Source organism: Mycolicibacterium sarraceniae (assembly GCF_010731875.1).
Lineage (GTDB): Bacteria > Actinomycetota > Actinomycetes > Mycobacteriales > Mycobacteriaceae > Mycobacterium > Mycobacterium sarraceniae.
In genome coordinates this window covers 1,410,487-1,468,157 of sequence record NZ_AP022595.1, presented here as the reverse complement: position 1 = coordinate 1,468,157, position 57,671 = coordinate 1,410,487, and the positions used below count along the sequence as shown (strand labels likewise).

General features: G+C 63.1%; 45 protein-coding genes, 7 pseudogenes and 1 other annotated feature (2 of these 53 only partly in view). Of the genes and pseudogenes, 31 read left to right on the top strand and 21 right to left on the bottom strand.

Translation table 11 applies throughout. The features are described from left to right. Both G6N13_RS07525 and G6N13_RS07520 read left to right on the top strand, forming a co-directional pair. Positions 1-726 carry the final stretch of a hypothetical protein gene (locus G6N13_RS07525; protein WP_235677960.1) on the top strand. It extends 1,044 nt beyond the left edge of the window, so the window shows 726 of its 1,770 coding nt (coding positions 1,045-1,770); its start codon lies off the left edge, out of view; the stop codon is at positions 724-726. Positions 727-755: 29 nt separating this feature from the next. Beyond that, positions 756-3,278, top strand: a complete 2,523-nt coding sequence (locus G6N13_RS07520) for a TniQ family protein (protein WP_163695890.1) — start codon at positions 756-758, stop codon at positions 3,276-3,278. 123 nt (positions 3,279-3,401) lie between these two features. Here G6N13_RS07520 and G6N13_RS07515 read toward each other — a convergent pair whose 3' ends face one another. Continuing rightward, entirely contained in the window at positions 3,402-4,088 is a 687-nt protein-coding gene (locus G6N13_RS07515; protein WP_163695887.1) for a hypothetical protein, read from the bottom strand. 59 nt (positions 4,089-4,147) lie between these two features. Between G6N13_RS07515 and G6N13_RS07510 the strand changes: the two genes are divergently transcribed. Then, on the top strand, positions 4,148-4,405 hold the full coding sequence (locus G6N13_RS07510; protein ID WP_163695884.1) for a helix-turn-helix domain-containing protein: 258 nt from the start codon (positions 4,148-4,150) through the stop codon (positions 4,403-4,405). Between the two features lie 260 nt (positions 4,406-4,665). Next, the gene (locus tag G6N13_RS07505) at positions 4,666-4,911 is read left to right on the top strand and encodes a type II toxin-antitoxin system Phd/YefM family antitoxin (RefSeq protein ID WP_163695881.1); all 246 of its coding nucleotides are present in this window, start codon (positions 4,666-4,668) and stop codon (positions 4,909-4,911) included. 158 nt (positions 4,912-5,069) lie between these two features. On the opposite strand, the gene G6N13_RS07500 is transcribed toward G6N13_RS07505, so the two are convergent. Then, the gene (locus G6N13_RS07500; RefSeq protein WP_163695878.1) at positions 5,070-5,492 is read right to left on the bottom strand and encodes a hypothetical protein; all 423 of its coding nucleotides are present in this window, start codon (positions 5,490-5,492) and stop codon (positions 5,070-5,072) included. A gap of 326 nt (positions 5,493-5,818) precedes the next feature. Between G6N13_RS07500 and G6N13_RS07495 the strand changes: the two genes are divergently transcribed. The 9 genes and pseudogenes from G6N13_RS07495 (at position 5,819) to G6N13_RS07455 (ending at position 20,076) form a co-directional block, all read left to right on the top strand. Beyond that, entirely contained in the window at positions 5,819-6,190 is a 372-nt protein-coding gene (locus G6N13_RS07495; protein WP_163695874.1) for a TIR domain-containing protein, read from the top strand. Then, positions 6,190-7,182 (top strand): caspase family protein, encoded by a 993-nt coding sequence (locus G6N13_RS07490; RefSeq protein ID WP_163695871.1) that lies wholly within the window; start codon positions 6,190-6,192, stop codon positions 7,180-7,182. The genes G6N13_RS07495 and G6N13_RS07490 overlap by 1 nt, the downstream gene beginning before the upstream one ends. Continuing rightward, positions 7,182-7,463, top strand: coding sequence for a hypothetical protein (locus G6N13_RS07485; protein WP_163695868.1), 282 nt, complete (start codon positions 7,182-7,184; stop codon positions 7,461-7,463). The genes G6N13_RS07490 and G6N13_RS07485 overlap by 1 nt, the downstream gene beginning before the upstream one ends. A gap of 416 nt (positions 7,464-7,879) precedes the next feature. Continuing rightward, positions 7,880-8,395 (top strand): NYN domain-containing protein, encoded by a 516-nt coding sequence (locus G6N13_RS07480; RefSeq protein WP_163695865.1) that lies wholly within the window; start codon positions 7,880-7,882, stop codon positions 8,393-8,395. Further along, positions 8,395-10,494: an N-6 DNA methylase gene (locus G6N13_RS07475; RefSeq protein WP_163695862.1), complete on the top strand. Its 2,100-nt coding sequence runs from the start codon at positions 8,395-8,397 to the stop codon at positions 10,492-10,494. The genes G6N13_RS07480 and G6N13_RS07475 overlap by 1 nt, the downstream gene beginning before the upstream one ends. A 76-nt stretch (positions 10,495-10,570) precedes the next feature. Then, on the top strand, positions 10,571-12,310 hold the full coding sequence (locus tag G6N13_RS07470) for a type I restriction-modification system subunit M (protein WP_163695859.1): 1,740 nt from the start codon (positions 10,571-10,573) through the stop codon (positions 12,308-12,310). Beyond that, positions 12,307-13,566, top strand: coding sequence for a restriction endonuclease subunit S (locus tag G6N13_RS07465; protein ID WP_163695856.1), 1,260 nt, complete (start codon positions 12,307-12,309; stop codon positions 13,564-13,566). The genes G6N13_RS07470 and G6N13_RS07465 overlap by 4 nt, the downstream gene beginning before the upstream one ends. Then, a pseudogene (locus G6N13_RS07460) lies at positions 13,566-16,685 on the top strand (type I restriction endonuclease subunit R). The gene G6N13_RS07465 and the pseudogene G6N13_RS07460 overlap by 1 nt, the downstream one beginning before the upstream one ends. Positions 16,686-16,827: 142 nt before the next feature. Beyond that, positions 16,828-20,076, top strand: coding sequence for an ATP-binding protein (locus G6N13_RS07455; protein ID WP_235677959.1), 3,249 nt, complete (start codon positions 16,828-16,830; stop codon positions 20,074-20,076). A gap of 91 nt (positions 20,077-20,167) precedes the next feature. Here the strand turns inward: G6N13_RS07455 and G6N13_RS07450 are convergent, their stop codons facing one another. Together G6N13_RS07450 and G6N13_RS07445 are read right to left on the bottom strand one after the other, a co-directional pair. Further along, the gene (locus tag G6N13_RS07450) at positions 20,168-21,544 is read right to left on the bottom strand and encodes an RNA-binding domain-containing protein (protein WP_163695853.1); all 1,377 of its coding nucleotides are present in this window, start codon (positions 21,542-21,544) and stop codon (positions 20,168-20,170) included. A 299-nt stretch (positions 21,545-21,843) separates the two neighbouring features. Then, a pseudogene (locus G6N13_RS07445) lies at positions 21,844-23,100 on the bottom strand (IS3 family transposase). Further along, positions 22,672-22,802 (bottom strand) — a sequence feature (AL1L pseudoknot). It overlaps the preceding pseudogene by 131 nt. Positions 23,101-23,178: 78 nt before the next feature. On the opposite strand from G6N13_RS07445, the pseudogene G6N13_RS07440 reads away from it, so the two are divergent. After that, a pseudogene (locus tag G6N13_RS07440) lies at positions 23,179-23,424 on the top strand (IS1380 family transposase); the annotation flags it as partial. Between the two features lie 172 nt (positions 23,425-23,596). Here G6N13_RS07440 and G6N13_RS07435 read toward each other — a convergent pair. Both G6N13_RS07435 and G6N13_RS07430 read right to left on the bottom strand, forming a co-directional pair. Further along, positions 23,597-23,821: a hypothetical protein gene (locus G6N13_RS07435; RefSeq protein ID WP_163695850.1), complete on the bottom strand. Its 225-nt coding sequence runs from the start codon at positions 23,819-23,821 to the stop codon at positions 23,597-23,599. After that, positions 23,814-24,203 (bottom strand): ADP-ribosyltransferase family protein, encoded by a 390-nt coding sequence (locus tag G6N13_RS07430; RefSeq protein ID WP_163695847.1) that lies wholly within the window; start codon positions 24,201-24,203, stop codon positions 23,814-23,816. The genes G6N13_RS07435 and G6N13_RS07430 overlap by 8 nt, the downstream gene beginning before the upstream one ends. A gap of 27 nt (positions 24,204-24,230) precedes the next feature. Between G6N13_RS07430 and G6N13_RS07425 the strand changes: the two genes are divergently transcribed. Continuing rightward, the gene (locus G6N13_RS07425) at positions 24,231-24,494 is read left to right on the top strand and encodes a hypothetical protein (protein ID WP_163695844.1); all 264 of its coding nucleotides are present in this window, start codon (positions 24,231-24,233) and stop codon (positions 24,492-24,494) included. A 472-nt stretch (positions 24,495-24,966) separates the two neighbouring features. Here G6N13_RS07425 and G6N13_RS07420 read toward each other — a convergent pair. Both G6N13_RS07420 and G6N13_RS07415 read right to left on the bottom strand, forming a co-directional pair. Next, positions 24,967-25,313 (bottom strand): annotated as a pseudogene (locus tag G6N13_RS07420) (IS110 family transposase); the annotation flags it as partial. A gap of 181 nt (positions 25,314-25,494) precedes the next feature. Continuing rightward, positions 25,495-26,112, bottom strand: coding sequence for a TetR/AcrR family transcriptional regulator (locus G6N13_RS07415; protein ID WP_235677958.1), 618 nt, complete (start codon positions 26,110-26,112; stop codon positions 25,495-25,497). Between the two features lie 98 nt (positions 26,113-26,210). Between G6N13_RS07415 and G6N13_RS07410 the strand changes: the two genes are divergently transcribed. Both G6N13_RS07410 and G6N13_RS07405 read left to right on the top strand, forming a co-directional pair. After that, positions 26,211-27,464, top strand: coding sequence for an FAD-dependent monooxygenase (locus tag G6N13_RS07410; RefSeq protein WP_197746827.1), 1,254 nt, complete (start codon positions 26,211-26,213; stop codon positions 27,462-27,464). Beyond that, complete coding sequence (locus G6N13_RS07405) at positions 27,461-27,964, top strand: DUF4334 domain-containing protein (RefSeq protein ID WP_163695842.1); 504 nt, start codon at positions 27,461-27,463, stop codon at positions 27,962-27,964. Before G6N13_RS07410 ends, G6N13_RS07405 begins: the two co-directional genes overlap by 4 nt. Positions 27,965-28,484: 520 nt before the next feature. Here G6N13_RS07405 and G6N13_RS07400 read toward each other — a convergent pair. Beyond that, complete coding sequence (locus tag G6N13_RS07400; protein ID WP_235677957.1) at positions 28,485-28,841, bottom strand: hypothetical protein; 357 nt, start codon at positions 28,839-28,841, stop codon at positions 28,485-28,487. A 123-nt stretch (positions 28,842-28,964) separates the two neighbouring features. Between G6N13_RS07400 and G6N13_RS07395 the strand changes: the two genes are divergently transcribed. The 6 genes and pseudogenes from G6N13_RS07395 (at position 28,965) to G6N13_RS07370 (ending at position 35,662) form a co-directional block, all read left to right on the top strand. Then, positions 28,965-30,578, top strand: a complete 1,614-nt coding sequence (locus G6N13_RS07395) for an arylsulfatase (protein WP_163695835.1) — start codon at positions 28,965-28,967, stop codon at positions 30,576-30,578. Positions 30,579-30,731: 153 nt separating this feature from the next. Beyond that, positions 30,732-31,370, top strand: coding sequence for a CIA30 family protein (locus G6N13_RS07390; protein WP_163695832.1), 639 nt, complete (start codon positions 30,732-30,734; stop codon positions 31,368-31,370). Positions 31,371-31,399: 29 nt separating this feature from the next. Then, a complete protein-coding gene (locus G6N13_RS07385; protein ID WP_163695829.1) occupies positions 31,400-31,831 on the top strand; it encodes a pyridoxamine 5'-phosphate oxidase family protein in 432 nt (143 codons plus the stop codon). A 169-nt stretch (positions 31,832-32,000) separates the two neighbouring features. Next, entirely contained in the window at positions 32,001-33,389 is a 1,389-nt protein-coding gene (locus G6N13_RS07380) for an oxygenase MpaB family protein (RefSeq protein WP_163695826.1), read from the top strand. 134 nt (positions 33,390-33,523) lie between these two features. Continuing rightward, positions 33,524-34,465, top strand: a pseudogene (locus tag G6N13_RS07375) (alpha/beta fold hydrolase); the annotation flags it as partial. A 114-nt stretch (positions 34,466-34,579) separates the two neighbouring features. Further along, positions 34,580-35,662 carry a coiled-coil domain-containing protein gene (locus G6N13_RS07370; protein ID WP_163695819.1) on the top strand — a complete coding sequence of 361 codons (1,083 nt, stop codon included), beginning with the start codon at positions 34,580-34,582 and terminating at the stop codon, positions 35,660-35,662. Positions 35,663-35,765: 103 nt separating this feature from the next. On the opposite strand, the gene G6N13_RS07365 is transcribed toward G6N13_RS07370, so the two are convergent. Next, positions 35,766-37,295 carry a phospholipase D-like domain-containing protein gene (locus G6N13_RS07365; protein ID WP_163695817.1) on the bottom strand — a complete coding sequence of 510 codons (1,530 nt, stop codon included), beginning with the start codon at positions 37,293-37,295 and terminating at the stop codon, positions 35,766-35,768. A 240-nt stretch (positions 37,296-37,535) separates the two neighbouring features. Between G6N13_RS07365 and G6N13_RS07360 the strand changes: the two genes are divergently transcribed. After that, on the top strand, positions 37,536-37,982 hold the full coding sequence (locus tag G6N13_RS07360) for an MmpS family transport accessory protein (protein WP_179965097.1): 447 nt from the start codon (positions 37,536-37,538) through the stop codon (positions 37,980-37,982). Next, a complete protein-coding gene (locus G6N13_RS07355; RefSeq protein ID WP_163695814.1) occupies positions 37,979-40,855 on the top strand; it encodes an MMPL/RND family transporter in 2,877 nt (958 codons plus the stop codon). The genes G6N13_RS07360 and G6N13_RS07355 overlap by 4 nt, the downstream gene beginning before the upstream one ends. A 6-nt stretch (positions 40,856-40,861) precedes the next feature. Here the strand turns inward: G6N13_RS07355 and G6N13_RS07350 are convergent, their stop codons facing one another. Next, a complete protein-coding gene (locus G6N13_RS07350; RefSeq protein WP_163695811.1) occupies positions 40,862-41,341 on the bottom strand; it encodes a hypothetical protein in 480 nt (159 codons plus the stop codon). A gap of 485 nt (positions 41,342-41,826) precedes the next feature. On the opposite strand from G6N13_RS07350, the gene G6N13_RS07345 reads away from it, so the two are divergent. The 4 genes from G6N13_RS07345 to G6N13_RS07330 are packed head-to-tail and all read left to right on the top strand — an operon-like array spanning position 41,827 to position 44,661. Continuing rightward, positions 41,827-42,084 carry a hypothetical protein gene (locus tag G6N13_RS07345; RefSeq protein WP_163695806.1) on the top strand — a complete coding sequence of 86 codons (258 nt, stop codon included), beginning with the start codon at positions 41,827-41,829 and terminating at the stop codon, positions 42,082-42,084. Positions 42,085-42,115: 31 nt separating this feature from the next. Continuing rightward, the gene (locus G6N13_RS07340) at positions 42,116-42,943 is read left to right on the top strand and encodes a universal stress protein (protein WP_163695804.1); all 828 of its coding nucleotides are present in this window, start codon (positions 42,116-42,118) and stop codon (positions 42,941-42,943) included. A 4-nt stretch (positions 42,944-42,947) separates the two neighbouring features. Next, a complete protein-coding gene (locus G6N13_RS07335; protein WP_163695802.1) occupies positions 42,948-44,351 on the top strand; it encodes an APC family permease in 1,404 nt (467 codons plus the stop codon). Positions 44,352-44,361: 10 nt separating this feature from the next. Further along, positions 44,362-44,661 carry an EAL domain-containing protein gene (locus G6N13_RS07330; RefSeq protein ID WP_163701833.1) on the top strand — a complete coding sequence of 100 codons (300 nt, stop codon included), beginning with the start codon at positions 44,362-44,364 and terminating at the stop codon, positions 44,659-44,661. On the opposite strand, the gene G6N13_RS07325 is transcribed toward G6N13_RS07330, so the two are convergent. Continuing rightward, a complete protein-coding gene (locus tag G6N13_RS07325) occupies positions 44,555-45,586 on the bottom strand; it encodes a fused (3R)-hydroxyacyl-ACP dehydratase subunits HadA/HadB (protein WP_163695799.1) in 1,032 nt (343 codons plus the stop codon). The two genes, G6N13_RS07330 and G6N13_RS07325, sit on opposite strands and share 107 nt — an antisense overlap. Positions 45,587-45,722: 136 nt before the next feature. On the opposite strand from G6N13_RS07325, the gene G6N13_RS07320 reads away from it, so the two are divergent. After that, complete coding sequence (locus tag G6N13_RS07320) at positions 45,723-46,613, top strand: DUF732 domain-containing protein (protein ID WP_163695796.1); 891 nt, start codon at positions 45,723-45,725, stop codon at positions 46,611-46,613. A 267-nt stretch (positions 46,614-46,880) separates the two neighbouring features. Here G6N13_RS07320 and G6N13_RS07310 read toward each other — a convergent pair whose 3' ends face one another. The 6 genes and pseudogenes from G6N13_RS07310 to G6N13_RS07285 all read right to left on the bottom strand — a co-directional run bounded on the left by G6N13_RS07310 (position 46,881) and on the right by G6N13_RS07285 (position 53,962). Further along, the gene (locus tag G6N13_RS07310; protein ID WP_163695793.1) at positions 46,881-48,086 is read right to left on the bottom strand and encodes an FAD-dependent monooxygenase; all 1,206 of its coding nucleotides are present in this window, start codon (positions 48,084-48,086) and stop codon (positions 46,881-46,883) included. A gap of 30 nt (positions 48,087-48,116) precedes the next feature. Further along, entirely contained in the window at positions 48,117-49,763 is a 1,647-nt protein-coding gene (locus tag G6N13_RS07305) for a peptide chain release factor 3 (protein ID WP_163695790.1), read from the bottom strand. Between the two features lie 58 nt (positions 49,764-49,821). Further along, complete coding sequence (locus tag G6N13_RS07300; protein WP_163695787.1) at positions 49,822-50,022, bottom strand: hypothetical protein; 201 nt, start codon at positions 50,020-50,022, stop codon at positions 49,822-49,824. Positions 50,023-50,109: 87 nt separating this feature from the next. Next, positions 50,110-53,004: an MMPL/RND family transporter gene (locus G6N13_RS07295; RefSeq protein ID WP_163695784.1), complete on the bottom strand. Its 2,895-nt coding sequence runs from the start codon at positions 53,002-53,004 to the stop codon at positions 50,110-50,112. Beyond that, positions 53,001-53,171: pseudogene (locus tag G6N13_RS07290) on the bottom strand (MmpS family transport accessory protein); the annotation flags it as partial. The pseudogene G6N13_RS07290 and the gene G6N13_RS07295, both read right to left, overlap by 4 nt. 185 nt (positions 53,172-53,356) lie before the next feature. Beyond that, positions 53,357-53,962: a TetR-like C-terminal domain-containing protein gene (locus tag G6N13_RS07285; RefSeq protein ID WP_163695780.1), complete on the bottom strand. Its 606-nt coding sequence runs from the start codon at positions 53,960-53,962 to the stop codon at positions 53,357-53,359. 255 nt (positions 53,963-54,217) lie between these two features. Here G6N13_RS07285 and G6N13_RS07280 point away from each other — a divergent pair, with 255 nt between their 5' ends. Next, the gene (locus G6N13_RS07280) at positions 54,218-54,880 is read left to right on the top strand and encodes a L,D-transpeptidase family protein (protein ID WP_163695777.1); all 663 of its coding nucleotides are present in this window, start codon (positions 54,218-54,220) and stop codon (positions 54,878-54,880) included. Between the two features lie 111 nt (positions 54,881-54,991). On the opposite strand, the gene G6N13_RS07275 is transcribed toward G6N13_RS07280, so the two are convergent. The 3 genes and pseudogenes from G6N13_RS07275 to G6N13_RS26105 all read right to left on the bottom strand — a co-directional run. Then, entirely contained in the window at positions 54,992-55,333 is a 342-nt protein-coding gene (locus G6N13_RS07275; protein WP_235677956.1) for a hypothetical protein, read from the bottom strand. An 18-nt stretch (positions 55,334-55,351) separates the two neighbouring features. Next, the gene (locus G6N13_RS07270) at positions 55,352-57,565 is read right to left on the bottom strand and encodes an acyl-CoA dehydrogenase family protein (protein WP_163695774.1); all 2,214 of its coding nucleotides are present in this window, start codon (positions 57,563-57,565) and stop codon (positions 55,352-55,354) included. A gap of 6 nt (positions 57,566-57,571) precedes the next feature. Then, positions 57,572-57,671: pseudogene (locus G6N13_RS26105) on the bottom strand (amidohydrolase family protein) (its annotated part continues 86 nt past the right edge of the window); the annotation flags it as partial.

The window sequence follows — 57,671 nt, the reverse complement described above, 5'->3', positions numbered from 1 at the left end:
ACACCCGAACTCGCCGAAGCACTAAACACACACGCTCACGAGTTCCTGACCGACCAGAACATCGACGACGAACCTGCCACATGGCACCCACCGAACGCGGTGCACAAGGGGCTCGACCTCCCTGGACCCGACCCCGCCACGGTCGACATCGCCCGCCTGCACCGTGTCATGGGCGTCGACGGAATGAAGCTGGGGACCGCCGCACATCGTTTGGGCACCAGCCTCGACACCGTGCGCTACCTACTCGAGACCCACCCCGTGCCCCGGCCGAATCTAGCGTCGGGTGACTCTCTGCCGACCTACCACAACCGCGCGTATGCGACCGCGAAAGCAGCGCTCCCGCGGGTCGTTTTGGCTGATTTCTACGAGCATCAGCGGATGTCGCTCCGAGACATCGCGGCGGCGGTAGGAGTGAGCCGCCAGATCGTCGCTCGTCTGGCCAATGACTACGACCTCCCGCTACGCGAACCCGGTCTACAAGCCCGCACGACCATAGATCGAGACTGGCTGTACGACCAGTACGTCAACAAACGCCGTGCCTTACCCGACATCGCCAAAGAGGCCGGAATGAGCACCGCGAACATGGCGCGGTGGGCAAAGACTCACGCCATACCGATGCGAAGCCGAGGCGGAGGAAGTCACACGGCGCGTCTCAATATCCGCCGCACCGCCGAACCATCGAACCAACCGCGACACAATCCTCTGGCCCCATCGAGCGCCGAGTGACTCGAACATTGCCGTTCCGCGTAGCTCCGGTGGAGGGCGAAGCCATCGATTCCTGGCTCGAGGCGGTCGCAATACGGTTCGGCACCGCATTTGGGGATCTTGCTGAGCACGTGGGCATTCCGGTGGACTACTCAAGTTCGTGGGTCGTCGACCTAACGGACGATCAAACAGAGAAGATCGCACAAGCTACCGCGACCGATCCCGCCGCCATCCGAGCGGGCACTCTGCGCCGGTTTCACGGCCTCGCAGTCAGCATCGATCGCGAGAATCACAGGCTCCGAAATGACATTCCGTGGGCGCGGCTCGGACCAACCCCTCGCTCTCGCTATTGCCCGAAATGCCTCGCGCACAACGGCGGCCGTTGGCACCTCAGATGGCGGCTGAGTTGGTCCTTCGCCTGCACCGAACACAACCGCCTATTGGTCGACGAGTGCCCCCGGTGCCACCGGTTCCAGCGGAAGTTCCCGCCCCCGTTCGGTAGCATTCCCAGCCCGGGACAATGCTCGATATCAAATAAAGACACCACCCCGTGCGGCGCCGACCTCACTGAGACCACCGGGGCGATAACACTTTCCGCCGACCATCGGATCATGCGCGCGCAGAGGAGGATCAACCGAATGCTCACCGCCGGAACCGCTGACTACGGGATCTACGTTCAGCAGCCGGTCAATGTACAAACCGCCCTGAGAGATCTCGCGATGATCGCTGCGAGGGTTGTGGTGCACTCCCGTCGGCACAGCCTACACGAACTACCGCACGCAGATTTCATCGCCGCCTACGACGAGGATCGGGTACGAGCCGCCCCTGTCACACCAACCCGGCACCTCCGTCGGCTGAGCCTCGATGCACCCGTAACAGCTGTCGAAGCCGCGGTCTACGCCACCGAGGCACTCAAAATCGTCGAAACCGCCACTTCCGCATTGGCGGCGCAGCGGATGGCCTGGCTCATACCCGACGAAGAACTACCCGGCACCGAGCGAATCCTCAATATCGGGTTATCGTGCAGTCGAGCATTGGCGGCGGCGCAAATCAAAGCTTACGCACCCAATCTCATTCCCCCACTGCAGCTGCGCTATCGATCGGCATCGCCGGATCCAGCGACACCCGCGGCATCGAAACTTGGCGTGGAGCGGCTTGTGTCCAGTCTTCCGTCCACACTATGGCCGGAGTGGTCGATTCGTTTCGGGCTAACCAGCAGAACCTACGAACGATGGCGGCCGGCACTGGCAAGCGCGGTGCTCCTTGTCGGAACAGACCTAACGCCGGAGGCAGCAGCGAAGCAACTGGACAATGGCGCCGAGCGGACGTTGCAGCACCTGCTGAGGTACCTGCATCAGAGCGAACACTGGCCGTCTTTCTCTACCGCACTTATACGACTGGCCGACTATCTGCGCACGAGCGGAAACCCCATCGACTACCAGCGGCGCCGGCGACTCGACTACAGAAGCCTCCTGCCCGATCCTGACTGGAACGCAGCCGCACACCGGGCTGGCGCATTGCCCGGCTCGCCGGTCAAGGCTGAAATCGCCCGCCGCTACCTCTTCCGGAGAATCTCCGGAAGATCTGCGCCGCCCGATGCGCAGGACGCACGCAACGGGAGACCCCAAATGCTGACGAGAACTCTGAACTTTCCACTGGATCTCACCTCGGCGCTGCAGCACGCGCTCGATGAGCACGCGATGGTGTTTCTCGCCCGCAACGGAATCGCGGATGAGCCGCTGAAGTGGCATCCACCGCTCGCTCTGGTGGAAGGGTTGGCGCTACCCGCCCCGGAGTGCGAGCATGTCGACATCACGGCCCTGCGATCAGCTGCGAGCGCTGCCTCTGCACGAGTTCCAGCTTTGGCAAGGACATTTCACGTCACCATTGACACAGTCCGATATTTATTGGACCGGCATCCACCTGAACCCAACGCGACTGGTGGGCGCACGGTGCGAAGGGACGTCTTACGCGCAGCACGCAATACTTCCTTGACGAAGGAAGTCCTCCATGAGCTATACGACGTCCAGCATCTGGCGTGCGCCGAGATCGGGGCGCGATTCGGCATGAGCAGAACGAGCGTGCGCAGGAGCGCTAACCAGTACGGGGTTACGCTGCGGTCGCAGGAGGTAAGTATCGACTTCCAGTGGCTGCACCAGAACTACGTTGTCGCCCGCAGAACCCAAACAGACCTCTGCGCGGAACTCGGGATCAGCTGGCCGACTCTACGAAAATGGCTCGCCCGATACGACATTCTGCTTCACCAGCCTGCGCGGTCCCGTCGCATAATCCTCTCACGAGTGGAGGCCCACGAACTACTGCATCAAACCCTCAGTCGCCCTGCAGGACTAATTCATCTCAGTAACTTCGTCCGCGTCACAGAACACGAATCGGTGTGCGAGGCCGCGGAACACCTGGGTATCAATCGTTCAACTTTGAACACACAGATTCGCTACCTGACAAAAGATTTCGGCGGGCCACTGCTCGAACATTGGACACCGAACCGGCCGATGGCGACTACGGAACTGGGCAGCAAGGCGGTGGCGGCACACGAAGCGTTGCGTAAGGGCTGATTTGCGGGCGATGAAGATGCGGTTAGGTTCAAACTCGGCGGTGACGAGCGCCTCGAAGTCCGGACAATGCAAACGCGCTCACGCGCATGCCCCTATGGAATCGGCTGCTGAACGTGGATCGGTTCAATGTTGCCAAGCTGTATGCGTGTCGAGCCAGGCTTGATCTGTTTGACGCTTGCGCTGCCATTCGAGTCGGACCAGGCCAGCGGCCCGTGCGATTTGCTCGGCACGCTCCTCGAGGAGGTGGTCCTCAAGGGCTGCGGCTTCGCGGCGGTGGCTTTCGAAACGACGGCGCTCAACCGTCGTCAAATGGCTATAGCAGTGCTGGGCAAATTCCCCCGAGCCAAGGTAGACAGTTGAATTACCGTACGCCCGTCCCACTTTGGTGGTCGAAGTGCACGAAGGCTTCGAAGCCTTGAGGTCAGCACCGTCGTCGATCGGCACCGCGGTATCGATCACGGCGTCGAAAAGTGCTGCTGCAGGCTCACGCGGCCGAACCTTGCGGGCTCCCGACCTGACGGCCGCATGGTGACGGGCAAAGACAGCCTTCGGTCGAGAAAGGTAGTCACCCCACGCCGCTTCCATTTCAGCCCGCTGGTTCAACAGACTTGCCGCGCGGAATGCCGACCGTGCTGTGTGCTGAATGGCGCCGAGGCCGCTAATTAGTTCATCCAAGTTCAGCCCGACCTCGCGCTGTACATCGCCAGTGATAAGCAGGCATTCGAGGAGCGTCAGGCATAGCTGGTCCAGAACTTCGAGTCCGTCCGGGGTCGCGAACTCTTCAACTCCCGTGGCAGCCAGGTCCGACACAGGCACAATGTACTACTAGTAGGGCAGACATTGGCTGCGGACACCACTTTCCTGGCTGCGTGCCGACTCGTCCCAGTCAGAACGATCCGCAGAGGGTCGTCGAGTGGGAGCGGCTGCGGCAGATGGTGGGCCAGAACATCCGTGACGCACGAACCGAGCAGGGAATGTCGCAAGAGACGCTTTCTCTTCTTTCGGGCGTGACGCGGAATGTCTTGATCGACGTGGAGCACGGCCGGCGCGGCCTGCTGTACGAACGCATCTACGACCTTGCGAAGGCGTTGCAGGTGCCGATAGTTCGTCTGCTAGGAGAGCAATGACGCGGCTAGCGGTCGACTGACCATCCCAGTGACCGATCCCAGCCCTTGGTCGTGAATTCGCCCGGCGCCGAGCAAGTGGTCGATGTCGCCGTTGCCCCGGCGATTAGGGGTGGCGCCCGAATGTGCAGACCGCGACGGCCATCGCTCATGGCCACCCATTGCCGCCACGACGGCGGCCGATCCGAGGGGTCGACATTGGTCCACGGCAACCGCGCTATGCCTGCTAGCGTGCCGAGGTGGTTTGAGGTTATGTAGTGGGCATGGCCGTGGAGAAGGTTTCCAGCACCGAAGCCAAAAGCCGGCTCAACGCGCTCCTGGCTGAAGTCGAGCGCACCGGGAAGACAGTGATCATCACCAACCACGGCCGCGATATTGCACTCTTAGTCCCCGCAAACCCAACGCCTCGGCAGTTCGGGCAGCTGCCGAGCCTGTCCGTCCCCATCGACTTCGACGACCCACTGCCCAATGCCGAGCTTGCCCGGTGGGAGGGGGGCGAGCCCTCGTGAACGCTTTCTTTGGACACCCGCACCCTGCTGTGGCCGCTCAGCGAGTCGGCCTTGCTGGTCCCCGAAGTACTGGTGTTGACGACGGTCGAAAACCAGGCCAAAGGCGGCGGGGTTAATTTTCAGGCGACGTCGACAGTGAGCACGGGCGGAGCGCGGACTCAATCCAGTTCGAGGTGCTGACGGACAACGGCGATATCCCGCATATGGACACGCGCGATTCGCTTCGACTTCAGGGCGAATGCGGCCTTTTTGATCACCACGAGCCGCAACCCATGTCGTGGGATCAGAGCATGCTTGCGCGCGTCGTAGAGGCGGCGCTGTTCTCCGCGGCCGACCCCCGAGATGGTCTGGCGGCGGTCGAACAGCGACGAAGGTTGCGAGTGCTGTTCCTCCTGGAACTCGACGACCAGTTCCAGGTCCGGCCAGTACCCGTCGACGGGAAGCCGCGTACCCCTGTGCCGTTTGGGAGATGGGTCTCCTCGGAGCCAGTCGAAGGTCGACTGGCGGCGCCCCCGGGTCCCGAGGATCTCGTCACACAGGTCGAGCACGTAATACTCGTCTGATTCGGCACGGCTGCCCATGGGTTGATTCTCACAGGACGCGCCAGGTGTTGATCTCGGGCGTAACGAGCGGCGAGATGCCCTGACCGTTCGATTTCGATGGCATCTTCAGTCGAAGGCGGTCATGCAAAGCTGGAAGTAGCGGCCGTCAACGCGTGCCTGATGGCGGCAGGCCATAACGAACTCGGATCTCTTCCGTGTGCTGGAAGCGCGGCCGGCCAGCTCCTCGCTGGCGATCACTTGCAGCCGCCGGGGCGGGTGCGTTGTCGGTGGTGGCGGATAACCTCCGAGCTGAGTCGTTCAGCGATCGACGGCGGTCGCGGCTGAGCAAGATGAGGAGTCCACACATGGCCGACAAGAAGACCGTATTCATCGCGTTCGCGATCGAGGACGAGCGTCAGCGCGACCTGCTGAAAGGGCAGTCGCTGCATCCGCGCTCGCCGTACGAGTTCATCGATATGTCGGTGAAGGAGCCCTACGACACTGGGTGGAAGGAGAAGGTTCGTACACGCATCCGCCGCTCCCATGGCGTCATCGCGCTCGTGAGCAAGAACTCGCTGACGTCCTCCGGGCAGAAGTGGGAGATCCAATGCGCCAAGGAGGAGGCCAAGCCACTGCTCGGCGTCTGGTCTTACGCCTCCGACCGTACGAACCTCGCTGGCGTCCGGACCGTGCCCTGGACCGACGCCAACATTGCCGGCTTCATCGACTCGCTCTGATGCCGAGGGATACGCGCAAGGCGCTCATCATCGGGATCGATCACTATGACCAGATCCAGTCGCTCAGCGGCGCGGTGAACGACGCTCACAGCGTCAAGGCCGTGCTGGAACGGCATGCCGACGGCACGCTCAACTTCGCCCAGCCGCGGCTAATGACGGCCACTGGCCCGGGAGCAGCGGTGTCCCGCACCGAGCTGCGTGAGGCGGTCCAGGAGCTGTTCAAGGACGATGCCGAGATCTCGCTGTTGTACTTCTCCGGGCACGGCTACATCGACGGGGCCGGCGGGTACCTATGTGCCAGCGACTGCGCCTCCGGGCACGACGGCCTCTCGCTCAACGAGGTGCTGACCTTCGCTAACAGCTCGCCGGCGAAGAACAAGGTGATCATCCTGGACAGCTGCCACAGCGGGGTGGCCGGCACCAACCCTGTCGCGGACCAGGTTGCCGAGATCAAGGAGGGGGTCACGATCCTGACCGCTTCGACGGCGGAGCAGTACGCGATGGAGTCCGGTGGCTCGGGCGTATTTACGAGCCTGCTCGTTGATGCACTCAACGGCGCTGCGGCCAATCTCGTCGGCGATGTGACCCCCGGCAGCGTCTACGCGCACATCGACCAGTCGCTCGGCCCCTGGGCTCAGAGACCGGTGTTCAAGACGAACATCAAGAAGTTCGTCTCGCTGCGGGAGGCGGACGCACCGATCGAGCTCGTCAAGCTGCAGCAGCTCACCATCCTGTTCAGCCAACCGACCGAGGAGCTCCAGCTCGATCCGGGCTACGAGCCCGAGCGCACGGGCAACGAGGACGACTCGGTCCCGCCACCGGACCCGGCCAAGAACGCCGACTTCGCGGTGCTGCAGGAGTTAGTCAAGGTGAACCTGGTCCGCCCGGTTGGTGCGCCGCACATGTGGCACGCAGCGATGCAGTGCAAGGCATGTGAACTTACCGTCCTTGGACAGCACTACTGGAAGCTCGTGAAGCAGGACCTGATCTGATGCCATCTACCGACGCAATCCGGAAGGTTCTGGAGAGTGAGCAGCTCGTCGACGAGCTCGCCGCGGTCGAGCACGAGCGTTGGGCGCACTGGCAGCGGTACGTCCATGACAACTGCGAGCGCCAGCAAGATGGATCCTTAACGATCCCGGCCGAGCTGGCTGCGCGCTGGGAAGCTCAAATCGAGACGCCGTACGTCGGGCTGACTGAACGCGAGAAAAACAGCGACCGGGAGCAGGTTCGTCGGTACCTTCCCGTCATCATCGACGCACTCACGCGATGACGGCAACCAAAGGCGTTTGAGGAGCGGTCTGGGCTTGTGCCGCCTCTGCTCGCGCCACATCTGCGAAATCCTGTGAGGGCGGTGATGCCCGGGATACGACCTGTGGATGAGGTCGGCATGCGTGCAGCTGAATCTGAGGAGTCGACGATCCTCGCCGCTGGCACGAAGCGGTCACGCAGTGTGTATTGACCTTCGGCCCGGCCTGCCTGGGGGAAGCCCGTGGTCCGCTGAAACAAATGTCACGTGGCTCCGAAATGACGAGCCCAACTGACCGAAGGAAGCACGCACCCGGCGACGATCACCAACAAGAACGGTAGTGCGAGCGAGACCCCCGAACGCGTCAGTGCAAAGTTCACGGTCAGCGTGAATCGCATAAGGGCTTGACGCATACGGCAACTGCGTGCGATGCTTTTCGCATGTCATTCACGGGAACACATCATCGGGCTGACGGGCGCAAGATCGGCAAGCGCCGGATCGTCCTGGTTGATATCGAAAATGTTGTCGGTGGTCTATCCGCTGTCCGCGATTACGTCTCATGGGCCAAGGTGGTCGTAGCCGAGTGCGTCCCGGCGCAGCCCGGTGACCAGGTTGTGATCGGCGTTGGTCCAACTGGATTGCTGGATCTCGCCCTTACATGGCAGAGCGTTAGGTACGTCATGCGTCCAGGCCAGAACGGCGCAGATTTGGCCTTGCTTGAAGTGCTTGGCGAGAACATCGCCGACCGCTTTACCGAAGTCGTACTGGTGTCGGGCGACGGAATCTTCACGCACGCGATTGCTGCACTAGCTTCGCGGGGAGTGAAGACAACGGTGGTTGCACACGCCGGCGGTCTGTCTCGACGGCTGGGGCTCGCTGCCGCAGAGGTCAGGCTACTTCCCGAACAGCCGTCGCCGCGGTCTGTTCCCGCCGCGTCGAACATGGATGTGGCCTGATGGGTGAATCGGCAGGGGTGCTGCTCACTCCTAGCGAGATCGCAGACCTGGCTGGCGTCACGCGAGGAGCAGTCACCAACTGGCGCAAGCGACCGAGCGATCCGCCATTTCCAGATCCGGCCCCGGAATCTGCGACCAAGCCGTTGTACGACCTGGAGAAGGTCATCGCCTGGCTTGCTGAAACGAAGCCGGAGATCCAGATACAACGCGACGGCAGCCAGGCGGCCCTTTCGCATTCGTTGAACGCCCTGCGGGGACGTGTATCAACTGCCGTAGCAGGTGAGCTCGCTCTAGCCCTGTGTTGTGCAAAGAAGCTATCGATGGAGGCCGCCGACGGGAACTGGCGGCTGATAGCGGCGGCCAGCACGTCTCAAACAGTGGATGTACTGCGGCGGATCTCGAGCGATACAGCGACCGATCCGCGATGGGACGACATTCTGTCAGCTCTCGATGATGTTGAGCGGGAGACAAACGGGCGGCTCGACACGCTCCCGATGGCGGCCATGGTGAGCGCCGTTGACGGGATCGATGTTGACCGCCTGGCGGTCGCGGCAGACGAGGTGCTCCGACGCGGCGGCGGCGAACGCGGTCGCGCGGCCGGGTACGGCGTTGGTGAACACGGGATTGTGAACTCGCGCGTATCGGAACTCCTTTCGAACCTGGCGTCGTCGACCAAGGGCCTCGTTTATGACCCCGCATGCGGGATTGCTGAGGCACTCATTCGGACCCGGACGAAATGCGGGGGGACCGTTCGGTTGGTCGGCCACGACATCAATGCGCGGGCCATTCGGTTTGCTCGCATGCGCAGCCTCCTGCACGAGCTGGACGCTGAGTTCGAGTGTGGCGACGTGCTGCACGAAGACCCAGACCCAGATCTTCGAGCAGACACCGTCGTCGCTGAACCTCCGTTTGGTATGGACTGGTCCCGGTCCCAGAACATCGCGGATCCGCGTTGGGTGTTCGGCATACCGCCCGCCAACAATTCCGAGTTGGCCTGGCTTCAGCACGCAATTGCTCACTTGAAGCCGAATGGGAGTGCCTACGTCGTCACATCCGTGGCACCGTTGACTGCGCGTGGCAGCAGCGCCTCGATCCGTGCCGAACTGCTCCGATCAGGATGGATCGAGGCTGTCATTCTGCTACCGCCAAAGATGCTGCCCCACACCACTATTCCGTTAGCGCTATGGGTTCTGCGACTGGCGGATCACGCTTCCGCCAGTAACGATGTCTTGCTGATCGATGCCTCGGAATCAGAGAACCCCGAGGCCCATGCACTTTCGTGGCTCGATGACTGTCTAACCGGATCGGCGGCCGGTGCGCCGCCTTTCGAACTGATCAAGACGTTGGACTTGCTCGCTGATGATGCACAGCTCGACCCTCGGCGCTGGGTAAAAACACCTGGCTCAGATCCCAAGGACGTGGCGGCTCGTCTCGCCGACTCGCAGCATGTTCTCGAGAACGCACTCGCCACGTTGTTGGATCACGCGGTGGTGCCAATGCCGCAAGGGCCGTCTGCGACACCGCGGCTCCTGACCGTGAAAGAACTTGTGCAACTCGATGTGGCCTCAATCCAGAACGGACGCGTCAAGCGGGACGACCTAGACGAGAGAGACGCCGCTGCGTTGGTAACGCCGAACGAAGTGCGCGACGGGCTACCGGTACTCGACCAGCTACCGATCGATGCACAGCCAAACCTGGTCGGCGGACGCGACGAACGAACTCGAGTCGGCGACGTGCTGGTGACGACATGGAATGTCGTTCGAGCGGTGGTCGATAAGCAAGGCGGCCGGCTCATCGGCAACGGTGTTTATCGGCTGCGTGTCGACGATAAGCAATGCGAACCGAACTACGTAGCACGGTGCCTGTGTGGCACGTGGAACGAACGTTTCAAGAAGGGTGCGACGATCCAACGCGTCGACCTCCGGGAGCTCGAGATTCCCCTGATCCCGCTGTCGGAGCAGGCTCGCCTTGTCGGAGCTTTACGTGAGATCGAGCAGCTTGCTCGACAGGCTGCTGCGGTGGCGGAGGCCGCTGCAGCTTCTGCCACCGCGATCCTCGATGCCGTGCGATACGACGCGCCGATTGGCGGCGACGAGTGATCCCGCGGTATGTCCGGACCGGGCTGCCACACTCATGCGGCACCCACGATAAGCGCAGTTTCAGAAGGAGAGTCAATTGAGCAAGCTGGGCAATTTCGTATGGGGCATCGCCGACCAGCTCCGCGGTGTTTACAAGCCACACCAATACGGCGGGGTGATCCTGCCGTTCACAATCCTGAGGCGTCTGGACTGCATCCTCGAACCGACCCGCGACGAGGTGCGTAAGTTGGCCGAGAAGTACTCCGGCGGGGCTTTGGATGTGCAGGTGAAGCGCAAGACAGGTCTTGCCTTCTACAACACCAGTGCCTTCGATTTCAAGCTTCTGCTGGAGGATCCGGAGGGTCTGCGCGCAAACCTAATGGACTACATCACCGGATTCTCGTCGAACATCGACGTTTTCGAGCGGTTCAAGTTCGAGAACGAGCTCGCCACGCTCGACGAAAAGAATCGGCTGTACCTGGTTACGTCGCAGTTTGTCGAGGTAGACCTGCACCCCGATGCCGTTTCCAACGCCGAGATGGGCGATCTGTTCGAGCACCTCATCTATAAGTTCGCGGAAGCTTCTAACGAGGAGGCGGGTGAACACTACACACCGCGCGACGCGATCCGGTTGATGGTGGACCTGTTGTTCGCTGAGGACAACGTAGCTCTGCTTGAACCCGGAACCGTGCGGACGATCTACGACCCTACCGCGGGCACCGGCGGGATGCTTTCCGTCGCCGAGGAACGTCTGCTCGAACGTAACCCCGGCGCACGGCTGCGGCTGTACGGGCAGGAGATTAACGACCAGTCCTACGCGATCTGCAAGTCCGACATGATCGCTAAGGGCCAGGATGTGGGGAGTATTAAGCTCGGTGACACACTGGCCGACGACCTGTTCTTCGATCGCACCTTCGACTTCTGCATGTCGAATCCGCCTTACGGAGTGGATTGGAAGGCGTCACAAGAGTCTGTGAAGAAGGAGGCGTTGGCTTCGAATTCGCGCTTCTCCCATGGTTTACCGTCAATCGGCGATGGGCAGATGCTGTTCCTGTCGCACCTGGCGTCGAAGATGCGGCCAGCCCACGACGGGGGCGGCCGAGCGGGCATCGTCCTCAATGGATCGCCCCTGTTCAACGGAGCGGCAGAGTCGGGTCCCTCGTTGATCAGACAGTGGCTTCTCGAATCCGACCTGGTAGAGGCCATTGTTGCGCTGCCGACGAACATGTTCTTCAACACCGGCATCGCTACGTACATCTGGATCTTGGACAACGCCAAGCGTCCAGAGCGGGTCGGCAAGGTCCAGTTGATCGATGCCACTTCGTTCTGGACCAAGATGCGCAAGAGCCTTGGCTCCAAGAACCGCGAACTTGATGCTGATGCGCGAGATCGAATTCTGGGGCTGTATGACGCGTTCGATGAGGCCGATCCGGATTATTCGAAAGTGTTCTCCAACAACGATTTCGGGTATTGGTCTGTCACCGTCGAGCGGCCGATGCGGACCGATACGGGAAAGTTGTCGACGAACCGGAGGGGCAACAACCCGAAGCCGGACGCCAAACTGAGGGACACGGAGAACATCCCGTTCACCTACGGTGGGAATACCGCGGGCGACGCGGCTCGCGCGGAGACTATCAAGGCCTACTTCGAGGCGGAGGTTCTGCCGCACGCTCCCGACACCTGGATCGACGCCGCGAAGACGAAGGTGGGCTACGAGATTCCATTCACCCGGCACTTCTACAAGCACGTACCTCCTCGACCGCTCGCGGAGATCGACGCGGACCTAGATAAGCAGGTCGCGAAGATCATGGAGCTGCTTCGGGTGGTGGAGGGGTGAGCGAAATTGCACCGTGGACTCATACGCAAAGATTGGGCTGGGAACGGCGCCGCGTTCGAACGCTGGGTTCAACGGCCTCGGGGAGTGGATTTCCGCCGGCCCTTCAAGGGCGGAATAATCTCGAAATCCCCTTCTACAAGGTTAAGCATCTCGGCCAAGCCTCGGCCACCGGCTGTTTGGCGGAGGCAGATGACTCCATTGAAATAGAGACAGCGACAACGCTCGGCGCGACCGTCTTTCCTGCCGGGACCCTGGTATACGCGAAGGTTGGCGCCGCTCTGATGCTTGGACGGGTGAGAACTCTGCCGAGACCAGCCTGCATCGACAACAACATGGCTGGTCTGATTCCAGATCCAGATGCCGGGGTAGATGAACGCTTTCTGTTCTGGGCGTTATCCCAGATCAAGTTCGACTACCTGGTGAACCCGGGGGCCGTACCGTCCCTCAGTGATCGCAACTTGCTCGACTACCCGTTGCTCGTTCCGCCGCTATCAGAACAACGTTTCATCGCCGACTATCTCGACCGGGAAACGGCTCGAATCGACACGCTCATCGAGGAGCAGCGCCGATTGATCGATATGTTGCAGGAGCGCCGTCGGTCGGTGATCAGCGGAGCGCTCGCGCCCAGAGAGGGCTGGCGCACTGGCCGGATCAAGCACCTTGGGAGTACATGTCTCGGCAAGATGCTCGATGCTGGCCGGGCGGATCGTGACGGCGACCGACTGCGGCCTTACGTGCGCGCGGCCGATGTGCTGGCCAATGGCACTGTAAACCTGGCCGATTTGAATGAGATGCCGTTCTCGGATGCGGAGATGCGGCACTTCGACCTTCGCGCGGAGGACATCCTGTTAATCGAAGGCGGGGCGACCGTCGGCCGGCCGGGGTTCCTGTATGACGATGCAGACGGGATCGCCTTTCAGAAGACCGTCAACCGACTACGCGCGAGCACGTCGATGAGCGCACGATTCTGCTACTGGGTGCTTCTTCGGCTATACGAATCGGGGTACTACTTAAGTCACTTCAGCGCTGTTTCGTTCGTCCACCTCACAGGCGAGAAGCTCCGGGAGATCAAGTTTGCATTCCCAGAGCTCGCTGAACAGCGAACGATCGCTGCGTACATCGATGAAGAGACGTCGAAAGTCGACGCCCTAATCGCAGAGACGGTGCGGTTCATCGACCTGGCGCGCGAGCGTCGCGCAGCGCTGATCACAGCGGCGGTGACCGGGCAGATCGAAGTGCGGAACGAGGTGGCTTAATGGCCCAGCACAACGAGATTGAGTTCGAGAAGGAAATCGCCAAGTATCTCGCCGTCCACGGGTGGGAGTATTCGGCGAATGACACCGGCTACGACAAGGAACGGGCGCTGTTCCCCGAGGACGTCCTCGGCTGGCTTGCGGACACCCAGCCCGACCAGTTAGCGAAAGTCGTCAAGTCCGGCTCGAAGGATGTTGCCAAGCAGCAAGCACAGGTGCTCGACCGGATTGTGAAGGTGCTCGATCTGCCGTTGGAAAATGGTGGCGGTACCCTCAACCTTTTGCGTAAGGGCTTCTCGCATCTGGCTGCGAAGTTTCAGATGTGCGTATTCAAGCCCGAGTCCACGCTGAACGCCAAGCGCAACGCGGACTATGACGCAGTGCGGGTGCGGGTTATGAGGCAGGTGCACTTTTCGACCGCTGGCAACCAATCGGTAGATCTGGTGTTCTTCGTCAACGGGCTGCCGGTGGCTACGGCCGAGCTCAAGACGGATTTCACCCAGACGGTCGCCGATGCCATCACCCAGTACCGGACATCACGACTGCCAAAGGACCCCGTATCCGGGAAGGTACAACCGCTGTTCACGTCAGGCGCGCGAGCCTTGGTGCATTTCGCCGTGTCTAACGACGAGGTGTGGATGACCACACGGTTGGCGGGTGAGAGAACGCACTTCTTGCCGTTCAATCGCGGCTCGGAAACCGGCGGTGCTGGGAATCCTCTGAATCCCCAAGGGTCACGTACCTCCTACCTCTGGGAGCGGGTGCTGCAGCGCGACGCGTGGCTCAACATCTTGGGCCGGCTGATGTACATCAAGCACGAATCTTCAACCGACCCGATCAGTGGTAAGACCAGCAAGTCGGCGACGTTGCGGTTTCCCCGCTTCCATCAGTGGGAAGCGGTCACGGAATTGACCGCTGCGGTCACCACCGAGGGTGTTGGCAAGCGCTACCTGATCCAGCATTCTGCGGGGTCAGGAAAGACAGACTCGATCGCGTGGACGGCGCATCGGATGGCCCGGTTGCAGGTCGACAATCAGAAGGTCTTCGACTCCGTCATCGTGGTTACTGATCGCAACGTCCTCGACGCTCAACTGCAGGACGCAATCAAGCAGATCGACAACGATCAGGGCATCGTCGTGGCAGTCGACCGCGACCAGGCAGCGAAGGCTGGCGCCTCGAAGTCAGGGCTACTGGCAAAGGCGCTTACCGACGGGAAGCTGATCATCGTCGTCACCATCCAGACGTTTCCATTCGCGATGCAGGCGATTCGAGAAAACAAGGGGCTCAAGGGTAAGAAGTTCGCTGTCGTCGCCGACGAGGCGCACTCGTAGCAGTCTGGTCAGATCGCCGGAAAGCTGAAGGCGGTGTTGACCGCTGAGGAGCTGAAGGAGGTCGAGGAAGGCAAAGAGATCGACGTCGAGGCGATCTTGGCCGCGGAAGCCACTGAGCGAGCGGCATCGGAGAACATCTCGTACTTCGCCTTTACCGCCACCCCGAAGGCCAAGACGCTCGAACTGTTTGGCCGCGAGCCGGCGCCAGGCGAGAACCCGGTGCCGTTCCACGTCTACACGATGAAGCAGGCCATCGAAGAGGGATACATCCTTGATGTACTGACCGGTTATCACTCGTTCAAGCTGGCGTTTCAGATTGGTCAGAACGCGGGTGGCGGTGACGAGGTGGACCAGAACGAGGCCACCAAAGCAGTGATGCGTTGGGTCAAGCTCAACCCGCAGACGATCTCGCAGAAGGCAGCGATAAGCGTCGAGCACTTCCGCGAGAATATCGCGGCACTACTCGACGGGCACGCCAAGGCCATGGTCGTCACCGACTCCCGCAAGGCCGCCGTCCGCTACAAGCTCGCGATTGACGACTACATCGCCAAGAAGGGCTACGGCTACGGCACGCTGGTCGCGTTCTCCGGTGCGGTCCAGGATCCCGAATCCGGTCCGAACGACTTCACCGAAGCGACCATGAACCCAGGCGTGCACGATCTGCGAACTGCGTTCCGCGGCGACGATTACAAGATCATGATTGTCGCAAATAAATTCCAGACCGGGTTCGATCAGCCGTTGCTGTGCGCGATGTACGTCGACCGAATCTTGTCCGGCGTGACGACGGTGCAGACCCTGTCTCGGCTCAACCGCACCTATCGCACACCGTCCGGCATCGTGAAAACCGCGGCCATGACCCAAGTTGTGGACTTCGTGAACGAACCCGCTGCGATCAAAGAGGCGTTCGAGCCTTACTTCACCGACGCGTTCCTGGAAACTGCGACCGATCCGAACCTGGTGCACGACCTCGCTGCAAAGCTCGACACCGCCGCCATCTACCCCCAGGCTGAGATCGACCAGTGCGCTGAGGCTTTCGTGAAGGGCAAGGGCAACAGCGCCCTCGCCGGCGCGGTCGGCCCGGGCCAAAAGTGCTTTGCTGACCGGTACACTGCGGCTTTGATCCACAACGGTGGCGAGGGAGACAAAGCCGCGCTCGCCGAACTGGACATGTTCCGCAAGGACGTCGGGTCGTTCGTCCGTCTCTACGACTTCATGTCGCAGATCATCGACTACGGCGATCCCGAGTTGGAGAAGAAACAGATCTACCTTCGACTTCTCGACCGTTTCATCCAGTCGGAGAACTACACCGCGCCCATCGACCTGTCCGACGTGGTGCTCAAACAGGTCAAGCAGATTGACCGAGGACGCATCGACATCGGTCTCGGTGTGCGCGTAGGCTTGTCCGGACTCACTGCAGCTGGATCGGGTGAGAAGCGGGATCCGAAAATGGTTGCATTTCAACAGGTTCTCGATCGCCTCAACGATCTGTTTGGGTCCGAGGATTTCACCCAATCCCAGAAGGTGTCGTTTCTCGAAGCACTACTGCGGACACTGCTCGACGACCATGCGCTCGTACAGCAGGCGAAAGTGAACTCCGCGAAGCAGTTCGTAGAATCGCCCGATTTCGATGATGCGGTTACGGGTGCGGTGGCCGACAACCAAGGTGCGCATGAGAAGATGAGTGACTACTTCTTCACCAATGCGCCTGGCCGGTCACATCTCATGTCCGATATCGCCAAGTGGTTCTACCAAGTCGTCACATCTGACATCGAGGGCGCGTCGGTGCAATGAACGCCCGTAGCGGGCGCTGGGCTGTTGCTTCGGCGGAAGCTCTATTGTCCAGAACAGGCGGGGAGGTATCACCATGGCTCGGCCGTATCCAAAGGAATTTCGTGACCGCGTCGTAGGGCCAGTCCAACAGCGTGCAAAAGGTGTGTCGATCGAGAAGATCGCCGGTGATTTCGGGGTGCACCCAACGACGGTGGCGAAGTGGATCCGCAAGAGCGACAACGGTGACGGTTCCGCACGGGTGAATAGCGAGAATGTCGTGGACGACTCGGATGAACTCGGCGATCTGATAGCAGCGATTCCAGTCGATGACCCGGTTCGTCAGGGACCGGGCAAGGTCACCGAGCCGCCGATTGATCCCCAACTTGAACTCCTGCCCACCGACTCGATGGATTGGGAGGACTTCGAGCGGCTGTTGCTGGATCTCGGGAGGCATGAGCTTGGGTTGCGTTCTCTGAGTTTTTTTGGAAAGAGAGGCCAAGCCCAGAAAGGACTTGATGTCGTTGGCACCAACGCCTACGGAACCGCGGAAGGTATCCAGTCAAAGCGATACCAGCAGTTCACCGTCGCTGACCTGAACAAAGCGGTCGACAAGTACACACGGTCGACCGTGCCGTTCTCTCTTGTCCGGCTGGTGATCGGCGTTGGTTGCAAAGCAGACGATCGGACTGTCGTTGAACGCAATACTGCGCTCAACCAGGAACACCATCCCTTGGAGATCGACATCTGGGACCAGTCACGAATCTCGGAAATGCTGCGCGACAAGCCAGAAATCGTCATCAAGTACTTCGGTCCACGGGCCGCCGAACGCTTCTGCGTCCCACACGTACTTACCCCTGTCGAGATCGCAGGCCCTGATGCAGTTGCGACCGCTGAGGCAGTAATGCTTGGCCCCCTTGCAAGCACTGATGTCCAGGGACTACTTGACAGAGCCAAGACAATATCTGCCAACGATCCTGCCGGTGCACTCGTGCTCTATCGCGAGATCCAGAGCCGGCTGATGGGGGCGGAGTTTCCGGGCCACGCAGCCGAGTTCGACAACACAGTGGCGATGCTCTGCGTTCGCGCAGGAGAAGAAGACACGGCGATCCGTTTACTCATGGACGCTCTCTGGTCGGCAGAATGTGCTGGCAACTCTCTACAGGCTGACCGTGTGGCAGGCACGTTACGAGACCTTGCAGGCTTCCCAGAGTTCGGGCAGGCTCGAATTCAAGAACCTCGCACTCCGACCCTTGGCGCTGCTTTCGAGATCGCCGAGTTCATCACGGGCCATTTGCACTCGCCGCTTCCCGCGCGCATCGAGTTGCCCTCTGAAGCAATTGAACTAGTCGACAATGCGGACCGTGCCCGCACTGTCCTTTTCGCCGCCGAACGCGCTCTAGGGAATGACGACCTAGCGTGGATCGCCGCGCACCAAGACCAAATCGAATCGATCGCTGCAGCGGTCGCCAGCAGCCACATCGATGTGGCGGTACGGTTACGCCTGACCGTGGCCGACGCCACTGGCGAATGGGCTCACCTGATCCACAGCGCGAGAACGGGGATGCAGCGAGATCTGAAGGCATTGACCCTTGCGCGTCATGCCCGCCATAAACTGCTTCAGGCATCGCCATCGGAAGCGGACAGCGGGTGGCAAGAGGCGATTAGCGAGGCATGTCTGGCGAAGCGCCACGCTGATGCGGCGGACTGGCTCTACAGTCAGCGTTTCGTCTCAACTCGCTACGAGGGTATCTATGAAGACAAATGGCACCCGTTGGCGCGCGCCCTCTCCAATCTGCCCTCGCGTCCGAAGATCGTCACGAGCGCGGATGACGCACGGGAACGAGCTTTGGCGGCCTTGCACAACGACGCGCCGAGAGTTGCGGCAATCAACCTGCGTCGGCACCTTCTCGACGGGATCAGGTCGGCGTCCATCTTCGACGAACTTGAGGCACGTCGTCTACTTGGCGAGATCTACCGTGCTACGGGCGATCTCCCGCTAGCTGCCTATTACACAATTGGGGCAGGGGACTATAAGGAGGCGCGCGCAGTTGCTGTTGCGTTCGGCGATGCCTACCACGATGTCACCGAGATGATGAAGAGTCCCTTGTCCTGGGTGGCTGCCTCTGCGCTGCAGTTCGCGACCGAACAAGCCGATCTCATCCCCGATGATCAGCTCACCAATGTCATCGAACTAGCGCTTAGCGTGATCAACGACGTCGCCGCGGGCAAACTCCTGGACTCCCCAATCCTCAGTCCGCAAATGTACTTGGCAGCGTATGGCCTGCTCGCGGCGTTGTCCGCGCGACTTCCCGCGCAACCTGCTCAGGCGTTGCTTGACTTGCTCACCGACTCCGTAGTGGTCAAGGAACATCACTACCGGCGCACAGACGAAAGTCATGTTGCGATTGCGGCCGGTATTGCTCATGCCCACGACGGTGATCTTCGCACCGCGGCACTTGATCAGCTCGTCGGATTGTTTTCGCGGGCCGCGCACCCGTTTCGGTCTACTGCACGGAACGTCCTTATAGCTAACCTCGACCACGTTGGTGATCGGCTCCAAGAGATGGCTGGCCGCGGTCAGCACGAGGCGGCCGCCCTGCTCGGGTACGGCGACCCTGACCACGTCTCGACTGAAGCGGCTCAGGCGGGAGCGCAGCGCTTGTGTGAACCAACCAAGAACGGGCCTAATCGAATTGGAACTGGGACGGGTGCTGTCAGCGACTCGTTGCTCGCAGCGGTGCTGCCGATAGAGGAACGCATTGCGTGCATCGAGATGCTCATGTCGAACGCGGCGTCGCCGTGGGAACCGTCCTCAAACCGGGACAGCTATCTGCTTGCAGCAAGTAACCTAACGGACGATCTCGACGAAGAGCGCCGCCGTGAATTCCTCTTGAAGGCAATAGATTTCGCGATGAATCCGCCTCTCTCACAGGCGGATGTCCTCAACGGTTCGATGAGCAGCCCGTTAGGCGCAATGCGTATCAACGACAGGAGTGACTGCCGGCCGGCGGCTGCATACCTCGCGGGACGACTGGCAGAATCGCCTGAGGAGAAGCGACTGATACGAGATACCGCGCTTCGCCTCATCGGTATCGGCAGCGACGACGATTACAGAGTCACCAAGACACTGCAACTCGTCCAATCCGAACTCGGTGACAGCGTAGGCTTGCTCGCCCAGGGCAGTTGGACATTGAGGAGCCTCGCGGCCATCTTATGGGCCGAATCGATGGAGGTACCGGAGTACCTCGGCGATGCGCTCAGCCAGGACCCGGACGTCCGAGTAAGGCGTGCGCTCGCAAGCGCGTTGTCCAATACAGGCAAAAGGCAAGGGTCAGGTGCCCGAGAAAAGCTCCTCCAGGACCCGCGATGGTCTATCCGTTCAGTTCTGCAAGCGATTCCGTCGCCGGACTAGGTGTACTGACCCGACAGATCTGGATGGCAAGAATAGAACGGGGAAGCCGTCGACTGGGTGCCCGGTCGATGTGGAGGGATTGGCACAGCCGTCACGTTTGGAAATGGTTCCGCATGTAACTGACCAGCTCACGCGGGGAAAGTTGCGCGCTCGACGGGCCCGTGCGGATGAAGAACGCCTCATCGCCGCCCTTCTTCCGCAGGTAGACCGGCTCGTGACTCTTGCGGCAGCGGACCACACACACTCGTTTCCCCCCGAGTACGTCAAACTTCGGATCAACTAGTGCGGCCACATTGGCCCCCATTGTCGTCTTGATCGCGTCCATCAAGTGAAGGAGGTACTTGTCTTCGTTTTGGAAGTTGTCCGCTTCGATTCCGACGGCCGTCCCGTCGTCGGCCACTCCAAGCAGCAAGCATCCTCCCTCAGAGTTTGCGAAGGCGGCGATGGTCTTGAGGGCTGCGTGGGTGATCTCGTCGTTCTTCTTGTCCTGCCTGAGGTCCCAGCGAAGTGTCGACTTGAATTCCAGGGACGTGCTCTCACCTGCCGCGACGAGGCCGGAAACACTTTCTTGCGGAAAGAAGGCTAGATAGTCGGCACAGACGCGAGCGAGGTCTTTGTACTGCCTGAACGCGTCGCTGTGCTGCTCCTCGGGTGACACATCGTCGTCGAGGTCGATGCCGAAAAGGTGGTGTAAGGGTGTGGCTGCGAGCACAGCGTTGGCGAACTCCACCGGAGTGCATTCGCCTGCAGCTAAAGCTACCGACGCAATGATGTTGCCTTCGGTGAGAACTTGCAGATTCGCGACGACGGATTTTCCGGCGTCCGACAGGCGATTCCAACGCGTTGCAACTCCGTCGATGAGAGCGTCCAGCTCATCTTGTTCGTACGTTGCACGTGGGCGAAGCTTTGCGCCAACTCCCCGGACGAAGTTGGTAACGGGTTCCCACGCCCGGAGCTGATCCGCCCACTCGGGACCTGCAGCCGGGTCGAGAATTGGGTCGTGTATGAGCGCGTGTGCAACCGTATCGCGGTCGATTCCTGGATCGATCTGGATGAAGTCACGCTGGGTTGAGAAGAGCAGGTATGCGCACAAGGGGCGTGGCTCGAGGATGATTCCATCCTCCACGTGGAGGACTGGGTGTTCTTCTAACTCTCGAACCATGTGCAAGAGGAGGGCGCTATTCGGGCTGGACACAGGGTTTCCCGCCGGGGTGCGAAGCAATCCCATGCGTGAGATTTCGATTCCGAAGTGATCCGAATCCTCGATCACCGTTACATTCAGGCAGTTGGACGATATTACTTGCGTCCCTGATGTGTCTTCGTCGACCGCGAATTCGAATTTGTCCACGCCGGCGCCACAATTGGGGCACTCCCAGGCGTCGAGGAAGAATACAGACACGCCGCCGTGATCGGCGGGATCGTAGATAAAGCCGCAGTTGGTGCATTCCTGTCGGAGGTCGTCCGCCATCGTCTTATCCTCCTGTAAACGGTCCACGCCGCAGTCGCATGAGCCGCGCCGCCAACTGCAGGTGCGCAAGTTCGGTCCGTGCCGAAATGGGAATAGCTGCAGTTTGTCCTAGTTGACCAACGTGAGCGTCCGCCACTATAACTGTAGGCGGTTATCGAGTATCAGGCTGCATCGGCTGGATATCGCGTGGCCAGTGATGTCGCGAGCACCGGGTCCACGCGAATGCCGGACATCAGGCGCGTGACCGCATGAGCCAGCGTTGTCACTATGAAACGCCCTGGTTCTGCCGGAGGCTCGGGCTATTGGATTTCGACCAGGTGTTGGTCGCTCCGTTGGGCATCGTAGAACGTGGCTTCGAACTCAGCGGGCGGGACGTCGTTGAGGTAGCCGTGTAAGCGGTTGGTGTTGTGCCAGAAGACCCAACTGAGGGTGGCCAGCTCGACGTCCTCGACGGTCTTCCACGGCCCGCTGCGGGCGGGACCGTAGATCAGCTCGGCCTTGTAGTAGCCGTTCACCGTCTCCGCCAAGGCGTTATCGAAGCTGTCCCCGATCGAACCTATAGAGGGGACCGCGCCGATCTCGGCGAGCCGTTCGCCGTAGCGAATGGAGGTGAACTGCGACCCAGCATCGGAGTGACATCTCAAGCCCGCCAACAGGTTTCCGCGCGACCAGCGCGCCATCTCAACGCGTCGAGGACCATCGAGGTCCGCATATGGCCGGCCACCCGCCAGCCCACGATCATCCGGGAGTACGCATCGACGATGAAACACGCGTACGCGACGCCGGCCCAAGTCGGCACGAATGTCAGATCCGTCACCCAAAGCTGGTTCGGCGCGGTCGCGGTGAACTTGCGCTTCACCAGATCGGGGTGCCGCGCAGCGCTGGCATCTGGCTTCGTGGTCTTGACCCGTTTACCGCGCCGTGCCCCGCAGATACCGGCAGCCCGCATCAACCGGCCCACCTGATCGCGGCCCACGTCGTGGCCATTTCGGCGGGCGGTCTTCCACAGTTTGCGGGCCCCGTAGACGCGGTAGTTGTCCTCCCAGAGGGCCACCAGGGCCGCCCCAGTTCGGCGTCACGTTGCGCGCGCGCCGACGGACCGCGGGACTTGGCGTCGTAGTAGTGCTCGGGGCCATCACCACGCCTGCCGATCGCAGGACGGTGATGATGGGCTCGACCCCGAACTCTCGCGCTGGGCGTCGATGAAATCGACTATTTCTTGTGTTGGCGGTCGAGCTCCGCCCCGAAAAAACTGGCCGCACGTTTCAGTATTTCGTTGGCACGCTTGAGTTCTCGGATCTCCTGCTCGAGCTCTTTGATCCGTGACGACTCCGCGCTGGACACTCCCGGAGCGCATCCTCGTCAATATCGGCTTGACGCACCCAGGACCGCACCGACTCCACCCCGTAGCCGAGTTGGCGGGCCACCCGCGACACGGTTCCCTGCTCGGTCCCCAACTCGGCACGCAGAGCCCGGACCATCCGCACCGCAGCGGCCTTCTCCTCCGGGCTGTAACGACGCGCCGTGGGCTTCCCGGCAGACTGTTCCTTCGGCATACCTGCATCCTCGTTTCCAAGGTCAGGAGCCTCCGGGATTTCCAGGGCGTTTCAAAGGCCACAAGCCATTTCGGTTCACCAGCAGTCTGGCTCGACATCGTGCTGGCCGTCGCCGATCTGGTCACCTGGACCCGGCTCCTCGGCTTCGCCGACCACCCTGACCTGGCCCGCGTCGAAATCACCACCCTCCGCTAGCGAGTCCTGCACGTCGCGGCCAGCATCACCCGCGGAGCACGACAAGTACGCCTGCGCATCGACCCCACCTGGCGCTGGGCAGCGATCATCGCCACCGCGTGGCAGACAATCTGCACCGCTTTCGGCTGACGCTGACCTCCTGCGACCAACCAACCAGGAAAGATCCACTGGCCCTGGGAAAGCCCGCCCCACCCGGCGACACGGGACCACCGAACACGGCCAGACCCCTAAAACCCAGATCCGCCTACCCAACCCCGCACAGAGACGAACCACCACCAGGACGAAAAATCGAGGCTAGAAACTAGGCGGTGGCGCGGCTGTCTAGCAGACTGCCGTAACCCTTACGGCGCAGGCTGTACTCCATGCCGGGGCTGGGTTTGTGATTCTTCAACCATGCCCGGATGCCAGCCGACTGGTCATGCTCCGAGGCGTCCGTCAGCTTCAGCGTCCGAAGGAGAGCGGCCACAGAACTCGGCTGCACGCTCCCACGAGGCTGCAACGGGATGTCGTCGTCCCACTTACCCATCGCTCACCTCCACGTCGACCACAGGAACCCTAAGTCGCCGGTCAACTCTGAGGATACGCACAACGACACCCGGAGGAAAGAGGAGTTCCTGCTGGTAGGCGTCGCTTTGTTGCCCTATCGGAGACACCCCCACCGCCGGCGTACCTGCCTGAGCAGTGATTTTGTACAGGACCGGGTAAGGCCCTGGTGTGGTGAATTCCGTCGCCGCAACATTCCTAGAAAGCGATGTCGCGAAGAACATCGGAACTTCTGTCCCGTCTCCACCGATTAGGCTGTCGATCTTGGCCGCCGGCACGCCGAAGACCGCCACTGAATTGCGGATACCGCGCCACACTTCCACGTCTTCGGGCAGCGGCACCATCAGATCCTGGAGGTCATCCATCACCTGGTAGGCAAGTGGGGTAGCCCGTTGATTCTGGGCGGCTTTCTGGATCTCGCGGTAGAAACGGTCGCCTTTTTCCTGCCAGCGCTGCAGCGCTTCACGCTGTTCGGGCGTCGCGTTGGCCGTCTGGCCAGCGAACAGCCTGTTCAGGCGCTGCTCCGGAGTTTCGTCGGGCGTATCGATCCGCCCATTGTTCCCCGGCGGGTTCGGCGGCTCGCCGCCGCCTCGCCCACCGGTCGCTCGAGGTCCGGACAGCAGGGCGTATTGGCCTCAACCATAGGGCCAAAGTAGGGCCAAACTTTCAGAACGGGTGCTCCAACACGTCCAATACGGCCGGTACGCACCATTTTGACCAGCGCAAACGGAAAACTCCCGGCGCTAAAACCGCCTGAGCGTAGGAATGGAAGCACTTCGTGAGACAAATGGCGGTGCAGTCGTCGTGAGACAGCTCGCAAAAGTCCTGGTCAGCAGGGAGCGTAGATGCAGCGCAGCGTGAGAACCTGATATGGAGGCTCGTTTGTCAAGAGGGCAGGTGAAAGCCGCCCCGACGGTCGCTGGGGCGGCTTTCGTTTGACTGGGTCCGGTGATGGCCTCGACGGTCGTTGCTCACGACGGTGGTGTCAGGCTGATATGCGCGGGTTGGGTACCGCAGGACGATGTTCGGATGTGAACGGTACTGCTGTCTACAGTCGAGCGTCACTGGCCGTGATGGTTTTCAATCATGCTGTGGCTCATAGGTTCTCCGCAGGTTGGTTCACTTCTAGTAGACGATGCCCTGGCGCAGAAGCAATTTCGATAGCCGATGCCGCACCCGCATCAGATCAGCGCGGGCGTCTTCGCGGGCCCGGACCAGATCGCGGACCGCTTCGATCTCCGGCTCGGGGACCGTCACTTCGGTGATCTCACCCAGCCGCAGCAGCCGGGCCAAGTGCGCGGCATCGCGGGCGTCACCCGCACCGGGGCACGCAGCTGGCCCAGCCAGCCCAGGACCTCGCCGTAGTCCGGACACAACCGTGCCCGCGCGATTTTGCCCGTCTCCTCGTCAATGCCATGCGCGACAACCGAAAGCGCATGCACGTCCAACCCCACACTCGTACCCTGAACAATCACCGGAGGCCTCCTGATCTGCAAATGTGGCACTACCAGAGCGAGTGTTCACCCACGCTGGCAACCCACGAATCCTTTTGCAGCACGAGGCCTTCGGCCTCAGCTAGCCCCCATACACGGGCTTCTCAAGTTTTATGCCATGTTGGCAGGCTGGCTGTTTCTGATACCTGATCAACGTTGAAACTCAGCGCGAGTTCTGTGCCCTCACCAGGGGTAGCAGCAGGGTGTCGACGATTTCCTCGAGGTCGGGATCGGGTGCCGGCTGCAGCGTCATCAGGAGTTGGGCCCGCAGGAGGTCGAAGGGCAGTGTTTTCATCCTGTTGGTGATGCGTTCGGGATCAATTTCGCCTCGGTCGAACGCACGGTCGTAGATGGTGTCGACCGCACCGAGCAGGGGTAGTTCAGGAGCCAGCTGGCCGACGAGCTCAGCGGGGCTAGTGCCGGTCTCCTGAAAGTAACCTCCCAGATGGACGCTGATCATCGTAATGAGCCTGGCCCCTGGCTGGTTGCTCTGACGCATGAGCGCGAGCACGTCGCCACGCAGACTGCCGGTATCCGGAAGCTCTAGTTCGCTGTTACGCGCGGTGTGGCCGACCGCAGCCCGCGCCAGATCCCGCTTGTTGGACCAGCGCCGATAGAGAACCGGCGTACTAGTGCCCGCCCGTACGGCGACTGCATCCATCGTGAAATTGGCGTAGCCCTTCTCGGACAACTCTGCGCACGCCGCATCAAGCAGCGCGTATTCAAGGGCTACGCCCCGACGTCGCTCCAACACACCCTCTTCCTTAAGAAGTACTTGCACATCTTACATTCGAGGCTGTACAGTCACAATAAGATGTAATTTTACATCTTATTGTGCGGCACCACCGCCATTGTGAACCGAAGTGAAAGAGGGATGACATGGGCGTGACAGGGATTGCGCCGGGCCGCGTGTTGGTCGTGGGCTTGGGGATCAGCGGGATGGCCACCGCGATCCGGTTGCGTGGGCTGGGCTGGGAGACGGTGGTCGTGGAACGTGCACCTGGCCGGCGGACCGGTGGATATTTCATCGCCACGTTCGGCGTCGGGCAGGCAGCCGCCAAACGGCTGGGCATCTATGACGCCCTGCCTGACCGCACTCCGACAGGCGACAGTGTCATGTACGAGATCGAGCGATCCGGCAAGAGGCGCAAGGGCATCAACCTTTTCGACTTGCCGGTCACACCCAAGCCCGAGCTGATGCTGCGCGGCGATGTCGAGCAGGCTCTGTTCACCGCGCTGCCCAAGGATGTCGAGGTCCGGTACTCCACGGTGCCGACCAAGATCGACCAGGACTCTGATGGGGTCGACGTGACGTTGCACGATCTGGTTGCGGAGGCCGATACCACCGAGCACTTTGATTTGGTGGTCGGTGCCGACGGCGTGCGTTCTACGGTGCGGTCGTTGGTGTTCGGCCCGCACGAGCGCTATCTGCGTCGGCTCAACTACATGATCGCGGCTTTTGAACTGCCCAAGACGCCGGCGACCATGCGCATCGGTGACGGCGCGATGCTCAACGAGCCGGGCCGTTCGATGATCGTCTACCCGTTCAAAGACCACCTGCCTACTGCGCTGTTCTCGTACCGCACCGACGACGTCGACGCTGAGTTCACCCAGACCCCCGCCGAACGGATCCGTGCCGTGTACGGCCCGCCGCCCTACGGTGAGATCCTCGCCGAGGTGATCGACGACTTCGCGGCAGCCGACACCTATCTGTTCGATTCGGTCGAGCAGCCCCATCTCGACAGTTGGCACCGCGGTCGGGTAGTCCTGGTCGGTGACTCCGCGTGGTGCCCGACCCTGTACTCCGGTATGGGTTCCTCCACCGGACTGGCCGGAGGTGAACTACTCGGTACTGTGTTCGAAGAACACACCGGCAACCTCGAAGACGCTCTGACCGACTGGGAACAGCGACTGCGCCACTACACCAACAATTTTCAGAGCATGGGCACCAAAGCCTCCAGCCTGTTCACCCCGTCCAACCAGGCAGGCATCCTGGCGCGCCGCGCCATGATGGCCGCCCGCCGCTCATCAGTCGTGGCACCAGTCGTGAACAGGGCGATGAGCAAGCTACCCATGATGCGCATCCGCGGCACAGACATCGCCGCCGCCACCCGAGCGGAGGTGAACGCATGACATCGTCGTCTTTCAGTGCCGGCGAACCCTATACGGCGTCTGAGATTGAGGCGATGTTCACCGAACTGCCCCCGGTCCACACCGCCGAGATGATCGGACTGTGGAGAGCCCGCCACGTCCGCGTCGACAACCAGCCGACACCTCCACTCGTGAGCGCGGGTTGGTACGGGATGCGCTTCACCGATGACGACCACGTCGACACCTTGCTCTACCGCGCGGATAGCGGCGAGTTGTTCGCCGCCGACCCCGCCGGAATCGCCGAGGCCATCGCCGAAGGTGTTCCCGATGTGGCAGCTGTCCGGTCACGGGTCGAAGTCACCGATCCCGTCGCGTGCATGCGGATGGTCGAATACCGCGGCACCGTCAGCGCCGCCATCATTTATCTCCGTGAACCCGTCATTGACTACCTGCGCCGCATCGACGAGCACACCATCCTCGGAGCCGCAGCGGTAATCGGCCAAGAAACGAGCGCGTTCTTCACACTCTCACAAGCGAACTGACGTATCCAACCGAGGGCACACCACATTTCTATGTGCAGTCGATGCCACCGCACCACCTCGGTACTGGTCCCGGCGGTTCGGCGACGAGCACTCGCTCACCCACCGCGTCGACCCGGGTTTGCCTGGTTGACGGCGTGTGTCATGTGACGGAATGGCACTGCCTCAAGTCAACGGCGGTCGCCGCTCTGGCAGGCGTAGAACTCGGCTATCACGCGGCCTGAGGAAATGACGGGAATCTGAGATGAATCATCGACGACAAGATCCGAGACACCTCGCATCGCCGCTGTTCAATGCATCGCAAGATGACACAGAATCCGAGAACCCACATCGGATCGCCGACGCGCTGGGCGTTCCGCAGGTCGGCCCGTCGGCACTCTCGCCGTCCCATCCGTAGATGACGGTGCGCATGTCGTCACCCGCGGTGACGGTGAGCAGGGCCTCGATCCGGAGATATCCGGCGTCCGGGCTTCTACAATCCGGTCGGAGGGAATCTGATGTGCCATTGGGCGATTCAGCCTGACTACGCCTCACCCAAACTCGGCCGGTAATCAGCCGCCTCGGCCTCGGCGGCGAGCAATGCGCCCAGCTCACCCTCCTGCTGGGCAACAAATACGCCGATCACCTGCCGGCATACCTCTGGCACGCTGACCCCACGCATATCCGCAATACGTTTCAGCCCGACCAGCATTGACGTAGACACGTGAAACTGCACAGCGAACTGACCGCACGAACCATCCTCAGGCGGCAACCCCGGACCCACGACCACACGTTCATCCACCCCGTACTCGCCCACCTGGGCACCCCGAGCTCGCTCAACAACCCCACCACCAACGCCGTCGGCCGGATCCGGGAACTCCTCATGACTGAACAAACCCATTTCGCCCACGCTAGACCTGGCAGAATTCCCAAACCACAGGCAGCGCGGCGTGCAGATGGTGACGCAGGTGAAAAAGCCATTTAACGGCGGGTCTGGTGGTGGGCCGTGACAGGATTCTTCAGCGTGACGCGCCCCAATTTCCTGGTCATCGTGGCCGACGATCTCGGGTTCTCCGACATCGGCGCCTTCGGCGGCGAAATCAACACCCCCAACCTGGATCGACTGGCCCACAGGGGTATCAGGCTCACCGATTTCCATTCCGCCCCGGCCTGTTCGCCGACACGGGCGATGTTGCTGACCGGAACAGATCACCACGTCGCCGGAATCGGCACCATGCTCGAGATGGCCGCCCCGGACTTCCGCGGCGCCCCCGGCTACGAGGGGTATCTGAACGACCGGGTCGTGGCGCTGCCGGAACTGCTGCGCGACGCCGGTTACCAGACGCTCATGGCGGGTAAGTGGCATCTGGGCAGCACCATCGACAGGTCCCCGTGGGCACGGGGATTCGACCGCTCCTTCGCCCTGTTGCCGGCCGGAGCCAGCCATTACGGCACCCGCTCGGGCGGCGGATTCTCCGCCGTGCCGACGATATTCACCGAAGACGATCAGTTCGTCACGGTAGGGGAGGACTTCTACTCGTCGGACACCTATACCGACAAGCTGCTGCAGTACCTGCGCGAACGTCCCCAGCGCGAAGAGGACCAGCCCTTCTTCGCCTACCTGCCCTTCCAGGCGCCGCACTGGCCGCTGCAGGCCCCCTGGGAAACCATCGCCGAGTATCACGGCCGCTACGACGGCGGACCGGACGCACTGCGCGAGCAACGGCTGGCGGCACTCACACGAATGGGCCTGTGCCCACCCGACATCGAACCGCACCCGGTGGTAGCTGACGGCGCCCCCGAATGGGCGGACATGACCGACGCGGACCGTGCCGTATCGGCCCGCACCATGGAGGTATACGCCGCCATGGTGGACAGGATGGACTGGAACATCGGGCGGGTGATCGACTACCTCGACAGAACCGGCGAGCTCGACAACACGGTTGTGATCTTTCTGTCGGACAACGGCGCGGAGGGAACGATCGTCGAGGCTATGCCGCTGCGCGGCGCCGGAATCGCCGCATTCGTCGCGAAGCATTGCGACAACAGCCTGGAGAACCTCGGCGGTCCCACCTCCTACACCTGGTACGGGCCGCGTTGGGCGCAGGCCGCCACCGCGCCGTCGCGGCTGCACAAAGCCTTCACCAGCGAGGGCGGTATCCGGGTGGTGGGCTTCGTCACCTGGCCGGGCTTTTCCCGGCAGGGGGAGATCGGCACCGCGTTCACCACCGTCATGGACATCGCCCCGACCGTGCTGGAGCTCGCCGGCGTCGAGCATCCCGGTACCGAATACCAGGGCAGGGAGGTCGAGCCGATGCGCGGCCGATCGATGGTGCCCTACCTGTCCGGACAGACGGACATGGTGCACGATGCCCACACCGGTACCGGGTGGGAGTTGTTCGGCCGCCGCGCTATTCGCCAGGGCGATTGGAAGGCACTGCACTTGCCCGCGCCCTACGGCCCGGGCACCTGGCAGCTCTATGACCTCTCACGAGATCCCGGCGAGGTTGACGACCTGGCTGCTTCCCAACCCGACAAACTGGCCGACTTGTTGGAGCTGTGGGACCGCTATGTGGAGGAGAACGGCGTGATCCTCGGGCCAGTGTCGCTCTTCGAGGTCGACGCGGAGGCGCTGTGACCGCGCACGTGCGGATCGACATCTGCGCGACGCCCACCGACTGACCGATCGCGGGATCGCGCGTCGACCATAAGATCGGCATTGCGGGCACGACAGGAACATGGTCGGCCCGTTGTTCGTCCATATGACCCACCGCGTCCCTACATTGGGGTGATGAGCAGTGATCAACGTTGGCGGGCGCGGAATGGTCCGGCGATTATGTGCTTGGCAGCACTGATCGTGGCTGGCGGGAGCACGGGTCAGATCGCCCGGGCGGACGAACCGACGACCACGGCGACCGCTCCTCGCCCCGGCGCCCCAGCCGTTCTCGTCGACCTCGGTGATCCCGCTGAGGTGGCCGCCTGGACAACGGTCAATGATCCCGTCATGGGTGGCCGGTCGACCTCGGCGGTCGCATTCGGTGAGGGTGGCCTCATGTTCTCGGGCAACATCTCGCTGGACAACAACGGCGGATTCGCCTCGGCCCGCGGTCCCGTCGATCCAGAGATCGGGCACCGGGCAAGCGGTGCGACGTCGCTGAGTGTGCGCGCACTGGGCGACGGCAAGACCTACGTGGTGAAGGTGGAGACGGGACAGCCCTGGTCCTACATCCAGCGCTTCTCGACCGACCCCGGCGTCCGAAGAACCTACGACCTGCCGGTCAGCGGCTTTCAGCCGGCGGGCATGTTCCTCGATCCCGTACTTGCGCCGCCTCTGGACCCCTCAACCATCAGCCGGGTCGGGATCTACATCCTCGACAAGCAGGAAGGCCCGTTCACACTCGTCGTCAGTGACATCGACACGTCAAGTTGAAGAATCCGCGCGGCGCCTAAACTCTTGTCATGCCAAGAAAACTCACTGATGACGAAGTTGCGGCGTATTTGGATAGCCGCCCGGGCTGGGCGGTCCTGAGCACCATCGACAAGGACGGATTTCCGCACTCGGTACCCCTCGGATACTTCCGCCTTGGCCGCGACATCGTCATGGGAGTGCGTGATGGGACTCGCAAAGTTGCCAACGTCGAAAGCAACCCGCATGTGAGTGTCTTGCTCGAAGACGGCTCTACCATGGCCGATATCCGGGGAGTGCTGCTCCAAGGTCTCGCCCGTATCGTTCGCGAATCAACCGAAGCACTTGAGCTCTCAAGGCAAGGTGCTCGGGCGCGGGGCGTGCCGGAGTCCGATTGGCCCACCGAACCCAGACCGGGCGCCGCCTACATCCGCATGACCCCCGTCAGAACACTGTCGTGGGATTACTCGCCGCAACAGGGTTAGCTGCGGTCACCCCTCGCGGAGGTGATCCCGCTGCGACCTCGGTCCGTTGTCGTTTGCCACTACCGCCGGGCCGCTTGGGGTCGGGTGATCGGCACAGGACAGAGGTAATAGTCCGCACCAATTGACAACGGTCGTTGCCAGATGATCCCGGCCGCGATAACGTCGCTTCATGACGGTGACCGGCCAGCGTCCGCAGTTACTACTTGAGGACGTCGACTTCAATCGACGTGACCACCCCGACCGGCCGCTGCGGCCCATCCCGCCAGGTCGCGACCACTTCGCCGACCAATGGCGTGGTATGCGCGAGTTCATCTTCGGTGAGTGGATCGATATCGACAAAGAAGTCGAGCCCAGCGATCTCACCCGCATCCGGGACGACTATTTCTGGCAACGTGACGAACTCATGATCGGTGTGGTCGAGGCGTTCGAGCGCCTCGGTTATGAGCAGGGCCGCGGGCTGTTCGAGCAGGCGTTGACCCAGGGCATCGACACGCTCACGGATCCGCCACGGGAGCTCGTTGAGCTCTTCGAGCACCTGGATCAGCTGCCCGCTCAGTTCGATCTTGTCGCCGCCGAACGCGGCCGAATGCTGGCGATATCGAGCACGTTCGCCGCAACGACGATCATCCGGGGGTGGGCGTTCTACGAGACCGCGATGACCGGGGATATCTCCGCCGCTACGGGCGCCACCGGCCGATTCGCCGACGACGGCCCACGCCGATTCATCGAAACCGCACGAGTATTCGCAGAATTCACCCTGCCAGACATCTTCGACCGTGATTCGGAAGCCTTCCAAGACGTGGTGCGCGTGCGGTTGATGCACGCACTGGCCAGCCGCGGCCTGCGAAAGAAATGGGGTGACGACGTCTATCTCAAGTTCGGCGAGCCGATTCCCACGACGTCGTTGCTGGGGTTCGGCAGCGGCATGCTGCTCGGACGTCTCGTCGACCATGCCTTCGGTCGCACGCTGACCCCGCAACAGCTCGAGGACCTCGCCGAGTATTCCTCGTTCTCCGGGCGGTTGTGGGGAGCCCCTGAACCGCTCCGCTCACCCACCGGCATCGAGCTGATCAAATCGCTGAATTATGTTCTGGCCAGGGGAGGTAACCCATCCCCGTGGCGTGCTCCACTCGTCGATGCCATCGCCGGTCCCGTGCACCTGACGACGCTGACGGAGGCGCTACCCGGGCCCGTCAAGAAAATTGTGGCCCGCCACGTCAACCAGATCACTGCCAGCGTCGCCCTTGCGCCGGCAGGGGTTGTGTTTGGGTACCAGCAGATCGAGGCCATGGTGGCGGGCACGCTGTTTGAGCCGCTCGGCTACAACTTCGAACGCCGCGTTCACATCTTTACTTATCTCACGAAGCTCAACGTTGGTATCGCGAGGGTGGCCGACAAGCTGCCGTGGTCCAACCCCATCCGTGAGCGCAGGAAGAAGAGCGGTGCCGCCGCGCGCGAGCGGATCGCCATGCTCAGCAAGGTTGCCCGCGGCAAGCAAATCTCGCTGACCTACTCCCACCACGACCGTTCGACAAAGGGCGAGGGGTTTACCGGCTAGCTCGCCGCCGGGGCGGTTCAGACCACCCGCGCGCGAAGCGCTGACCAGAACGGAAGCCCACCTGGCATGCCCGCGATTCGGGCCGGGTAGCGCCAGCGGAGACGGCCGGCTGGCCAGTACTACGATCGAAGTTCATGATTGATGGAGCACCTCAACCGGCGTCGACGCCTGGGCAGACCGGCGAGGTCCCCCCGCTCGATGTCGTTGGCTCTGGAATTCTTCCTCCGGTCGAGGACCGAGTGCAGCGGCGGTTCGCGCTGCTCGAGCGGCTGGCGCCTTGGTTGGGATCGCGGTGGGCGGTCGAGTTATGGTGCACCCCAACGGTTCTCGAGTCGAGCCTGCGCCTGCCGCCGGGTGTATCCCCAGGCACGCCGATTGTGGCGTACTGGGATGGGCACCGGATCGCTGGTGAGGAATGGGGCGAGGGGCCGCCGGTATACCTGGTGCACGGCTGGGGCGGGCAGCGCCCGCATCTGGCCATGTTCGTCAAGCCGCTCGTGGCGGCCGGCTATCGGGTCGTTGCGTTCGACTTGCCCAGCCATCACGAGTCCGACCCGGGTGCGCTCGCTCCCGGGCGCACCACATCCGCAGAGTGTGCCGCCGCGATAGCGGCCATGATCGAGACCCATGGGTCCGCCCATGCGGTGGTCGCGCACTCACTCGGCGCGAACGCGACCGCATTGGCGGCAGCAGATGGCGCACCGGTAGGACGCCTGGTCTTCTTCGCGACCATGGGAGATTTTCCGCTCTACCTGGACCTGTTCGCCGCACGCCATGGTTTCGGCCGGCGGATCCGCGCGGGCCTCCGCCGTCGTTTGGAAAAACGGATCGCCATGCCGCTGCATGAGACGAATATGACCCGGGTCGGTCGACGAGCCAACTACCCGCCGCTGCTTCTCATCCATGACCCCGACGATCCAGACAGCCCGTATGCCGCCAGCGTGCGTCTGGCCAAGTCATGGCAGGGCGCCCAATTGCTGACCACAAAGGGGCTCGGCCGACTGGCCCATTACCGAGTTCTGCGTCACCGCCCTGCTATCGACGCCGGGGTGGAGTTCATCGGCGACCGAGCGGACGCCCGGCAGCGCAGTCCGGGGCCGGATGCCGGCCAACTAGACATCGAAGGACCCACTTCGTAGCCTGTCGCAGGCACGTACGGCCATAGCAGACCCCTACAGCGAAGGATCGCGGTGCGCCACACACTTCGGCGAACAGCGGTAAGTCTGGCGACCGGGGTCGCGGTGCTAGCTGCGTCGATAGTGCAGAACGGCTGGGCGGACCCAGCGTCTGACGCGCTGGCCCAGCTCAACGAGCTGTCTCGTGAGGCGGTGCAGACACGCGAGGCTGTGAGCGCTGCTCAGCGCGATGTCGACCGCAGGCTGGCCGATCAGGCGGTGGCCGAGGAGCGTCATCGCGCGGACATGGCAGCCGTCGACGCCGCGAACGCCGAGCTTGGCCCGCATCAAGCTGAGGTCGGTCAGCTCGCGGCGATCACCTATATGAGTGGAGGTACTGGCCAGTTCGTGGCGGTGCTGAGCGCAACCTCCCCACAAGATCTGATCGACCGGCTGTCTTTGCAGAAGGCGATCGCCGGTATGGCGGCCGATCAGATGAAGGCACTCAGGGCAGCGAGGGATCGCGCCGCTGCTGCCGCTAGCGCTTCAGAGCTGTCGGCCGCTGAGGCTCGTGTCGCAGCCGAGCGAGCCGCATCGGTGCGCGCAGATTTGGAGGCCAAATGGAGTGACTTGCGGCGTCAGATCCTGGCCGCCGAGGCGCAATATGCGGCGCTGACGCCGCAGCAGCAGGCGGTGGTCGATATCGCGGCGGCAGCGGTATCGGCGGCACAACCGCCCGGCGACGTATCCGGTCCTCCGCTCGCGGCGATGCCCGCCGACATCCCGGAGGCGTTGCCGGTCGGAGTCGCGAATGAGGCTGGGCTGCAGGCCAACACCGTCATCGCGGCCCGCGCCATCAGTGCGCAGTTCCCCCAAATCGCCGAGATCGACGGCGTCCGGCCCGATCCGAAGCCGTGGCATCCGAGCGGCCTGGCGATCGATGTGATGGTCCCGAATTCTGGGACCCCCGAGGGCATCGCGCTGGGGGACGCGATTCTCGCGTTCGTGATGAGCAACGCGGGCAGATTCGGCTTGCAGGATGCGATCTGGCGCGGCACGTACTACACGCCGGGCGGACCAGCAGGATCGGGCTACGGGCACTTCGACCACGTTCACGTCACCACGACGCCACGGGGCGCAGCGACCAACGGCCGGTAATGGTTTCAGCGGCCGCGCATTCGATCGATCAGGCGACCCCGCGGGTACCCACAAAGAAGTAACCAGCGACGTGCTCGAGGTATTCTGGGCCGCAGGCCCGACTTCACGAACCGCGAAGTTTCCGGTACAGCGTCCCGATAATCGTGTGCCGGAAGGGCCAGAGCACCACCGACTCGGCGAGCTTGAACGCACTCTCCGCAAGGGATGGCGGCACGTGGTCAGGATCCATCAGGTCGTTCTCCGCAAAGGGACTCGCGTCCGCGGCCACCATAGTGTCGGTCAGTGCGCGCAGCGAGCGCCCGGTGCCGCGCAATGCTTCGACAGCAGACAGGAAGGTCCCGCCGGACTCCATTGAATCCCGGAACTCCTCAACCGATACACCCAAATGCTCCGAGACGAGACTGTCTCGCACCCAGAGGATTTCGCGCGTGACCGCAGCGGAGTCGGCTTGTGCGCCCCCAGCGTCAAGCGCGATATCGCATTCGCTGTCGAAACCCAGCGACCTGTTGTTGAAGTTCGACGAACCGATGCGCAGCAGCCGGCCGTCGATCACGATGACCTTGGAATGCACGTAGACCGACACGCCCTTACCGGCGACCGGCCAATACACGCCGAGCCGGTCATACGAGTCCGCTTCTTTGAGCATCCGGAACAGCAGCTGCCGCGCGCTGTCCATCGACTCCTGCTCCAACCGGCTCTCGGAGCTTCGCGGCAGAATGATCACGACCGCGGGACCGTCGGGCTCGCGCAGCCGCGCCGCGATCGCCTCAGCGATACCGCGCGCCGCGAAGTATTGGTTCTCCAGGTAGATCAGATCGCGCGCGGCGCGGATTGCCGCCAGATCGAGCGCCTCGACCTCGCGGACCTCGCTGCGCCCAGACAGCATGGGCAGCGTGCGTGCCACCCCGATCTCGACGTTGCGCAGCGTAGGTTCCAGCCCGTCCGGCCAGGCCGGTGCCGAAGCACTGAGCGACGATAGAACCTCCCCGGTCGCCGCCTCCCACCGATCCTGCGCCTGCGCGGCGAGCACTTCCGCGGCAACGCCGTCCACCGCAGCGACGACCTCGTGGCGGGGCCCGTAGGGATCCCCCGGCCCATTGCGGCGCCGATCGATGGGTAGGTGCTCCGAGGTATCCCAACGTCCGAGCGTCAGATCCATGCCTCCGCAGAACGCCATCGTGTCGTCCACGACCACGATCTTCTGGTGGTGTACCGCGCCTGTGGGGTGGGCGCCATCGACAGCGAAATGCAGACGTGCCGAGCTGAATTGGTTCAACAAACTCACCGGCGCGATGCCGAACCAGAAGCCGTCGAACGCCGGGAGCAGACGAAGGTTGGACTTCAACAGATACACCTTCAACCCGCGCCGCCGCCACAGCAGCCAGTGCAGGAAGAGGCCAAGTTGATTCGGCCCTTCCAGCGTCTGCTCGCCACGCTCGAAGGTGGTGCGGAAATCCAGGTCCCAGCCGATCACGACGATCCGATGGCGAGCACCCAGCATGGCGGCCTTCACATGCCGCAGGTAGTCGGCGCCGTCGATGATCGTTGCGAAGCGATCCGCCTTCGCCGAGCGCCAGCAGGTGTCTCCGGGCACCAGTAGCGCACCGTCGTCTGCTGAATCGCTAGGGTCCACGGTTGCGATCTTTCCCTATCCCCCGACCGCTCGCGTGATGTCGACTACGGTCAGCCAGGCGCTGGCGCGAGTTCCCCGGTTGCCACCGGGCCCCCGTGGCCACCGGCAGCGCCTGCACCCACGCCGGTTCTCAGTGTTGTGGAGTACGGTCCCGTGTCGTACTGTCAACAAAGTTGATTAGCTCCCCTACGGAAGCTTCGCCACCGTCAGCGCCTGTCGCCGCTCATGAAAGGGTCACGGATGCAGCGGATTTCGATCGGGCACCGAATCGGCAAGCGATGGATGCTGCTGGTTGCGGTAGTCGTGGTCGCGGTGGCCGGCTTTGCGGTCTACCGCCTGCACGGCATCTTCGGCTCCGAGGATGTCACCTCCACACCTAGCGGCGCCGGCAACGACATCGTCCCGTTCAACCCGAAGCACGTGGTCATGGAGGTTTTCGGGCCGCCCGGCACGATCGCCACCGTCACCTACACCGACGTCAACGCTCAACCCCAGCGCGCCGACAATGTCACGCTGCCGTGGGCCTACGACACGACCACCACCCAGCCGGCCGTCTTCGTCAACGTCTCCGCGCAGGGTGACGGCGACTCGATCGGCTGCCGCATCAAGATCGATGACGTCGTCAAAGACGAGCGCACCGTGAACACCCTCAACGCCTTCACCTATTGCCTGGACAAGTCCGGATGACCCAGCGTGTCGCGGATTTCATCCGGCGATTCTCGGTCGTCATCGCACTGTTCTGGCTCGGCCTGGCGGTGGTCACGAATGTCTTCGTTCCGCAGCTGGAGACCGTCGCCGAAAAGCACAACGTCTCACTGAGCCCGCAGGATTCGCCTTCGTTGCAGGCCGCCAAGCGGATCGGCAAGGTGTTCGGCGAGTTCGACTCCGACAGCTCGGCGATGATCGTTCTGGAAGGCGATCAGCCGCTGGGGGCCGACGCTCACCACTACTACGACGGGCTGATCAAGAAGCTCCAACAAGACACCAAGCATGTCCAGCACATCCAGGACTTCTGGGGAGATCCGCTCACGGCGGCCGGCTCGCAGAGCGCCGACGGTAAAGCGGCGCTGGTGCAGCTGTATCTCGCCGGTAACCAGGGTGAGTCGCTGGCCAACGAGTCCGTCGACTCGGTGCGCGACATCGTCAACAACAGTCCGCCGCCACCCGGCGTCCGGGCGTATGTCACCGGCGCTGCACCTCTGGTCACCGACCAATTCGAGGTCGGACGCCATGGCACCCTGAAAACGACGCTGATCACCCTCGGGGTGATCGCGGTGATGCTGTTCGTCCTCTACCGCCGCCTCACCACGGTCTTCTTCGTCATCTTCACGGTGATGATCGAACTGACCGCGTCTCGCGGATCGGTCGCTGTGCTCGCCGACGCCGGAATCATCGAGCTCTCGACGTACTCGACCAACCTGCTGACCCTGTTGGTGATCGCCGCGGGCACCGACTACGCGATCTTTCTCCTCGGTCGCTTCCACGAAGCGCGTTATGTCGGACAGGACCGGGTCACCGCGTACAACACGATGTACCAAGGCACTTCGCACATCATCTTGGGCTCGGGCCTGACGATCGCCGGCGCGGTGTTGTGCCTGACGTTCACCCGGCTGCCGTATTTCAACAGCCTTGGGGTGCCGGCCGGGATCGGTGTCATGGTCGCCGTGGTGGCGGCGCTCACGTTGGCGCCGGCCCTGTTGCTCATCGGCCGCCACTTCGGCTTGTTCGAGCCCGCCCGCCCGATGCGGACCCAGGGTTGGCGACGGATCGGGACGGCCATCGTGCGCTGGCCCGGGCCCATCCTGGTGGTGACGGTCGGGATCGCCCTGATCGGTCTGATCGCGCTGCCGGCGTACAAAACCAGTTACGACGCCCGGGGGTACATGCCGGCCAGTGCCCCGGCCAATGTCGGCTACACCGCCGCCGAACGGCACTTCTCGCAGGCTCGGCTCAATCCCGAATTGCTGATGATCGAGGCCGACCACGATCTCCGCAATTCCACCGACATGATCCTCCTGGAGCGCGTCGCCAAGGCAGTCTTCCACACCCCGGGCATCGCCCAGGTGCAGTCGATCACCCGTCCGCTGGGCACGCCCCTGGACCACACGTCGATTCCGTTCCAAGTCAGCGCCGGCAGCCTTGGGCAGATCAACAATCTGCCGTTCCAGCAGGCCCGCAGCGCCGACCTGCTCAAGCAGGTGGGCGTGATCAACACCTCGATCGACATTCTGCGCCAGCAGTACGCACTGCAGCAGCAGTCGGGCGAAGTCACCGACGAGCAGACCAAGGCATTCCAGGACACCGTCACCACGGCCCAGGACCTGCGCAACAAGATCGCCAATTTCGACGACTTCTTCCGCCCGCTGCGCAACTACTTCTATTGGGAGCCGCACTGTTACGACATCCCGGTGTGCGCTGCGGTGCGCTCGTTGTTCGATGCGCTCGACGGCATTGACGCCCTGACCGATCAACTAGGCAATGTCGCGGGAAGTATCGCGAAACTCGATGCGCTGCAACCGAAACTGCTCGCGCTGATTCCGCCGCAGATCAAGAGCCAGCAGACCAACCGGGATCTGACGCTGACCAACTACGCCACCAACTCGGGCATCAACGATCAGGCGCAGGCGGCCCTGCAGAACTCGACCGCGCTGGGCCAGGCTTTTGATGCCTCCAAGACCGACGACACGTTCTACCTGCCGCCCGAGGCGTTCACCAACCCCGAATTCCAGCGTGGCATGCGGTTGTTCATGTCACCAGACGGTAAGGCTGCCCGGATGATCATCACCCATGACGGTGATCCGGCTACGCCCGAAGGCATTTCGCACATCGACTCGATACGCAATGCCGCGCAGGAAGCCGTCAAGGGCACACCGCTGGCCGGGTCCAAGATTTTCATTGCCGGTACCGCCGCCACCTATAAGGATATCCAGGACGGCGCGAAGTACGACCTGATGATCGCCGGGATCGCCGCGCTGAGCCTGATCTTGCTCGTCATGATGTTCATCACCCGAAGCATCGTCGCCGCATTCGTCATCGTGGGCACCGTGGCGCTGTCGTTGGGCGCCTCGTTCGGGCTGTCGGTGTTGATCTGGCAGGACATCTTCGGGATCCATCTGTACTGGATCGTGTTGGCGCTGGCCATCATCCTGCTGTTGGCGGTCGGGTCGGATTACAACCTGCTGCTGATATCCCGGTTCCAGGAAGAGATCCATGCGGGGCTGAACACCGGGATCATCCGGGCGATGGCCGGTTCGGGCGCGGTGGTCACGGCTGCCGGTCTGGTGTTCGCGGCGACGATGGCATCGTTCATCTTCGCTGACTTGCGGATTCTCGGTCAGATCGGGACGACGATCGCCCTCGGTCTGCTGTTTGACACCCTGATCGTGCGGTCCTTCATGACCCCGGCCGTCGCGGCCCTGCTGGGCCGCTGGTTCTGGTGGCCGCTGAAGGTGCGGCAACGCCCCGCCAGCTCGATGCTGCGGGCGTACGGAACCCGGCAATCGGTCCGTCAGTTGCTGTTGTGGGAGGACGGCGACCCGGTGGCGAAGTCGCAGGAGTAGTGAAAGTTACTTGCTGCCAACGGCAGTGAGCGGCTCCGTCGACTCCGACTCGAGCACCGGGATGTCAGTCAGCTTGCGTTTGATCCCCGCGACCCGGCGCAACTGGGCGGCGATGTTCATCGACGTCAGCATCGGAATGCCGCCGATGAAGGTGCGGAATGAAGGGTGGCCGCCGTTGAGGTGCAACATGAACAGGCAGCCGACCACGTAGAAGAATCCGGTGGTAAACAACGCCGCCGGGATCGCGTACGCCAGCGGGGACCGCGCATCGGCGACCAATTCGGAGGCATAGTCGAATTCGTCACGCGTCAGCGGCTCGCGCTTGCGGATTTTGGCCAGCACAGCCTTATGGGCGCCCACCTGCTCACCCATTGGGTGGGAGGTCCGTCGCTCCAGCCGGGTGATGTAGACGAACACACAGGTGGCGAAAACGATGGCCATCATGCCGGCAAAGATGGTGAGGTCACCCCACGGGCCGAGATTCACGCGGTGCTCCTTTGATCGGTGTGCGCTCGCGCTGAAACGCTACCGGATCTAAGTAATCTTCCCGGTCAGGGCACCCCACACGATGCGCCCGTCCGATGCGATGTGGCGCTTGTCGATACGGTAGGACCGCCGGCGCCCCCTCGAACCGCATGGTCACGAGTAGGCAGCACGCCCAGTCAATCTGCACTGGAATGCGGGGGCGGAACGGCTGTAGCTCGGGTAGCAATTTTTCACCAGCCTGGTGGCAACAACCGATGGCGCAGACGGACGACCGGCCGTCGCCGCTCGGACGGGCCGTGTTGCCTGCGGTGCTGTTTGCCACGAGGTTGGCCGGCACGATCAGGCGGGAGTCTTCGTCGGGCGGTCGCAATAGGAAACGGCGCTGTCGCCGCAGTGGGGCCCACACCGTCGTTGGTCGCCTTCCTGGCTGTCACGCTCGTGGCTGGGTATCGCCTACGGTCTTTGCCTGCGAGAGGGGCTGGTCGATGGTGGAGACCGTGTCTGCGCCCCGGTTGCGGGGAACCCTGGCCGGCACCTTCTGGGCGGTCACCTATCTTGGCTTCGACCTGCCCGTGTTGCTCGCGACGATCGAACCTATTATCGGTATCATCGCGCCGAGGCTGGTGCTCAACGGTGCGGCGGCAACCGTCGCGGTGATGCGTGCGTTCCCCGGGTTATCGGTGAAAGATGCTGCTGCACATACCATTTCGAATTCGGCGGACGCCAACGCACGAAACTTCTGAATATTGTCGGCAGTTCGGTTAATTTTACCCAGTGAGACTCCTCATCGGGTACCTGGCCACCCCGGGTGGTGCCGACGCCCTGGCCCTGGCCGTGCGGTTGGCCAGAACATTCGACGCCGAACTGGACATCTGCGCGGTGCTGCCTGTGCCTGTTCCCCTGAACATGGAATATCAGGGTGAACTCGGCGAACAAGCCGAACAGTGGCTGGACGTGGCGCTGAAATCCGTGCCTGAGGGTGTCACCGCACACACGCACGTGAGTTTTCACGAATCCTTCGCCGAGGGCATCAGCGCGGAGGCCGAGCGGTTGGGCGCGGCGGCGATCGTGGTCGGCGGAGCCGGCGGGGGCCTGGTCGGCGGATTCTCGCTGGGCTCGGTCGTCAACGAGCTGCTGCATTCGGCTCCGGTACCCGTGGTCGTCGCACCGCGGGGCATCCGGCATTCGGACGTCGAACGGGTCCGCAGTGTCACCTGCGCGGTGGGCATGCGCCCGGGTGCCGAGCATCTGCTCGACTTGGCGGTGCGCGTCAGCACCGCGGCGGGTGGCCCCCTGCGGTTGGTCTCCCTGGTCCCTCTCGACGAGTTCGGCTCGCAGCAAGGGGCCCTCGATCACGCCGCCGAAACCCTGGCGACCGCCAAGTCGGAACTGCCCGAAGGGTTCCCGGTCTCGGTGCTGGTCGCCGACGGTGCCACGGTTGAGGCGGCCGTAGAGAAACTCGACTGGCGCGACGGCGATCTCATCATGGTCGGTTCCAGCCGGCTGGCTCAGCCCAGACGGCTGTTCCTCGGCTCGACGGCGGCAAAGATGCTGCGGGTCTTGCACGTCCCACTCGTGGTCGTCCCCCGTCAGGAAGGCTAAACCCATGTCTACGAGCACTTCCCCGGCCAAGTCGCACTTGTCGAGGTCCCTGGGTCTGTGGGCCATCGTCGGCCTGGGCCTGGGCTATATGACACCGATGACGGTCTTCGACACGTTCGGGATCGTGTCGGGGGAGACGAACGGGGTAGTGCCCCTGGCCTATATCGTCGCCCTCGTCGCGATGGTGTTCACCGCGATCAGCTACGGCCGGATGACCCGCGTGTATCCCTCGGCGGGATCGGCCTACACCTACGCATCCGAGACGATCCACCCGAACTTCGGCTTCGTCGTCGGCTGGTCCTCACTGTTGGACTACCTGTTGCTGCCGATGGTCAACGCTGTGATCGCGCGCATCTACTTCGAATCGTTCTTCCCGTCGGCGCCGTCATGGCTGTTTGTCCTCGGCTACGTCGGTGGGATCACTGCCCTGAACTACCTGAGCATGAAGGGCACGTCGCGGGTCAACGGCATCCTGGTGGTCTTCCAGGTGGTCCTCATCGGGGCTTTCCTGGTGCTGGCATCGGTGGCATTGAGCAAGGGCGTCGGCCACGGCACGATCTTCACCCTCGACCCCCTCGTCCACCAGGGCGTCGAGATGCAGGCGGTGATCGCCGGCGCGACCGTCGTGTGCTTCTCGTTCATCGGCTTCGACGCCATCACGATGTACGCCGAGGAAGCGAAATCACCGGATCTCGTGCCCAGGGCGATCGTGCTGGCGTTGCTCATCGGTGGTGCCATCTTCTTCGCCGCGGCCTGGTTCAGCCAGTCGGTCTTCCCGACCCTCGACGGTTTCGAAACCACCGACGACACACTGCCCGAGATGGCGTTCAAGATCGGCGGCATGCTCTTCAAGGTTTTCTTTGTCTCGGCGGCTCTGGCCGCGGTCGTCGCGTCGAGTCTCGCCTCGCATGCAAGCGTGGCGCGGATGATCTACGTGATGGGCCGCAACGGGAAGGGGCGATTCGGCCGCTTCCTCTCCTACATCCACCCAAGCTTTCTGACGCCGACCCACGCCGTCGTGATCGTCGGCATCGTCTCGCTGCTGGCGGTGAAGTTCACCCTCGAGTTCGCGTCATCGATGATCAACTTCGGCGCGCTCATCGCCTTCACCGTGGTGAACCTGACGATCATCGTGTTTTTCGCCTTCCGGCTCGAGAAGCGGCGCACGCCCAAGGAGATCTTCACCAACATCGTCCTGCCGGCGATCGGCATGTTGTTGACCGGGGCGCTGTGGGTCAACCTGCATTTCGATGCGCTGCTCTACGGGGGGATCTGGCTGGGGATCGGGATCGTGGTGCTGCTCGTGCTCACCAAGGGCTTCCGTGACCCGCTGACGATGCGCATCGAGGAAGCGACGCTCGCCGAGGAAGGCACACCCGTACCCCACATCAAGCACGGGCAGGAATGACGCCGGCGCTATCGCGCGATCGGAATTTCGAATTGCCTACCAGCCGGTCGTAAACTCTTCTACCGGAGCATGTTTCGGTCTTGAAGCGCGGGTCCGCTGGCGGGTTGGCGATGAGGAGATCCCCGCCGAGAAGACTATCTCCCTGGCGGAGGGTGCCGGACAGATCGGTCCGCTGAGATCCGCAGGGAATCGGACGTTGGCTCTCAGCGGAACCGAACGGTCATCGTCGCTAGTCCGAAGATCTTGCGGCCGTCGGACTTCGCGCCGACAAGAACGACGCCCGAACGCGTTTCCGGATCCAGCGATTTGACCTTGCCGCTGAATTCGATGTCGGCGCCCTCTTTGGCCGAGACGACGGCGGGCTGGGACAGCCGCACCGCGAAGCGGCTCACCGCACCGGGGTCGCCCGACCAGGTGGAGTGAAATCCCGCGCCCAAGCCCATCGTGAGCATTCCGTGGGCGATCACATCGGGCAGCCCGGCCAGCTTGGCGATGTCCTCGTCCCAGTGAATCGGGTTGGCGTCGCCGGCCACGCCGGCGTAGTTCACCAAATCCCCGCGCGATAGCCGGGTGTGGTGCACCGCCAACTCGTCGCCTACGTTCACGTCCTCGAAGAACGGCGTACCCGGCGGACGGGTCAACCCACCCTCGGAGATCCGGATCTCGCCCGCCGGCCGCAGCTCCTTCTGGTACGCGCCATCCGACCCGGGAATGTCGAGGATGTTCATGTCGTGCATCATCGCCTTCTGCACGGCCGCCTTCACTCCGGCGTCGATGTCCTCGCCGGTCACGCCGACGACCGTGGTGTGCAGCGTGTGCACCCGCTCGCCGTCGGCATCGGTGAAGGTGTTGGTGACGGTGATAAAGTCCCGGCCCGCGGTCCGGCGCACCGATGTCAGCTCGACGTCGATGACCAACTCGTCACCGGCCACGATCGGGCGGTGCTGTTCGAACACCTCTTCGGTCTGCAGATAGGTGTCGTAGCCGACGACGATCTCTTCGAACATCCGGCGATTGCACTGCATGCCCGGCGCCGAGGTGAACGTCAGCGGCGCGATGACATCCGAATAGCCCAGCTCAGCGGCAGCGGCGACGTCCCAGTGCGCGGGGTGGTAGTCCTGCACAGCGCGGGCATATTCGCGCAGCTTCTCCCGGCCGACCAGGTAGGTGCCAGCCATCTGGTAATAGTGGCCGACCCGAGCTTCAAGCGGCGAGGAATCTGCTGGTGCAGTCATGAATTGACTCAACTTTTCTATCGGCTGGTTCACGGAAGCCGACCAAAGCACACTAACGCGCCTACACCAGGTCAATACACGCCGATACGATTCGGCTATCTCAAGGGATGCGAGCTTACGGCGGTTGGGGTGAGCGATGACCGGAGCGCCAACGGCCTGCCCCTACTGCGGGGCGGGTCTCGACGGCAGTGGCACATGCGCGCGCTGTGGCGGGGTGACCACGCCGATCGCCCTGACCGGATGGCGCCCCGATCCGACTGGACGTCACGAGGGGCGGTACTACGTCGCCGGCCGTCCGACCCAGCGGGTGCGCAACGGCCGGGCCGAATCCAGCGATCCCACCGGCGGTCAGATGCTGCCGGCCTACGTCCACGTGCCCGCCCCCCGATCGAGCATCCGGTCGACCTGGCTGGCGACCGGGGTGACCACGGCGGTGATCGTCATGGCCGGTGCGGTGCTCGGCGCACTGCTGTGGGCGCACCACGGGCCGGGACGACCGCCGGATCTCGACTACGTCCAGGCGCTGGAAACCGCGGGGGTGATGAATCAATTCACTTCGCAGGCCAACGCGGTCGCCCACGGGCATGACGTCTGCACTCAGCTCGAACACGGCGGGCCGCAGCAGGGTCTGCTGGCCGACAGGATCGCCGTCGACGCGTTCTGCCCGCAGTTCAACCAGGGCTTCCGCATTCTCGAATCAGCGAAGATTTCAGGCATTTTCGTGTTGACCGACAGCGTCGGCACGGGTGCGGTCGAAGTCAGCGGGCAAACCTGCCACGGAACGGACGGGTATGCCGATGTTGGGTCGAGTACGCCGGTGACCGTCAAGAACGGCAAGGGCGAAGTCCTCACCTCGACATCGTTGGGCCCCGGGACCGGCGATAGCGGCACGTGCACTTTTTCGTTCACCTTCCCGATCACCGAGGGCCAGGACGTCTACGTCGTATCCGTCGGCCGCCGAGGAGAATTCAGCTACTCGTTCGAACAACTGCGATCGCACGGCGTTCAAGTGCGGCTCGGCCGGTAGCCCAGCGGGGTATAGCTGAATTAACTCAGCCGCGTTGAGGGTTGTCTGCATCAGATCTTGAGATCGCCAATAGAACTGTGAAAAGGGAGACTTCGATGACCGAGCAGCGCCCAGGGGAATTCACGTTGGCGCACTGCATCTCGGCTTCATGGACACCGACATGGCCAGCTTCGTACCCGCGGACCAAAAGATCTCGCCGGCGGTGGTGGCCAAGCAGGCCGTCTACGTGTCGCGCGAGGTAACGGCGGGCCTGGCCATCGCGAACGGCTAGGCCACCGGAGGGTACTCAGGCAGACGCAAACCGTCCGCGGCGCCGGTGGTGAATCGATTGCCGAGCACCTTTGTGGCGGCCTGGCCGGCAGGGCTGGCCACGACTCGTGCCGCAGCGCGGACTGCCCGGACGCCGAACCGCGTTCGCGGGTTGGCTCGTCTGAGCACACTTCGCCGAATGACCGGTGACGCGTCGACGACCTTGGCGCGCATGAACTCTTCGTAGCGGGCCAGGGCGGTGCCGGTGTCGACGGTGCGAGACAATTCGCCGGCCAGGACGTAAGCCCCGACCATGGCAAGGCTGGTCCCGCCGCCACCGAAGGTGCCCGGGCAGAAGGCCGCATCGCCCAGCAAGGCGATGCGGCCCTTGCTCCAGACCGGCGCGAGCATGGTGCCGACTGCGGAGAAGTACAGCGATCGGCGCTGGTCCAGGTCGCCCAGGATGCGCGGTGCCAGGCCACCGACATCGGCGAACGTCTTTCGCAGAATGGCGACCTGGTCCTCGACGCGCAGGTCGTCGAGCCCGCGCACATCCGACATGAAGGTCAACATGGCGCGGGTGGTGCCGAGGTTATCGGGCCGCAGGTGCACCGAGCGGGATTCGGCCACGTGCTGCCAGCCCCACCACTGGTCGTCGGATTCTCGACGGGGCAGCGTCGCGTAGGCGATGTACATTCCCAGATCTTGCGCATCAGCGGTCGTGACGAATCGCCGCGAACGCGAATGCAATCCCTCGGCGATCACGACAAGATCGGCGTCCATCGTCGTGCCGTCATCCACCTCGACGCTCACGTGCGTGCCGTGGTCGGTGAGATTGGCTATCTGGGAGTTGAATCGGTATTCGGTGCGCTCGCCGGTGCGCTCGATCAGGATCCGGGACAGCTCGCCGCGCAAGATCTCGAATTCGGCTGTCGGTCCGTCGGTCTGCCCGCCGACACTCACGGGGAACGAGGCAACGGGGGATCCGTCGTCGCCCAGGAAACGCATCCCGATTTCGCCGGTGTTCGCCGCGCGGATGTCCTCTTCGATGCCCATGCGGCTCGCGACCTCGCGGGCGGCACCGCGGACGTCGATGTTCTGCCCCTCGTCGCGACGTTGAGGGAAACGCTCGATGACGGTAGTCCGCCATCCTCGTTCAGCTAAGTGGTGGGCGAGTGTGGGACCGCCGATCCCGGCTCCAGAGATCACAGCGTGAGGATTCATGTCCGTCCAACGTAGCAGCGAACAGCTGGGTCAGTCGTCGCCGGCGGCGACCAGCGGACGCAACCGCACCGTCGGGTTGTCCTCCTGGAAGCCCTGTAGCCGCCACTTCGTGGTGAACAGCGCCAGCATGACGCCGTCGGTCCGGGTGAGGACCTCCATCGACACCTGCTTTTCGACGAAGGCCGCATCGTCGGGGTCGACGGCCCGGGCGACGGTGTAGGGCAGCCCCTCCAGCGAGATGGGCGCATTGAATTCGGCGGCCATCCGATGGCTGGTGACCTCGAACTGAAGCGGACCGACGGCGGCCAGCACGGGCGCTTGGTCGCCGCGCCTATTCGAGCGCAGAACCTGCACCACGCCTTCTTGCTCCAATTGCTCGATGCCCTTGCGGAATTGCTTGTGCTTACTCGGATCGGTGCCGCGGGCGACGGAGAAGTGCTCGGGGGAGAAGCTCGGTATCGGCGGGAACTGCACGGGCACATCGCGGTACAGCGTGTCACCGGGTCGGAGGACATTCGCGTTGGCCAGACCGATCACATCGCCGGGCCATGCGTCGTCCAGTGTCGAGCGCTGCTGCCCGAACACCGACTGCGCGTACTTGGTCACGAACGGCTTGCCGGTGGCGGCATGGGTCAGCACTTCGCCGCGCTCGAATGTCCCCGAGCAGACCCGGGCGTAGGCGATGCGGTCGCGGTGCGCGGAGTCCATTCCCGCCTGAACCTTGAAGACGAACGCGCTGAACGGTGCGTCGACCGGCCGGACACTGCCGTCGACGTCGGCCTGTCCGCTGGGCGCAGGAGCGAGCCGCACCAGGTTGTCGAGGAGCTGGTTCACCCCGAAATTCAGTGCGGCCGAAGTGAACAGGACGGGCGTCGTCACGCCCTGGAGAAACAGTTCCTGATCGTGATCGCCATCGTCGGAGGACAGCAGCTCGCATTCTTCGACCGCGTTGTCCCAGTCGATGCCGGCGGCATCGTGAGCGCGCTCAGGGGCGATGTGCTCCTCGGGTGCGGCGGTGGCACCGCCGGCGGTGCGGGTGAAGCGAATGAAGTTGCCGGTGCGGCGGTCAAGGACACCCTTGAAGTCGCCGGCGATGCCGACCGGCCAGGTCAGCGGGGTGGGTTTGAGCCCGATCCGATCGTGGATCTCGTCGAGCAGCTCCAGTGCGTGGCGGCCGGGCCGGTCCCACTTGTTGATCACGGTGAGGATCGGTAGGCCACGGTGCTTGCACACCTGGAACAGCTTGAGGGTCTGCGGTTCCAGACCCTTGGCGGCATCGATCAGCATGACGGCGCAGTCGACGGCGCTGAGTACCCGGTAGGTGTCTTCGGAGAAGTCGGCGTGGCCGGGGGTGTCGAGCAGGTTGATGATGCAGTCCTGCCCCTCCGGCGAGTGGTAGGGGAACTGCAGGGCTGTCGAGGTGATGGAGATGCCCCTGGCCTGCTCCATCTCCATCCAGTCCGACACCGTGGCGCGTCGTCCGGCTTTGCCGTGGATAGCTCCGGCCTGGGTGATCACCCGGGCGTGCAGGACCAGCGCCTCGGTCAGCGTCGACTTACCGGCGTCGGGATGGCTGATGACGGCGAAGGTGCGCCGACGGCCAGCTTCGGCCGCCAGACGATTTGCCGCAGCTGTCGCGGTGGGGGGCGTCCGGATATCCAGGTCGTGATCAGTCATTGCGTCATCGATCGTATTTGCCGACGACGCAAAACCTCTAATCGTGCGAACGAGCTGCTCAGCCCGCGGTCGTCGTGGCTTCCGTCGGGGGAATGAGTTGGGCGCTGATGGACCAGTATTCGTTGGCCGACCAGGCCTTCATGACGAGGTCCATCGGTACGGCCATGCCTTGGCCCTTGGAGTGCTGAGTCGATATCGCCCCGATGCCGTGGTTTTCGAGCAGCGCCGAGACGTCGGCGCTAGAAGGGTGTCGAACCATCGCGCCTGTCGCCAAAGTTGCCTATGTCGCAATTGGGATAAACCGTGATATCGATACGGCTACGGAGTGTTTGAGCTGGCAGTCTTCCTACAGCCGTGCGTCGTCGTCTTCCCACAGCAATAGCTGGCGCACGGATTCGCGTGTGCCGTAGGGGCGCAGCATCGAGCTTGCCGGGCGTGGCCGCACGCGCAGCGGCCACCAGAACCACCGCCCGAGCAGCGCCGCGATCGACGGTGTCATGAACGACCGTACGATCAGCGTGTCGAACAGCAGGCCCAGCCCGATCGTCGTACCGATCTGACCCAGCACCAAGAGATCACTGAAGATGAAAGACGCCATGGTGAAGGCGAACACCAGGCCCGCGGCGGTGACGACGCCACCGGTGCTGGCCATGGCACGGATGATGCCGGTGTTGAGACCGGCGCCGATCTCCTCCTTGAACCGGGATATCAGCAGCAGGTTGTAGTCCGAGCCGACGGCCAGCAGCAAAATCACGGCCAGCGCCAAAACAACCCAGTACAACGGCAAGCCGAACAGGTATTGCCACACTAAGACCGAGAGCCCGAATGACGCGCCCAATGACAGCGCCACGGTGCCGACGATCACCACCGCGGCGACCATGCTCCTGGTGATGAACATCATGATGAGCAGGATCAGGCTCAGTGCGGCGATACCGGCAATCACCAAGTCGTACTTGGCCATTTCGGAGATGTCCTGATAGGTCGACGCCGTGCCACCGATATAGATATTCGATCCGGCCAGTGGGGTTCCCTTGATCGCCTCCTGTGCCGAGTGCCGCATCGCCTCGATGTGTGAAAGGCCTTCGGGTGTAGCCGGATCCACGTCGTGGGTGATGATCATCCGCGCCGCTTTGCCGTCAGGGGACAGGAACAGCTTGAGGCCTCGCTGAAACTCGGGGTTGTCGAACGCCTCTGGTGGGACGTAGAAGGAGTCGTCGGTCTTGGCGGCGTCGAACGCGGCACCGAGCGCGGTCGCGTTCTGCAGCGCCGCCGCGGTCTGGTCGTAAATGCCGGACTGGGTGGCGTAATTCGTCATCGTCAAGTCGCGGTTGGCTTGCTGGGTGTCGATATTTTGCGGGATCAGAGCCAGCAGTTTGGGCTGCAGCGCGTCCAGCTTGTCCAAACTCGCTGTGACATTGGCCAATTGGTCGGTGAGCGCGTCGATACCGTCCAGCGCGTCGAACACGGATCGTAGCGCCGCGCAGGCCGGGATGTCGAAACAGTGCGGTTCCCAGTAGAAGTAGTTGCGCAGCGGCCGGAAGAAGTCGTCGAAGTTCGCGATCTTGTTCCGCAGGTCTTGGGCTACCTCCACAGTCTTGTGGAACGCCTCGACCTGCTCGTGAGTGGCCGCGGAACTTTGCTGCTGCAGTTCGTACTGCTGGCGAAGGATATTGATCGACGTGTCGATCTCGCCCACCTGTTTGATCAGGTCGGCGGCCCGGGCCTGCTGGAACGGCAGGTTGTTGATCTGTCCGAGACTGCTCGCGCTGATCTGAAATGCCAGCGAGGTGTGGTCCAACGGCGTTCCCAGTGGGCGCGTGATCGACTGCACCATCGCGATACCCGGGGTGTGGAAGACAGCCTTGGCGACTCTTTCCAACAGGATCATGTCGGCGGGGTTCCGCAGATCGTGATTGGTCTCGATCATCAGCAGCTCGGGATTCAGCCGGGCCTTGGAGAAGTGCCGCTCGGCAGCCGTATAGCCGACGTTGGAGGGGGCATCGCCGGGCATGTAGGCGCCGACGTCATAGCTGGTTTTGTAGCCGGGCAGCGCCAGCAGACCGATCAGCGCGATCGCCAGGGAGACAACGAGAATCGGTCCGGGCCAGCGCACGACGGCCGTGCCGATGCGCCGCCAGCCGCGGGTCTTCGTCCGGCGTTTGGGGTCCATCAGCCCGAAGTGACTACCGATGGCCAGCACGGCGGGGGCCAGCGTCAGTGCGGCGATCAGTGCGATGAAGACACCGATGGCCGCGGGGACGCCGAGGCTCTGAAAGTAGGGGTTGCGGGTGAAATACAAGCAGAAGACCGCGCCGACGATCGTCAGGCCCGACCCCAGAATGACGTGTGAGGTGCCGCGGTAGGTGTCGTAGAACGCGGTCTGCCGGTCGACGCCCGCCGACCGTTCTTCGTGATAGCGGCCGACGAGGAAGATCGCGTAATCGGTACCGGCGGCGACGACCAGAAGCGTCAGGATATTGGTCGAGTAGGTCGAGAGTCCGATGAATCCGGAGTTGGCCAGCCACGCGACAATCCCTCGGGCCGCCGACATTTCGATCAGCACGGTGATCAGCATCAGGATCATCGTGACCAGCGAGCGGTAGACGATCAGCAACATGATCGCGATCACGCCGATGGTCAACAGGGTCACCTTGGTGGTGTCCTTGTCACCCGTCTCGAATTGGTCGGCTACCTGTGCTGCCGCGCCGGTGACGTACGCCTTGACGCCGGGTGGTGCCGGCGTGTGGTCGACGATGTCGCGGACGGCGTCGACGGAAGCCAGCGACAGCGCCTCGCCTTGATTGCCGGACAGGAAAACCTGAACGTAGGCGGCCTTACCGTCGGGGCTTTGCGCTCCGGCGGCCGTCAGGGGATCGCCCCAGAAATCCTGGACGTGCTGAACGTGCGTGCGATCGGCTTCGACGCGTGTGATCAGGTTGTCGTAGTACAGGTGTGCGTCGGCTCCGAGCGGCTGGTCGCCTTCCAGCACGATCATCGCCGCACTGTCGGAATCGAACTCGCCAAACACCTTCCCGATGCGCTGGAACGCCTGCAGGGACGGCGCATCGGGTGAGCTCAGCGCCACGTTGTGCTCTTCACCGACGACTTCGAGCTGCGGAACGAGCGAGTTGGTCAGTGCCGCGATCGCGAGCCAGATCAACAGGATCGGCACCGCCAGTACCCGGCACGCCCGCGCGGCCCGGTGAGTGAATGAGCGGTCGGAGACCTGTTGGTCGCTCATCCGGACTTGTCCAAGCAATAGCTGAAGGCGTTCAACGTGTTGACCGATCTTTCGTCTTTCACTAGGTCGTCGATCTTGATCCGGCAGCCGAGCGAGTCACTGTCGCCCTGGGCAGAGACGTTGACGAACACCGCAGGCGTGGTGGTGGTGGTGTCGTACGACCACGGCTACGCCGACCGACACCATCCACCCCCGCCGGGCCACCGCTCTGATCGGAAACCTATGCACCCGTTGGCCTTTCGATAACCGGCAACACGACCACTGGGCGAGGGGTCGGGCCCGGAGGCGGACGGAAGCGACAGCCCTAGGCGGTACGGTACGGTACTGGTCCTATTCCGGCAAGGCTTCCCGGCTACAGGGGACGGGTGAGGCTGGGGATGAGGACGTTGTCGACGAAGATCTGCACGGTCTTCTGCGTCAGGGGACGACTCGGGACGATCGACCGGAACATCAGGTAGCCCGGCAACAGATCCCACAGTTCTTCGCTGATCGCGGCGGCCTGGATCTCGCCGCGGTCGACGGCGTCCTGCAGCACCGATTCGATCAGGGCCTTTCGGCCGTCGAGGAATTGATGCTGCATCGCCTCGCGCAGGGCCGGGTCGCGGGACACCTCGACCATGACGGCACGGATGGTGGCGGAGTGCCGGGTGGCGTGGTCGAGGATGGCTTCACCGAGGCGGAGCAAATCGCCCCGCAGCGTTCCGGTGTCGGGGACGACGGCCACCTGGCGGCAGCCCTCGATGAACGCCGCCAGAACCAATTCGCCCTTGGACGGCCAGCGCCGGTACACCGTCGCCTTGCTGGCTTTCGCCGTCGCGGCGACAGCGTCCACGGTCAGTCGCTCGTACCCGTGCTGCTGCAACAACTGCAGCGTGGCGGCCAGTAGCTCGGCCTCACGCGGCGACCACGGAGAAGGCTCCGTGGTGCGGTCGGCAATCCGGGTCACAGCGCCCACCATAGAGCCGAAGGGCCGGTACGGTCCAGGACAGTACCGACGCGGCTCGGCACAGGAGGACATCGCTGTGAAGTTCACGGGGAAGATCGGCGAGGATATCCGCTCAACGACCTGAGCGGGCTGATCGGTGGCCGCGGCTTCGCGCGTCGCGCCGAGTTGGAGTAAGCGCTGGACTGACGCGCTCGGCTACCCGATCTTGCTGCGGGTTGCGGTTACCATGAACCCGCTTTCAGCCGAATCCGACATCCTAGGGGCGCAGTGAAGTTCCTCAAGACACTGGCGAGCATCGCTGCGGTGCTACTGAGCGGGCAGCTGGCTGCGCCGGCCGCCGCTGAGCCCGCCGTCGCGACCACCCAGTGGATCGTCGTCGGTGTGCCTGCCGCCAGTTCCACGACCGGCACGTTGACAGCCTTCCAGCGGGTGGGTCAGGAATGGAAGGTGGTGCTGGGTCCGGTCCCAGCGACAGTCGGTGAGCTGGGTGTCGGTGCTCCCGTCGACGGCGTCTACCGCACCCCTGCGGGAACATTCGGCTTCGACCAGGCCTTTGGCCGGGAGCCCAATCCCGGCACCAAGATGCCATACTTCCAGGCCACCGACCAGGACTGGTGGGATGAGGACGCCGAATCGCCGACCTACAACACCCACGTGCGCAGCTCGGGACAACCGTCTGAGATTGCCGAGAATCTCTACGACTCCGGCCCAATCTACGACTACGCGGTCAATATTGCGCACAATCCCCAACGCATTCCGGGCAAGGTGGCCGGGATCTTCTTGCACGTCACCGACGGCAGCCCCACCTGGGGGTGCGTCGCCATCGGCCGTGAGGAGATGAAGTCGATCCTGAATTGGCTTGACCCTGCGGCGAATCCGCAGATCACGATCGGTGTGGGCGACCCGTCACTGGTCCGGGCCCAGCAGTGACACCGCCGGCGTCACGGCGCGACGTCGTCAAGCTTGCTCTCGCTGCCTTCGCCGGTTTCACGGCAGTTGGCGCCCTCGGCGCGCCGAAGGCATCCGCAGACGGGTTGCGGCTCATCGATTTTCCGGTCCGACAGGTCGCACCGGAGCAGTGAAAATCCGCTCCTGGTAGGCGATCCCCAGTCGCCCATGGCTGAATTCAATTCGGCGCCATGGGGATTGCGGGCCGCGGAAGTGTTCGTCGAGGGCTCCAGGCTTGCCCACCGGATCCAACGTCGGGTTCGGGATGAACCGGTTGACCCGGCCGCCGACCATCAGCCGCTGTCGGCCATCAAGCTCCGCCCACTGCATCGCCCGCTTCTTGAGCTTCGAATCGATGTGGCGGGTGAAGGCGTCTTCGGCCTCGTAGTACTGGTTATCGCAGTCGAAGAACGTGAACGGGAGTGCAGTGGTCATGCAAGGGTGCCCTTCCTGCTACTTCCGCGGCAGGCCAAGAATCATCGAGGCGATGATGGTCAGCTGAATCTCTGCCGTGCCGCCGCCGATGAGTTCGGACGGCATGTCGAAGTAGGGCTTGACCACCGCGGGATCCGAACTCTCCAGCATGGCAAGCCGTCCGGTGAGGCCCAGCATGGCGGTCGAGGCGCGGCGCAGCAGCAACACCATCGCGTACTTGGCGATGCTCGAGGTCGGGCCGGGGCCCTGACCCTGCACTAGGCGCAGGGTCTCGCGCAACACCATGGCCTTAATGGCAGTGGTGTGCGCCTCGATCCCGCCAAGCGCTTGCAGAGTGGCGTCGTGATCGGGTCCATCGACCTCGGCCATCCGCCGAAGCGCCTGCGAGCGATCGATGGTGACGTAATTGCCGATCGCGGTGCGTTCGACGGCCATGGTCGCCACCGCCAGATCCCAGCCCCTCCCGGGCTCACCGACCAGCATGTCGTCGGGGACGAAGACATCGGTGAGGAACACTTCGTTGAAGTGGGCCTCGCCGCTGGCCTGCTTGATCGGGCTGATCTCGATGCCGGGTGAGGTCATGTCGACCAGGAAGTAGCTGATCCCACGGTGCTTGGGCGATTCAGGATCGGTGCGCGCCAGCATGGCCCCGAAATGAGCGACGTGTGCCGAGGAGGTCCAGATCTTGTGACCGTTCACCAGCCAGCCACCGTCGACCTTCTGCGCCCGGGTCACCAGTGACGCGAGGTCCGAGCCGGCGCCCGGCTCGCTGAACAACTGGCACCAGCGCTGCGTGCCGCGCATGATGGGCTCGGCGAATCGTTCGCGCTGCGCATCGGTTCCGCTGTTGAGAATCGTCGGCAGAATCCACTCCGCGATCCCGAGCGAGGGCCGGACCAGGCCGGCTCGCTTGTCGAACTCTTCGGTGATGATCACTTGCTGCACCGGGGTCGCGTCGACACCCCACGGCGCGGCCAGATGCGGAGCGACCAGGCCGGCCCGAGCCAGCAGGTCGCGCTGCGACCCGAACGCCAGTCCAGGCGCGCGAAGATCGTCGGTTGGGGTCTCGTTCGCCAGTGCCGCCGCCTCATCGAGCGTTGTCGCGAGGTTCGCCCGGAATTCCGATTCGATATCACCCAGATTTATTGCGGTGGAACGCTTTAGCGTCCGGGCCAGTTCACCGGCTTCCCGGCCCCAGCGCGTGACCGACCCCAGCGAGGCTGCCAGGCTGGTGGCACGCCGCCAGTACAAATGGGTGTCGTGCTCCCAGGTGTAGCCGATCGCGCCGAACATCAGCAGCGCGTCGAGCATCAGGTCCGGCCCAGCGTAGACGGCCATCAGGGCGGCCGAGGCGGCGGCCAACCGGTGTTGCTCGGTGCTTTCGTCGATGGCGCGTACCGCATCCCAGGCCGACGCAGAAGCCAGCTCGGCGTTGACCAGAAGCACCGCGGCCTTGTGCTGCAATGCCTGAAATGATCCGACGGGCTTGCCGAACTGCTCACGGGTGCGGATGTAGTTCACCGCGGTCTCGACACCCCTGCGGACCGTGCCCGCTGAAGCGCATGCGGCCAGCGCCGCGACGACGCAGCGGGCCCGCTCGGTGTCGATCCCGCTCACCACGGACTCGGCGGGGTAGTCGGTCAGGCTGAGGATGCCGACGTCGGTGCTTAGATCGGTTCCGCGCTGCGGCTCGACGACGACACCCGCGAGGTCTGGCTGCAGCGCAAACCACAGATGGGTACCGTCCGCACTGTGGGTGGCGAGCAGAATACGTTGTGCTGCAATGAGACCCAGTGTGCTGCCGATCGAGCCGCGCAGGCGCCATCCCGTGCCGTCGCGCACGGCCTGGACCTGTGAGTCCTCCGGCAACACGACGGCTGCCGGTGCCCCGCCGGCCAGATCGGCTACCAGCGCCGCAGCGGAGTCGTCGGCGAGAGCGGCGACCGCACTGGCTGTGGCGGTGCTGAGCAGTGGCCCGGGCAGCAATGCTGCGGCGGCCGATTCGATGACGCAGGCCATGTCGGCGAGCGTGCCGCCCTGACCACCGGCTTCCTCGGGAAGGTGGACGGCGTGGAATCCGTTGGCAGTGAATTCCTCCCACCAAGTGGGCAATTCGCCGGCCGCGATCGAGTCAAGGGCGGCCCGGGTCTTGTCGATCGGGGCGTGCCGGGCCGCGAACTGAGTAACCGCCTCGGCCAGCTGCTCCTGCTCGATCGTGATTGCTAGCGCCATGGGGTGTTAGTTCTCCAGTCCTAGAATTCGGGCCGCGTTGCTGTATAGGAACTTCGGCCATACATCATCGGTGAACGGCACCTCGGGCATATCGCTGACGATGCGT

Excerpts from the sequence above, each read along its gene's own strand:
- G6N13_RS07450 (WP_163695853.1), bottom strand. The coding sequence starts at position 21,544 with ATGGCGGACGACCTCCGACAGGAATGCACCAACTGCGGCTTTATCTAC.
- G6N13_RS07305 (WP_163695790.1), bottom strand. The coding sequence starts at position 49,763 with ATGACTGATCACGACCTGGATATCCGGACGCCCCCCACCGCGACAGCT.
- G6N13_RS07490 (WP_163695871.1), top strand. The coding sequence starts at position 6,190 with ATGCCGAGGGATACGCGCAAGGCGCTCATCATCGGGATCGATCACTAT.
- G6N13_RS07270 (WP_163695774.1), bottom strand. The coding sequence starts at position 57,565 with ATGGCGCTAGCAATCACGATCGAGCAGGAGCAGCTGGCCGAGGCGGTT.
- G6N13_RS07320 (WP_163695796.1), top strand. The coding sequence starts at position 45,723 with ATGACCGGAGCGCCAACGGCCTGCCCCTACTGCGGGGCGGGTCTCGAC.
- G6N13_RS07485 (WP_163695868.1), top strand. The coding sequence starts at position 7,182 with ATGCCATCTACCGACGCAATCCGGAAGGTTCTGGAGAGTGAGCAGCTC.
- G6N13_RS07360 (WP_179965097.1), top strand. The coding sequence starts at position 37,536 with ATGCAGCGGATTTCGATCGGGCACCGAATCGGCAAGCGATGGATGCTG.
- G6N13_RS07345 (WP_163695806.1), top strand. The coding sequence starts at position 41,827 with ATGGTGGAGACCGTGTCTGCGCCCCGGTTGCGGGGAACCCTGGCCGGC.
- G6N13_RS07405 (WP_163695842.1), top strand. The coding sequence starts at position 27,461 with ATGACATCGTCGTCTTTCAGTGCCGGCGAACCCTATACGGCGTCTGAG.
- G6N13_RS07300 (WP_163695787.1), bottom strand. The coding sequence starts at position 50,022 with ATGGTTCGACACCCTTCTAGCGCCGACGTCTCGGCGCTGCTCGAAAAC.
- G6N13_RS07480 (WP_163695865.1), top strand. The coding sequence starts at position 7,880 with ATGTCATTCACGGGAACACATCATCGGGCTGACGGGCGCAAGATCGGC.
- G6N13_RS07310 (WP_163695793.1), bottom strand. The coding sequence starts at position 48,086 with ATGAATCCTCACGCTGTGATCTCTGGAGCCGGGATCGGCGGTCCCACA.
- G6N13_RS07505 (WP_163695881.1), top strand. The coding sequence starts at position 4,666 with ATGGCCGTGGAGAAGGTTTCCAGCACCGAAGCCAAAAGCCGGCTCAAC.
- G6N13_RS07475 (WP_163695862.1), top strand. The coding sequence starts at position 8,395 with ATGGGTGAATCGGCAGGGGTGCTGCTCACTCCTAGCGAGATCGCAGAC.
- G6N13_RS07385 (WP_163695829.1), top strand. The coding sequence starts at position 31,400 with ATGCCAAGAAAACTCACTGATGACGAAGTTGCGGCGTATTTGGATAGC.
- G6N13_RS07400 (WP_235677957.1), bottom strand. The coding sequence starts at position 28,841 with ATGGGTTTGTTCAGTCATGAGGAGTTCCCGGATCCGGCCGACGGCGTT.
- G6N13_RS07355 (WP_163695814.1), top strand. The coding sequence starts at position 37,979 with ATGACCCAGCGTGTCGCGGATTTCATCCGGCGATTCTCGGTCGTCATC.
- G6N13_RS07295 (WP_163695784.1), bottom strand. The coding sequence starts at position 53,004 with ATGAGCGACCAACAGGTCTCCGACCGCTCATTCACTCACCGGGCCGCG.
- G6N13_RS07435 (WP_163695850.1), bottom strand. The coding sequence starts at position 23,821 with ATGGGTAAGTGGGACGACGACATCCCGTTGCAGCCTCGTGGGAGCGTG.
- G6N13_RS07335 (WP_163695802.1), top strand. The coding sequence starts at position 42,948 with ATGTCTACGAGCACTTCCCCGGCCAAGTCGCACTTGTCGAGGTCCCTG.
- G6N13_RS07430 (WP_163695847.1), bottom strand. The coding sequence starts at position 24,203 with ATGGATGACCTCCAGGATCTGATGGTGCCGCTGCCCGAAGACGTGGAA.
- G6N13_RS07410 (WP_197746827.1), top strand. The coding sequence starts at position 26,211 with ATGGGCGTGACAGGGATTGCGCCGGGCCGCGTGTTGGTCGTGGGCTTG.
- G6N13_RS07325 (WP_163695799.1), bottom strand. The coding sequence starts at position 45,586 with ATGACTGCACCAGCAGATTCCTCGCCGCTTGAAGCTCGGGTCGGCCAC.
- G6N13_RS07390 (WP_163695832.1), top strand. The coding sequence starts at position 30,732 with ATGAGCAGTGATCAACGTTGGCGGGCGCGGAATGGTCCGGCGATTATG.
- G6N13_RS07275 (WP_235677956.1), bottom strand. The coding sequence starts at position 55,333 with ATGACCACTGCACTCCCGTTCACGTTCTTCGACTGCGATAACCAGTAC.
- G6N13_RS07285 (WP_163695780.1), bottom strand. The coding sequence starts at position 53,962 with ATGGTGGGCGCTGTGACCCGGATTGCCGACCGCACCACGGAGCCTTCT.
- G6N13_RS07495 (WP_163695874.1), top strand. The coding sequence starts at position 5,819 with ATGGCCGACAAGAAGACCGTATTCATCGCGTTCGCGATCGAGGACGAG.
- G6N13_RS07380 (WP_163695826.1), top strand. The coding sequence starts at position 32,001 with ATGACGGTGACCGGCCAGCGTCCGCAGTTACTACTTGAGGACGTCGAC.
- G6N13_RS07500 (WP_163695878.1), bottom strand. The coding sequence starts at position 5,492 with ATGGGCAGCCGTGCCGAATCAGACGAGTATTACGTGCTCGACCTGTGT.